Genomic DNA, 57,671 nt, shown 5'->3' with positions numbered 1-57,671 from the left:
AAGCCGCCGATCGGCAGGAACAAAAAGATCGCAGTCCATAGGCCGGGATTGTAGCGGTGCATCGCCAAGGTCATGGCGATGTGGGCCAGTGCGTTCAAAAGCATCGTGTAAACGGCGATCAAGCCCCAACCAACGTCAAACAGGCCGGCCATCAGAAGTGCGGCAAAATAGACGATCCAGACGCAACCAACGTTGATCCACATGGTGGCCCGCGGCGTGAGCGCTTCGCAGCCGCCGGCGACGTTTTCGTTGATAAAGCGGCGAAATCGATCGCCCAGATGCTCTTCCAACTGATGGGCTTGATAGACGATCAGTTGCAACAAAACCAAGACCAGCGCAAAACTCCAAACGCCTGCGACCAGCGGCAACAATCCAATCAAAAACAGCATCGAGACGGCGCCAGCAAAAGGCCAGTTGTCATCGAGCCATTTGAGCGGAGCCGGTGTTTTTTCTGGGATCGACATGGGCCGCAAGCCTCTGCGTAGGTAATTAGATTTGCCGAAAGAAATCTGGCAAATCTACGTCGCAGCAGAGGCTTGTCAAATGGCCATTTTTCGCTTCCCTCTGGGGGCTGTATTAAACTGGTTTGGGATTTCGCTCTTCAAACCCGCGTTGGTGCCAATAGGGATAGGCCAGCGTCGTTTCGCTGGCGGCATCCAGCTGCGCGACTTGTTCCGCCGTCAGATTCCAGTTGACGATGTCCAGGTTTTGTTTGAGCTGTTCTTCGGTTCGGGCGCCCACAATCACGGTGGCTACGGTGGGGCGCTGCAAGACCCAGTTTAGCGCGACCTGGGCGACGCTTTTACCGGTTTCGGCGGCGACCTTGTCGAGCGCATCGACCACGTCATAGACTTGCTCATCCGTAACCGGCGGACCAATGTCGCGGGCAACTTGGCTTTGCAGGCGGGTATTCTCGGGCAGCGGCTGTCCGCGGCGGATCTTGCCGGTTAAACGTCCCCAGCCAAGCGGGCTCCAGACGACGGCGCCAACCTTTTGATCCAAAGCTAACGGCATCAGTTCCCATTCGTAGTCGCGACCGACTAGCGAGTAATAAGCCTGATGGGCGACATACCGGGCCAGCCCGTATTTTTCGGAGATGGCCAGCGATTTCATTAGGTGCCAGCCTGAAAAGTTGGAGCAGCCGATGTAGCGGATCTTGCCGGCGCGGACCAGATCGTCAAGCGCCATCATCGTCTCTTCGATCGGCGTCGTCGCGTCAAAGCCATGCAGTTGGTAGAGATCAATGTGGTCGGTTTGCAGGCGACGAAGACTGTTCTCGACCGCTTCGATCAGGTGATAGCGAGACGAGCCGACATCGTTGGGCCCGTCGCCGGTACGAAAGGTTCCTTTGGTGGAGATCAACACTTGCTCGCGGCGACCGCGCAGCGCCTGTCCCAGGATCTCTTCGGCCGCGCCTTGCGAATACATGTCGGCCGAGTCGAACATGGTTAGGCCAGCGTCGAGACAGATGTCGATTAGCTTGGTCGCTTCGGCGACATCGGTGCTGCCCCAGGCTTTAAAAAATTCGCCTCCGCCGCCAAAAGTTCCGGTGCCAAAGCTCAAGACGGGTACTTTGAGCCCTGATCCGCCGAGTTGTCGGTATTGCATGATCTTTGTCTCCTGGGTGGCTAGTGAAGTAGCTTACCGAACTTTTTCAGTTCGTTTGTGTCTTGGGTTGATCTCTTGCTCTTATTAACGCGATCTGGCAGGCCAAGACAAGTTGGCGTTGGGCTTTGGGAAGAAAAGAATGATTTGCGTGATTCTCCCTTACGCACTTTGGGCGACTTGTGAAGGTGAAATCGAAGTCCCTCGCTATAATCAAGTCGAACGCTTTCCTCTATCGTGATGAGACATCTATGCTGGGCCCTGGCCAAACTCCCCACAATCAACTTGACGCTTCCAGCGGTCAAACGCTGGGGCTGACCGACTATCTGTTGAAGATTTTGAACGCGCGGGTCTACGATGTAGCGAATGAATCGCCGCTAGAGCCTGCGTCTCGGCTGTCGAAACGACTGGGCAATGCGGTCTGGTTCAAACGCGAAGACAGCCAGCCGTCGTTTAGTTTCAAACTGCGCGGCGCCTTCAATAAAATGGCCCATTTGACGCCGGAGCAGCTGTCTCGCGGCGTCATCTGCGCCTCGGCCGGAAATCACGCGCAAGGAGTCGCCATCAGCGCGCTTCGCCTGGGCTGTCGCGCCATGATCGTGATGCCGGTGACGACTCCCCAATTGAAGATCGAAGCAGTTCGCTCGTTTCACGGCGAGGTCACGCTGCATGGCGAAAGCTATACCGACGCTTACGCCTACGCGATGCAGCTAGCCGTTGAGCAAGGCTTGACCTTCGTGCATCCGTTTGACGATCCCGATGTAATCGCTGGTCAAGGAACGATTGCGATGGAGATCTTGCAGCAATTGCAGCAGCCGATTCATGCGATCTTTTGCGCGATCGGCGGCGGCGGCTTGATCTCTGGCGTCGCCGCCTATGTGAAAGCGGTGCGGCCTGAGATCAAAGTGATCGGCGTGCAGGTCACCGATTCGAACGCGATGATCCAATCGGTCGCTGCAGGGCGGCGCGTGCAGTTGAGCGAGGTCGGGCTCTTCTCGGACGGTACCGCGGTCAAGTTGGTTGGCGAGGAAACTTTTCGAATCACCAAGGCGCTGGTCGATGAGTTTGTAGTGGTCGACAACGACGCCGTTTGCGCAGCGATCAAAGATGTGTTTGAAGATACGCGCAGCATTCTCGAACCGGCGGGCGCATTGAGCGTCGCTGGTCTCAAAAAGTATGTCGCCGAAAATCAACGGACCAACGAGAATCTGATCGCCGTCACCTGCGGCGCCAACATGAACTTTGATCGGCTGCGGTTTGTCGCCGAACGGGCCGAAGTGGGCGAACAACGCGAGGCGCTGTTCGCGGTGTCAATTCCGGAGCAACCAGGCAGCTTTAAGCGATTGTGCGAGATCCTGGGGACACGTGGGATTACGGAATTCAACTATCGAATGTCCGATGACGCCCAGGCCCATGTCTTTGTCGGGCTGACTACGTCCAACCAGCAAGACCGAGCGGAGACGATCCAGCGGCTTCAGCAGAATGGCTTTGCTGCCGTCGATTTGACCAATGACGAACTGTCGAAAATGCATGTACGGTACATGGTTGGGGGACGAAGTCCGCATGCCCAAGACGAACGGCTTTATCGCTTTGACTTTCCGGAACGCCCCGGCGCGCTGATGAAGTTTTTGTCGCACATGCCGCCCAGTTGGAATATCAGCCTGTTTCACTATCGCAGTCAAGGAGGCGATGTCGGCCGGATCCTGGCCGGACTTCAGGTGCCCGCGTGTGATATCACCGGCTTCGAGAAATTTCTGCAAGGGTTGGCCTATCCATGCGTTGATGAGACCAATAACCCAGCGTATCGACTCTTCTTGTAGTGGTCTCGTGTGCTGGGGGGCTGAAGCAAGCGGCGCACGAGACGATGTTGTTTTAGAACATCCGCACCAACAAGCGGATGCCAACAAAGCAAAGCGCCAGCGCCAGCATCTTGACGATTAGCGACCCTTTCAGCTTGGTCGAAACCGCGGCGCCGATCGGTGCGCCCATCATGACGCCGACCGCCAGGTACATCGTGGTCGAGAGATCCCCTTCAAACTCACCCATGGTGACATGCGTGATCGTCGCGGTGAGCGCGATAAAGGTAAGCACAAAATGAGAAGTCGCCGTCGCGAAATGGGGCGGCATCCGTAGCGCGCGGATCAAAAACGGAACGTGAATGATTCCGCCGCCGATGCCAAGCAGGCTAGAAACAACGCCGATATAGGCGCTGCCCAGCGAGCCGATCAACATCCGTGTCCCGGCGATGGGTTGAACGTCGTCATCTTCATTGCCGGTGGCTCCCAGCGGATTCGTGAAGAGCCAGCCGCCGATCAGGACCAGCAACGAACCAAAGATCGGATCGAACAATTGCCGCGGCATCACATGCACCAGCAGCGTGCCCAAGATCGCGCCGGGGATGCCTGCAATGGTGAAGATCGTCCCGGCGCGATAGTCGATTCGACCCATGCGCATGTAGGCGACGGTACCGGAGTAAGCATTGAAAAAGACAACCGCTAGAGAAATCGCGGTAATCTTGGCAGGCGATTCCTCAGGCATCATGATCAGCAAAATCGGCACTAGCACCGATCCGCCACCGGCGCCCACCAAAGTTCCATAGCCGCCGACCAGGAAACCGATGGGCGCGTATCGGAGGAACTCTTGCATTTCAGGAGAGAGCATCGCGCGGACCTTAGATCTGATAGTCGAACGGAGGTCCCGGCGGCCGCTGCCGGTCAACTGAGTCAATCGGAGGAACAGGGCGAGCTGGCCAGAGCTTCTCGAAGGCCAGATGCGTCGCCCAACCCCAAACGAGCGGAACAATCACACTAGCGGCGATTAGTAATGGCGTACTCACTGGATTCTCCCGAAACGCAACAAAAGCGGCGGAGTCGATTGTACGCCTTTCAGCATGCTCGCCAACCGTGGAGAGTTTGCCGGTGCTGTCAGCAGTAATTGCACGCTAATGGGTGATAATGATGCTTTATCGGGCAATAAGTCGCCGTTTCGACTTTTCACGAACGGTCATTCATTTTCCCCCTATCCAAAACCACGTAGGCAGCTACAATTTGGCACTGAACTGGCCAGATGGACATCTCGTCAGTTTCAATGTTGAGCACGCACCAACACCCTTGAGGCGTTGGGTTGATCTACTTCAATCTTTTGGCCAGGCTTCCTCGGATTTGCTTGGCGTTCAAGATTTCAGACTGGCATTAATCGCTTCCTTTCATTCGGCCGCTTGCCTTTGGCTTGCGAATCTGAAATGACAGGCCGAATGAACGCGACTACCTCGCGGCCGATCTGCATGTAGCGGATCTTAGCGTCTCTCGACCCAAAAATGCGTCATGTCGCACGAATTGGTCTTGGTATCAATTCTGCAACATCAAATTTGCTAACCGCAAATTTGTTGGTCATTGACGCAGCCAGTAGCCGCCGGAGCACACCTATACTTCCTCGAGCGCTCGAGGACTGCGCCCGTTGCGGTCGCATTTACTTAACTACGTTAGGAATGATTTGAGTATCACTAGTTTCCGCGAATTGCAGCTTAGCGAATCGATCCAAGAAGCGTTGGCCGCCGAGAATTATCACACCCCGACCCCGATTCAGGGTCAGGCCATCCCGCATTTGATGGCCGGAAGCGACCTGATTGGTTGCGCTCAGACCGGCACCGGCAAGACTGCGGCCTTCGCATTGCCAATTTTGCATCAATTGGATTTGAGTCGCAGTCGTGCGGATGCGTGTGCTCCGCAGGTGTTGGTGCTGTCGCCGACCCGCGAATTGGCGACGCAAATCGCCGACAGTTTCAACTGCTACGGTCGCAACATCAAGTTTCGCCTGACGACCATCTTTGGGGGCGTTGGCCAAAATCCGCAAGTTCGCGCTTTGAAGCGTGGCGTGCATGTCGCGATCGCGACGCCGGGGCGTTTGCTCGACCTCATGGATCAAGGTTATGTCGATCTGAGTCAGGCCAAGACGTTTGTTTTGGATGAAGCGGACCGCATGCTCGACATGGGGTTCATGCCGGCGCTCAAGACGATTGTCTCGAAGTTGCCGAAGCAGCGTCAGACGATTTTCTTTACCGCGACAATGCCGCCGAAGGTCGCCCAGTTGGCCTCTGGCTTGCTGCAGAACCCGGTCCGGATCGAAGTCGCCCCCGAGTCGACCACGGCCGAACGCGTCGAACAACGCTTGCTGTATTGCAATCAAGGGGACAAGCGAGCTCTGCTCGAACATTCGCTGCAAGCCGAAGGAGTCGGTCGCACCCTGGTCTTCACCAAGACCAAGCATGGCGCTGATCGTTTGGCCAAAGAGCTAAATGCTTCGGGGATTCGTACCGACGCGATCCATGGCAACAAGACGCAGAACAAACGCAATCGCGCTCTGGAAAGCTTCCGTAGTGGTCGCTTGCAAGTGTTGGTCGCAACTGACGTCGCCGCACGCGGTATTGATGTCGACGGCGTCACGCATGTCGTCAACTTCGATCTGCCGATCGATCCAGAGAGCTACGTCCATCGCATTGGACGTACCGGCCGCGCCGGCAAAGATGGTATCGCCCTCTCGTTCTGCGATTTCAGCGAACATGGCACGTTGCGTGCAATTGAACGTTTGATTCGCACTACGATTACAGTTGACATCGATCACCCGTTCCATGTTGAGCCGCGCTCGCGTGGCCCGCGTTCAGGCGGTGGCGGACCGCGTCGGAGCTACGGCAGTTCGTCGGGGCGTCCAGCCGGCAGTAGTCGCAGTGCAGGCGGCGGTCACAGCAGTGGTCGCAGCGGCGGCGGTTATTCGCAAGGCGGAGATTCAAGCGAACGTCCGAAAACCTATGGCGCTGGTCGCAGCGGCGGAGCCAAGCGAACTGGCGGAAAACGCCCTTTCGGCGCCAAGTCGAAGCGTGCTGACTAGACGCATTTGCTGAGAAAATCGAAGCCGCCGGCAAGGGATCTTGTCGGCGGCTTTTTTATTTCTTGATGAAGAGTTCGGTTTGAGCTAGGTCCAGATATCGACGGCTGCGAGCCTTCCGGCTAGGTTGAAATCTGCCGTAGCGGCTGCCCGGGGAACGCGCTGACAGAAAATGAACGATGAAAATTCTAGCGAGAGACAATATGATTCGCTCGATAGCGGTGGTGGGGATAGTTTGGATCAGTCTGCTTGGCCCCGCACTGGCGCAAGACAAATCCGCTTGGAGCGTGCGGGAGCAGCAGCCGATCGATCAATTTGTGATTCAAGCCCATCGCGGCGCCGGAGAACTCTCAGAAGAAAATACGCTGGAAGCATTCGAGTTAGGCTGGAGTCTGAATTGCATTCCTGAGGCGGACGTTCGCACTACCAAGGATGGAGTTATTGTCGCTTTTCATGACGCCAACTTTGCCCGGGTGGTGAAGGATGTGACGCCCGAGATGGCCAAGCAAGGGGTCCAAGATTTGACCTTGGCCGAACTGCGGAATCTGGATGTTGGTTCGTGGAAAGGGACCAGCTTTGCAGGGCGGCAAACGCCGACACTAGCCGATGTTTTCGCTTTGATGCGGAAAGATCCGACGCGACGGGTTTACCTTGACTGGAAAGACGCCGATCTGCCGCAACTCGCAGCTTTGGTGAAAACCGCAGGCGTTGAATCCCAGGTGATCTTTGCATCGACCTTGTATCCCAAGCTCCGCGAGTGGAAGCAACTGTCACCGCAGTCACAAACATTGCTCTGGATGCGCGGCGATGACGCCAAGCTTGAGCAGCGATTCGAGGAACTCCGCAAGACAAACTTTGCAGATGTCACCCAGTTGCAGATCCATGTTCATCTGGTGCGTGCGGCCGATAAGATCAAGCGGGCTGACGAGAATCCGTTTGAAGAGTCGGACGCTTTTTTGATTGCTCGCGGCCATGAACTCCGGAAGCAGGGGATCTTGTATCAAACGTTGCCTTACGGCGGAGCGAGTGAGGCAATCTATCTGAAGCTGCTCGATCTCGGCTTCATGTCGTTCGCAACCGACCATCCGCACGTCACTTGGGACGCAGTGAAGTCCTACTATAATGAGAGCAAGTAGGTTAAGCCTTGCTCTGACCCACAAAAGCGTCAGCGGCTAGACGCTTGGCGTAGGTGCGAACATCCGCAGGCCAAGCTGCCGACATCTCGTCAAATCGCGATTCGTTGGCGGCGAACAACGAGCGGGTTGCTTCTTCAAAGCCTTGCATGTCGCCTGCCATGGTCGACATAAATCGATAGGCTACTTCCTGCGCGCGACGAATCCGATCGGCGGGCGCATTGACGCGTTTTGCTTCTTCAACCAGACGTCGCAAGGCTGCCGATGCGCCGCCGGGTTGCGTGTCTAACCAATCCCAATGCCGCGGCAGCAGCGTCACTTCGCGAGCGACGACACCCAGCTTGGGTCGCCCTCGACCACGCGTCGCAATTGGCGCCGCTGCCGCTTCGGCAGGCTCGTCTTCCGCCGCCCACTGCGCCGCCGTTTCTAGGCGATCCAGCACTTCGGCCAAGCTGCCGCGAAAGTCAACTTCGACTTGCTGCGCTGAAGAGTCAGCAAAGATCAGAACCGGGGCATGATCCGCCGTTTGCAATGTTTGATAGATCACCGGAGCAATGGCCGCCATCTCGCCAGAGCTGATCAATCGAAAGCCCTCAAACGCTGTACACGCAGTTTTTGCCGTCGCAAGCATGTTACATTCCTAATCAGTTAGATTGTCGCCGAATTTTACCCGGGTAAAAATAATCGGCAAGCTGAAACAGAGAAATTGAGGGAAATTGCGCCGAATCGTTTATGGTGGCCCCGTTCTAGAAAAGGAGTCTCGCGTCAGACCTGCTTCACCATTTGGCAGCAAGTCTGTCGCGATCGGTTGCGGTTCTTCCCAGCGGAAAATATCAACCGACTTGGACCCTGGGGCGAAACTTCTCCAACTCTACTGCGTTCGGTAGATAGCGATCCAATCCGTTTCGTAGCTAATCTGGGGAGAGTGGCTTCATGATCAACAAAACACACATCGTCGCTTCGCTAATGATGACGACAATCGTTGCGACGCTAGGGCTGGCTCAACCGCCGCGACGACTGCCATCGGGAATCGAGATGAAACAAGATTTGACCTACGCCAAGCTGGGAGATCGCGAGTTGAAGCTCGATCTCTATCTTCCTAAAAAGGCGAAAACGCCGTTCCCGCTGGTGATCTGGATTCACGGCGGCGGCTGGATGGGGGGGACTAAGGATGGCTGTCCCGCTCGGCGCTTGGCCTCCGATGGCTATGCCGTGGCTAGTATTGAATATCGACTGAGTGGCGAAGCGATCTTCCCGGCCCAGATCGAAGATTGCAAAGCGGCGGTTCGTTGGTTGCGAGCCAATGCCGACAAGTATGGGATCAATCCCGACAAAATCGGAGCCTGGGGAAGTTCGGCGGGTGGGCATTTAGTGGCGATGTTAGGCACGACCAGCGACAGCGGGCAGTTTGACGTGGGCGAGAACCTCGACGTGTCGAGCCGAGTCCAGGCCGTTTGCGATTACTACGGTCCAACCGACCTGTTGCAGATGGACTTCAAAGCGCTTCCTGGTTCACGCATGAAGCACATGGACCCAAAGTCGCCTGAGTCGAAATTGGTTGGCGGTCCGATTCTAGAGAACAAAGAAAAGGCGGCCCTTGCGAATCCGATCAATTACATCAGCGACAAGACTCCCCCGTTTTTGATCGTCCACGGCGACGCAGATCCGACGGTCGCTCACTACCAAAGCGAGTTGCTCTTTGACGCACTCAAAAATGCGGGGCTGCCGGTTCATTTGCATACCATCGAAGGAGCTGGGCATGGCAAAGGATTTAGCAGCGCAGAGGTAAAGGAGTTGGTCGATCAGTTCTTCGCCAGCACGCTAAAGAATGAGCCCCCGGTGAATCGCGAAGCGGTTCTGTCGACCAGCAAAGCGAGTGAGATGACTCCCCCCAATGCTGACGTAGGGCGAGGCCGTAAGCTGACTTACGAGCAAGTCATGGCTCGCGCCGATCGCAACCAAGATGGTCAGGTGACCCCGGCAGAATTCGACGGACCTGCCCGCTTGTTTTCGGTGCTGGATCGCAACCGGGATGGGCTATTGAAGCGAGAAGATTTTGAATAAGCGGCTGATTTGGCGAGATTTTCGACAATTTTCACCCGTAGCGAAACTATCTACGGTTTAATCGGTTAGATCAGGTGTCACCGCGCGGAGCTTGGCAGTGTGTTGATTGATTCAACAGACCGCTACCGCCCGGTTCGCATCGACTTGTCTAGGGAGACCAAGCTGCTATGAATCCATTGACTTCGATTTCTCGCCGGCGTTGGATGGCGGGTGCTTTTGGCGTCGCCTGTTTCGCGACTCGCGGGCTCTATGCCGACTATCTGATGCCTTCTCCTTCGTTGACCGAGGGGCCGTTCTATCCCGATAAGATGCCGTTGGATCAAGACAACGATTTGATTTTGATCAATGACAGTCTGACGCCGGCGGTGGGCGAGATCACGCACCTGACGGGTCGCGTGCTTTCGAGCAGCGGCGAGCCGATTCGCAATGCCACGGTCGAGATCTGGCAGTGCGACGCGAATGCGGTATATCTGCACACTGCCGACAGCTCGCGGAAGCAGAGCCAACAAGACAAGCACTTTCAGGGCTTTGGCCGCTTCGAGACTGCGTCGACCGGCGAATATCGCTTTCGTACGATTAAGCCTGTCCCGTATCCAGGTCGTCCCGCTGGACATATTCACGCCAAAGTGAAGATCGGCGATCGCGATGTATTAACGACTCAGATCTTTGTTCGCGGGGCCGAAGGAAATGCCCGCGATGGCGTTTATCGCAACGCTGGCGACTTGATTGATCGCGAATTGGTGACAACCGATTTTACGCCGATCCCTGAGTCCAAAGTCGGCGAACTTGCGGCAACTTTTGATTTTGTGATCGGACGTACTCCGGACGATCGAGACTTTCCTGCTAATCGCCGCGGCTCTCGCTAAGGCGCTCTTTCTTTTCTTCAGGAGTTTTGGAACATGAGATGGCAAACGGCGGCGCCGCTGGCAATTGCGGTGGTTTTGGGTTTGGCGACGACCTCGCTTTGGGCGCAAGGCCCCGGCGGACCTGGTGGGCCGCGAGGTCCCGGTGGAGAGCGTGGCGGAAATCAACAGCGCGGTGGATCGGTGGACGAAATGATCGCCCGGCTGATGAAGTTGGATGCGGATCAAGATGGCCAACTAGCCAAGGCCGAAGTGACCGATCGTCGCTTGCTTCGTCTGTTTGTAGCGGCGGACGCTAACAATGACGAGGTGCTGACTGCCGAAGAGATGCAAACCTATTTCGCCAGCCAAGCAAACAACACGCGCGGACAACAAGCAGCCCAAGGCGGACGCGGCATGGGACCCGGTGGGCCAGGACCCGGCGGCCCCGGGATGGGCCCCGGTGGGATGATGGGACCTCCGCGAATCGGTGAAGTGATGCCGGCTTTCGTTCAGGAAATGCTGAACCTGACGCCGGAGCAGCAAGCAGCAATGGCGGCGCTGCAGCAAAAAGTGAATGCCGAAATGGCGAACATTTTGACCGACGAACAGGAAGAGCAATGTGCTCAAATGATGCAGGGGGGGCCCAGCGGTCAACGTAGCGGGCAAGGCCCAGAGGGACAGCAGGGGGGACGCGGACCACGTGGGCCAGGCGGCGAACAAGGTGGTCAACGCGGCGGACCTCGCGGACAAGGAGGCGGCGGACAAGGTGGCGGTCGCTAGTCACCAGGCAATATTTCAGAGAGGGACGAGCCCTAGTGCTCGTCCTTTTTTATTGCGCTGACCGTACTATTTTTAAGTCGCTGGAGCTTGCCAGGGATTGTAGCTGCCGATAGTCCAGATGTGACCTTCCAGGTCACGACAAGTGAAGCCGCGACCGCCGTAGTCTTCCTGCTTGATCTCGATCACAATTTCGGCTCCGGCCGCTTGGGCTTTGGCGTAGATCGCATCGGCATCGGTCGTCACTAAGTAGACGCATTGCGTTTCACAACTGCCGATTTCGTCTGGCTGTTTGACCAGCTTACCCCACTCGGACTGATTATCGACCGACCCCAACATGATCATTCCGCCTCCGGGAAATGTCAGTTGGGCATGCGCGATTGTATCGCCTGAGCCTGGGTAAATCGCGTGACGCTCAAAGCCAAGGACGTCGCAAAGCCAGTCAATTGCGGCCGGTGCGTTTCGATATCTCAAACACGAAACGACCGTCGTTCCCTGGTTAACGGTAGTGGATGACATTGGTATGCTCCCGTTGATGTGCAAAATGTCTTCGATCCATGCGGCAATGTACTGAACACTGCTCGCAAGTCCAGCAGATTTTTAGAGAAGAGATAACTCATGGTCGATCGTCGATATGAAGGAGTTCGGTTCGCGGTGGATCGAGTCATACATGAGGGACGCCAGCGAGACATTGTCCGGCATCCCGGCGCTGCGGTGATTTTGCCGATCGTAGGTGAAGATCAGATTTGCTTGATTCGCAACTATCGGGTTGCGGTCGAAGAAACGTTGATCGAGCTTCCGGCTGGTACGCTTGAGCCGAACGAACCGCCAGAGGTGACCGCTGCTCGGGAACTGACTGAAGAAACCGGCTTCACAGCCGAATCGGTACAATTGCTGGTCCAGTTTTATCCGTCACCGGGGATTATGGATGAGCGGATGTTCGTCTATGTGGCTACGGGGCTGACGGCAGGAGACCCTGAGCGAGAAGCAGGCGAAGAGATCGAGAATCTGGTTGTCCCGTTCCGCGAGGCGCTTGCGATGATAGGCGATGGGCGGATCAAAGATGGCAAGACCATCGCGGGGCTACTCTACTACGATCGCTTTGGCCGCAAATCGTAGTTGGTTGCTCTGGTGGTGAAGTTGCGACGAGCACAAAAAAAGCTCTGCGATGGGAGATCGCAGAGCAAAGAGGTTGTCGAGCTGAGAACGGCGGACGATTAATAGTCGTACCAGATGCCGAAGCCGATCTGTTGCTCTGAATTGCCGGTAAACGAGTATTGGCTACTGGCCCCATTCAGATACTGGAAGCCGGTTCGCAAAATATGCCCTGAGTCGTCGCCGACCCACGCCCAGCCGGTTTGCACGGTGACGGTGCCGCCCCAGTTGACGTCTTCTCGCAGATGACCGTCAATGGCGAAAAAGGGTTCGCCCCAAGGTCCCGTCGAATGTGTCGGCGCCCATTCGAAGCCGAATTCTAGCTCCCATGGCTTCGCGAGACTGGTCGTGTAAAACGCCCAGCCAATTTGGCCATAGATACGGACCTTCTGGGATAAGTAAATCGAGTGTCCAAAAATCAACACATCGCGTGAGTAGTTCAAACGGTTGTAGCCGGGGTTCTTGATTAAGAACTCGTCGCCGAGATGCGAGCTGAGATGGTAATATCCAAATCGCGAACGGTGATTGGGGGCTCGATCGTAGCTCCACGTCAATTGATTGCCGGCGCGAAAATCAGCGCTGCGAACGTCCACTTCTTCCGGAATATCAAGTCGCACTTTTGCCGAGCCTTCGACATCCCACTGCACGCCTTGTGGTAGGAAAGGGTCGTGATTGCCATAGCGGAAGACGCCGAACCGACCACCGAGATTGCCATCTAAGATGGTCGTATCACCGGAAAGATCGACGATTTTTACCGCCAATCGCGACTCTTGTACGCTCGCTAAGTAGGCTTTGTAGATATGACCGGTGGGCAAAACTTGCCAATCGTCGTAGTCGCCTGCAGAGTCGTACCAGGGGCGACTGTAGTCTTCGAGCTCGTATTCTGAGACTTCGATTGGCCGATCGGGGAATGGCAATTCCTGTTGGGGGCGTCCCTCGAGTTGCGAAATGCCAAACGTCGGACGCTCTCCCGTGTAATCGTCACCTGGGATTATTGTATCGAGGTCGCGCTGGTAGGCTTCTTGGTATTGAGCCTGTGCAAACCCTACTCCGATGAGCAACCAGACAAGCGTCCCTAACACGATCGAGATCGCGCGGCGCTGGGTCTTGGTGTCACTTGTTCCGGATTTCATCGTCTTCTGTCCGCACTTGCCGTTTTAACTTTGCCGCGCTGGGAGGTTTGCCTCGCCGTTTCGTAGCGAAAGTTGAGGGGGCGTAGTTTAGTGATTGGGGTAAGTCGGCTCTAGAGCACTTTTCGTCTCAAAGGTGAACCGGTTCACGATTTGCAATAATATTTCCGCTAGCGAAACATTGATTGAGCCATGATACTCTTGGAATTTAGCATGTCTCCCCTCAACAAAGGGGACAGCGTCAGTGAGTACGTTGCCCGCAGTCTCGATATTATCGACAAAAGCGGCCTCGAATATCGACTTCATGCCATGGGAACGATCATTGAAGGTGATATTGATCAAGTGCTAGCGGTCCTAAAAGCTTGTTTAGAAGCGATGGCGACCGATTGTGACCGGGTCACCTGTACGGCAAAGCTCGACTATCGCGCTGGCTATTCAGGCCGGCTCAATACCAAAGTCGCTGCCGTCGAACAAAAGCTTGGACGCAAACTCAAGACATTGGATACAGCTAGCAACGAGCAAAATTTGTAATGCGGTACGATGCGCTTGTTCTAGGAGGAGGAATCGTCGGGCTAGCAACCGCCTACGAAATGCTGCTGCGCGATCCCTGCCGTCACGTTGTGGTCTGTGAAAAAGAGAGTGCGCTGGCGACGCATCAAACCGGACGCAATTCAGGCGTGCTGCACTCCGGCATCTACTACAAGCCTGGTTCGCTGAAAGCGACCAATTGCCGCGCCGGCAAGGTGCTGATGGAACAGTTCTGCCGTGAGCATGAAATTTCGTACGACCTTTGCGGCAAGGTCATTGTCGCGATCGAGACTGCTGAGCTTCCGCAACTGCAAAAGATCTACGAGCGCGGCCAGGCCAACGGCGTTCCGTGCGCGCGCATCGGACGTGAGCGTTTGCTGGAGTTAGAGCCCCACTGTGCGGGGATCGAAGCGATTCATGTTCCCTCAGCAGGAATTGTTGACTATCGCGAGGTGAGTGAAAAACTGGCCGATTTGATTCGTCAGCGCGGCGGAGAAATCCGTTTAAACGCCAAGGTCTTATCGATCGACGAACGTGCGACCGAAGTCGCCGTACTAACTTCCTCGGGATCATTGGTGGGAGAACGAGTGATCAACTGCTGCGGGCTCTACAGCGATCGGATTGCGCGACTATCAGGCGCTAATCCGGAGGCCAAAATTGTGCCGTTTCGAGGGGAATACTTCATGCTCCGTCCCGAGGCGGAGCGGCTCTGTCGCAACCTTATTTACCCCACGCCGGATCTCCGCTTTCCGTTTTTGGGGGTGCATTTTACCCGGATGATCCATGGCGGCGTCGAGTGCGGCCCGAACGCGGTTTTGGCCCTCGCCCGTGAAGGTTATGGCAAGTTAGACCTGAATTTGTTTGATTTGTGGGAGTCGATTTCATATCGGGGCTTTCGCAACATGGCTTGGCGGCACTGGCGAGCCGGGCTGCAAGAGTTTTACCGATCTTGCTCGCAAGCCGCGTTTTTACGATCGCTGCAGCGATTGGTGCCGGAGATTCAAGCGGCCGACATCACCACAGCGCCGGCCGGCATTCGCGCTCAGGCGATCGCTCCGACCGGCGATTTGGTGGATGACTTCTTGATTCAGCGGGCAGGGCGCCTGATTAACGTGCTGAACGCGCCAAGTCCCGCAGCGACTTCCTCGTTGCAAATCGCCAAAACGATTGTAGATACGCTTTAGATCTCGCGGTCCTCGCCATCCTCTTTGTAGACGACTTTATAGAGATCACGGCGGCGATCGTTCCAGTTTTGCACGTTGCCGCTCTCGCGGTGTCGACGCAATTGCTCGACATCCACGTCATGAATGATCATCGTTTCGATGTTCGGATTGCACTCGGCGGCGATTGCGTCACGAGCAAACTCGGCGTCTGCCGGCGTAAAGATCGCCGATTGCGCGTAGTGCAGGTCCGAGTTCTCGACAAATGGCAAGTTGCCGGTGCAGCCAGAGACCGCGACGTAGACGTGATTCTCGACGCAGCGAGCCATTGCGCAGTGGCGAATCCGCAGATAGCCTTGTCGGGTGTCGGTATTAAACGGCACAAAGACGATGCCGGCATCTTTTTGGGCGGCGATCCGGACTAGCTCGGGAAACTCGATGTCGTAACAGACCAGAATCGAGATCTTGCCGCAGTCGGTGTCAAAGACTTCGACCTTATCCCCAGGCGAAACGCCCCACCATTTACGTTCACTGGGGGTGATATGGATCTTGTATTGCTTGCCGAGCGTTCCGTCGCGACGGAAGAGATAAGAGATGTTGTAAAGCGTCTCATCCTCAATCACAAATTGTGATCCGCCGATGATGTTGACGTTGTGTTTAACCGCCATCTCGGTGAACAAATCGAGATATTGCGGTGTGAACTCGGCCAGACGTCGCGCCGCTTGACCAGGCCGTGAGCCGGGAACGCACGAGAGCAACTGCGTAGTGAAAAGCTCCGGGAAAACTACAAAGTCGCTCTTGTAGTCGGATGCGACATCAATGAAGAACTCGCACTGCGTCGCGAACTCGCTGAAGTCTTTGACCGGGCGCATTTCGTACTGCACCACCGCTAAGCGAATCGGTTCGACCACATGGTGGTAACGACGTTTGGCGCCCCGTTGATAGTCGAGATTTAGCCATTCAAGGAAGGTGGCGTACCCGCGAGACGCTTCGTCGCCGGGAAAATAATTGGGAATTAATCCTTGCAGCGCGAAGCCGTTGGCCAGTTGGGCGGTTAGCACCGGATCAAACAGCGCCCGCTCGATCACTTTCTCGATATACTCGCGAGCCGAAAGGGTGTCGGCATGATTGTGATAGCCGGGGATTCGCCCGCCGATGATAATTCGCGACAAGTTGTAATGTCGGCAAACCTCTTTTCGAGCGTCATAGAGCCGGCGCGAGAGTCGCATGCCGCGGAACTCTGGATCGACCATGATCTCGATTCCGTAGAGCGTGTCACCCTTCGGTTTGTGATTCCGAATATATCCGTTGTCAGAAATGGCGGACCAGTTGTGCCAGGCCATATTGGGGTCGTAGTCAACGATCAGACTGCTGCTGGATGCGGCGATCTTCCCATCGATTTCGATGCAGGTCTGCCCATCGGGGAAAGTCTTGATTTGACTTTCGATATGGTCGCGAGTCCAGGTTTTCATCCCTGGGAAACAGCGAGTCTGCATTGCAACCAGCTGGTCAAAGTCATCCATCGTCAAATTACGGATGACAGTTTTCCATTCAAAATCCTTCAGATCCAACGTTTCCATCAGGCGGCTTTCAAGTTGCGGTCGGTCAGGCGGCACGAGTTCTATTTTTAGAGCAGCAGCCAAGTATCGACAATTGCGCTAAAGGGGTTACTCGCGACTAGGAGCGACCACCTTGGCGCCGCGATTACGCATATAGACCAGCGCAAACCAGTCGTACAAAAAGTGCGTGGTGATCGGCGTGATCAGGTCCTCGGTCCAATAGAATAGGAGTCCAAAGTAGCAACCCATCGTGGTCGCGGCAGCGGCGTACTCAGGTGAAAGATAGTGGGCCAAGCCAAAGAGAACGCTGACGATCAAGATCGCCGTCGCGGCTCCTCCCAGCGAATCAGGCAAGATCGAGGTCAGGCCCGATTGCATAAAGCCGCGAAACAACGCCTCTTCGCACAGTCCGGCGGCGAATGCGACAATCCCCAATTCCATCACGGTTGCAGCAGAAAACTGCGGAACAATTTGGGTTTCCATCAGCTGCTGCAGATCAAGCGACGGCTGGCTTTGATCAAAGCGGAGAAAAAAGAAGAATGCAATCAGCGGCAACGTCGCCGCGATACCAACCCCAATTGCCCATAAGGCGGCTAATGGTTCGCCGGTAGTCCAGCTTGCGCTTTGCCAGGGAGAAACGCTAAACAGCCAGCCCAGAAAGATGGCGACACCCAGAAGTGCGGCTTCGAGCAAAACGACCGAGCGAACGAAATATTCGGCGTGCTCGCGCGGTGTCTGCAGCGGCGAATCGTCGATTTCAGGCTCATTACGGGGGTCATCTTCAATCAAACCATTCTCGGCGGCTAGCGAAACAACGGCGTTCCTTCCTGGGGGGACTTGCTGCCTATGGTAGCGGAATTAGGGGGTGAAGTCATTCGGAGGCTTCGTCTTGCAGGCTCGGCGGTTCATGAGTTGGGATCCCCCTGGCCGGTGGTTTACCCTCTTACTGGTTGACCGGGCGGTTCTAGTCGCCGTAACATGGAAAGTTTGTGTGTTGGTCTTCAGACTTGATATAGCGGAGTGAATCCGGTGCCAGGTACATGCGTCATCGGCTTGCAGTGGGGCGACGAAGCCAAAGGTAAACTCGTCGACTTGTTGACAAAGCGCCACGATGTGGTCGCTCGGTTTTTGGGAGGCGCTAACGCCGGCCATACCGTTGTCGACGGAGAAAACACCTACAAGCTGCACCACATCCCGAGCGGGATTCTCAGCCTCGACGTCGCCAACGTCGTCACGGCTGGCGTCGTGATCAATCCCCCGATATTGCTCCAGGAAATTGATGGGCTCAAAGCTCGTGGAGTTCCGGTCAAAAACCTGCTGCTCAGCGATCGTGCGCACATCATCTTCCCCTGGCACATGGCCGAAGATCGCGCAATGAACCAATCGACCGCCGATGGCGAGAACATTGGCACCACGATGCGCGGCATTGGCCCTTGCTATCGCGACAAAGTGGGCCGCGCGCATGCGATTCGACTCGGAGATCTGGTTCGCCCAGGTCTTCAAGAAAAGATCGCGCTGATCACAGCCGCCAAAAATAAGACGATCGCCAGCATGTACGATAGCGGCGAGTTTACGCCGTTGGACGCCGACGCGATCTATGCCGAATACGCGACCTATGCCGAGCGCCTTCGCGAATATGTCACCGATTCGACCGCCTATTTGCTGGATGCGGCGGACGAAGACAAGCGGATCCTGTTTGAGGGCGCCCAGGGGGCCCTGTTGGACGTCGATCACGGCACCTATCCGTTTGTTACTAGCAGCAACAGCTCTGGAGTCGGCGCTTCGGCCGGATCCGGCGTGCCTGCACGGTTCATCAATCAGGTGATCGGCGTTGTCAAAGCGTACAGCACGCGCGTCGGTGGCGGACCGTTCCCGACCGAGCAAGAGAACGCGCTGGGCGAAAAAATCCGCACTCGCGGCAACGAATTTGGGACGACCACTGGTCGCCCGCGTCGTTGCGGTTGGTTTGATGCGGTCGCCGTGCGTTACACCGCGCGAATCAGCGGCGTTGATACGCTCGCGTTGATGATGTTGGATGTGCTGTCGACCTTGGACGAAATCAAGATCTGCGTCGCCTATGACTTGCACGGAGAGCGTTTGACGCATTTCCCCAGTCATGTCGATGACATTCGGCAGGTCAAGCCGATCTACGAAACGCTCCCCGGCTGGGCGGAAGAGATCACCGAAGTCCGTCGCTTGGAAGATTTGCCGGCTAATGCGCTCGCCTATATCCAGCGAATTTCGGAGCTGGTCAATTGCGAGGTCGGGGTGGTTTCGGTCGGACCTGACCGGAAGCAGACTATTTTTGCTGAGCCGATGGCGATGCTGGCCGGCGCCGCGTCCTAGTTCACCGCTCGCATGGCGAGGGGACGAGTCGTTACAATAACGCAATAACCGAAGCGAGAGCCCGCTGGGGCTTTCGCGGTCGAAACCGTTCGACTGGTATCGCATTGATCGCTCCTGCTCTTCGCCATGACCTCTGAATCGTCTAGCCAATCTGTGCAGTCTGACCTTGGCGTAACGGCCGAGCGTTTGCCGCGTCACATTGCGGTCATCATGGACGGAAACGGTCGTTGGGCGCAGCGGCAAGGCTTGCCGCGGGTCGAAGGACACCGCCGTGGGGTGACCTCGGTTCGGCGCACCACCGAAGAGTGTGCTCGGCTGGGGATACAGCAGCTTACGCTCTATTGCTTATCAAGCGAGAACTGGAAACGGCCGCAGTACGAGCTCGATTTTCTCATGCATCTGCTGGAGCAGTACATGATCGAAGAACGGAGCACGATCATGGCCAATAACATCCAGGTCCGGATTATCGGGCGTCGCGATGGGATCCCCGAGCAAGTTCAGCACGAAATGGATCGCACCATTGAATTGAGCGCTGCCAATACCGGGACTACGCTCTGCTTGGCCATCAACTATGGCGGTCGCGGCGAGATGGTCGACGCCGTCCGTAAGATGGCGACGGCGGCGGTCGCCGGAACGCTCGAGCCGGCGAAGATAACCGAGGACGAGATTGCCGCCCATTTGTACACTGCTGGCATGCCTGATCCGGATCTTTTGATTCGGACTGCCGGCGAAATGCGGATCAGCAACTTCTTGCTGTGGCAAATCAGCTATGCCGAACTTTGGGTTACGCAACAATGCTGGCCCGAATTTGGTGAAGACACTTTGCATCAGGCGATTCGCGAATTTGCCGGCCGAGATCGGCGATTCGGCGGATTAAAAATCGATTCCACGGAAGGAGCGACATAGCCCGTGCTGAGATGGCGATTGATCGGCGCTGCGGCGATCATCATTCCGGTGGTCCTCCTATGCTGGTTGGACTATAGCTGGAACTTTGGCCGCCCTGGAATTTGGCTCATGCCGTTGGCGATATTGATTGCAATCGCCGCCGCAGAAGAAGTGCTCGCCCTGCTGCGCGCCAAGAAGCTTCAGCCGGCGGGTTGGGCATGTCACGTCGGCACGTTGCTGGTGCTGGGGAGCGCCGGACTCTCGATTTTGTGGCCCTTTGAGCCCTCGACCATGCCCGAGGATTCGTCCAAGTGGATTTTGTTCGCCCTGGCCGCAGGCATGGTGCTGTCGATGATTAGCGAGATGCGGCGTTACGAGAAACCTGGCTGGGCTATCGTGCATGTAGGGCTCACGATCTTTACGATCGCCTATGTCGGCGGCTTGATGAGCTTTCTGCTGCGGTTACGGTTGATGCATAGCGATTTGCCTGACGGCAATGCGTGGGGAATGATCGCACTGTTATCGATGCTGGTCGCAACCAAAACATCGGATGCCGGCGCTTATTTCACCGGGCGACTCTTGGGCCGCACGAAACTTGCCCCCAATTTAAGTCCCGGCAAAACAGTTGAAGGAGCGATCGGCGGACTGGTTGCCGCCATTTTTGGGGCTTGGGTCGTCTTCGCCGTGATCGCGCCGCAGCTGACAACTAGTGAACCCCCAGCGTTCTGGCGACTCTGTCTCTATGCAGTTTGTGTAGCGATCGCCGGGATGATCGGCGATTTGGCCGAGTCCCTGTTTAAGCGGGACATGGAAAGCAAGGATTCCAGCACTTGGTTAATCGGCCTCGGGGGGGTGCTGGATGTGCTTGATTCCATTTTGGTCGCGGCGCCGATGGCCCTTTTCTTCTGGGAAATCGGCTTGGTCGGCCCCAGATGACCAGGTTTCGACCGGATTAAGCCGGTCTGAAGGAATGTAAAGTGCTAATATGAAATAAGTTAGCTCATCGGCGGCGGAATTATGATTTCGTTCGACGAAAGATTGTCTATATTTTTAGTGGTGTTGAAATCCATTCATCTTGCGACGGCATTTGCGGTCGGCGCTATCCTGCATGTACGAATCGACTATCCGATTTCTCGACAACTCGTCCGTTCTCCAGTTATTTGGCGCACGCGATCAACATGTTCGCCGTATTCGCGAATCGCTGGGCGTTACGATCACGCATCGCGATGGTCAGGTGCGCATTTCTGGTCGCGAGCTTGCAGTCGCCCAGGCGACCAAAGTGATTGAAGCGTTACGTAAAAAAGTGGAGCGGCAGGGACTGATCACTTTGGACGAGGTTGAAGACTCGTTGGCCAACGTGACCGGCGAGACGACCAAACCCAAGACGTTGCCGATCGCCGTCTTTAAAAAGACGCAGCGCGTCTCGCCGATGACGCCGGGTCAGGCCGTTTATGTAGAGACGATGCGCGAACATGAAATGGTGTTCGCATTGGGACCTGCCGGGACAGGCAAGACATTTCTGGCGGTGGCGCTGGCAGTGGAATCTTTGTTGGAGCAACGCATCCGCAAGATCGTCTTGGTGCGACCGGCGGTTGAAGCCGGCGAGCAACTTGGGTTTCTCCCAGGCACACTGCACGAAAAGATTAATCCCTATTTGCAGCCGATGCTGGACTCGCTGGGAGAAATGATCGAGCGTGAGCAGGTTGCTCGGTATATGGAGCAAAACGTGATCGAAGTGATTCCGCTAGCCTTTATGCGGGGGCGAACGTTGAATGACGCCTTCATCATCTTGGATGAAGCGCAAAACACGACGGTCTCGCAAATGAAGATGTTTTTGACCCGGATGGGCAAGAACTCGCGGATGGTGATCTCTGGCGATGCGACGCAAAACGACTTGCCCCCCAACGTAAGCAGCGGTTTGACGGACGCGATCCTGCGGTTGAAAGATATCCAGGGAATTGGTCAGGTGCAGCTAACGCAAGCCGACATTGTTCGGCATGCGCTGGTGCAAGAGATCGTCAATGCTTACGAACGGGGACCGAATACGACCTAGTCCAACGCAAGTTATGCCTCCCCATATCAAATCCAAAACGCGGTCTGATCACGTCAGCAGCATTGTCCTCAAACCAGGCGCGATGCGCCGCTGGATGGTGCAACTGCAAAAGCCCGAGAATGCAGCGATGGTGGCGCTGACCGCCGCCGCCGCGATGATCTTGTGGGCCGTGACGATCGCCTGGCTGCCGCCGTTCTCGTTTCGCCAAGACTTTGTACCCCAGCGGGACGTTGTTTCGCGGATCGATTTTGCGGTGCCTGACCCGGCGGGAGATCAACGTGCGCGCGACGCCGCCGCCGCGTTAGCGCGGACCGTCTACGAAAACGATCCTGCTCCGCTCGAACAGATGCGTGGGAAGCTCCAGTCTGCGATCAATCGCATTGTGACGGCGACAGACTTCACGCCTGAGATTGCGACTGCTTGGGACATGTTTTTGAAAACTCCGGCCGCACCGGATCAAGCGATTCCAGAGACCGAAAAGCGTCGTCATTTTGACAAGTTTCAGACGTTCTATGCCAAAGAAGGAAAGCTGACGGCGCTGGAGCAGGGGATCGCCGCCGCGATCTCAAACTTCACCAAGAACGGCCTGATGGACAATAACGACCAGGCCGAAAACAAAGGGAACAAAGCCGAGGTCATCGTCTATCGCAAGGGCGAGCCCGACACGCGGCGAACCGTTTCGATCTCGGACTTGCTGATCGCCCAGGCGCGTAACAACCTAAAAAAGAATCTAGAAATCGAGTTAAGCCAACTGCAGGAAGAAGAATCGAACGCCGAGGTGATCGATCCGATCTATTACTGGATGAGCGCAAACCTCCCTGGGACGCTGACCAGAAACGAAATCGCGACCAACACCGAACGGCAAGCGGCCATCGACAAAGTAGAGCCGGTCATGCGGCATATTCCCTCCGGCGAAGCGCTCGCCAAGGGAGGAGTCCCGCTCGAAGCAGAGTCGTTGAAACTGCTCCGCAGTGAACACGTCGCGTTCTGCAATAGTCTGCCGTTGCTTAAGCAGCTATGGCGTTCGTTGGCGATCTTCGGCATGTTTGTCGCTTTGGCGACCTTGTCCGGCGTCTATCTAGCGTTTAAGTCCCCGCAGGTTTTGCAGACGGTCCATGACTTTCTCATGTTTTTGGTGCCTGTCGCCGGCGCAGTAGCGATCGCGTATTGGATTGATGACGCTTGGCGCGGCGAGCTAGTGCCGCTGATGGCGCTCGGCATGTTGTTGGCGATCGTTTATCGACAAGAGCTAGCGCTGTTGGTTTCGGCCTGTGCGATGTTAGCGGTGGTTTTTTTGGTTGGCGAAGGTTTAGCCTCGTACGTGACAATCGCCGCCGCGACAGCGACAGCAATCTTGATGACGGTCCGGATCCGTAGTCGAACCAAGTTGATCTTTGTCGGCGTGTGGTGTGGGATTGCAGCTTTCGCAACGCAGATGGGCGTCGGCGTCGTGGTGGGCCAACCGTTGGGATTGCGACTGCTCGAAATCGCCGCCTGGCAAGCTGGCTGGGCGATTGTGACCGGATGTCTGATGACCTGCCTGCTGCCGTTTATTGAAAAGAGCTACGGCGTATTGACTGACATCAGCTTGTTAGAGTTGGGAGACGCCGCTCATCCTCTGCTGCAAGAGTTGGTTCGTCGCGCTCCTGGGACTTACAATCACTCGATCAATGTCGCTTCGATCGCCGAGGCCGCTTCGGACGCTATCGGCGCCAACGGCCTGTTGGCTCGCGTGGGAGCTTACTTCCATGATATCGGCAAGATGATGAAGCCTGAATACTTCATCGAGAATCAGTCTGGCGAAGGCAACCGACACGCCACATTGCTGCCGGCGATGAGCACGTTGATCATCATTGCGCATGTCAAAGATGGCGCAGACTTGGCGCGCAAGCACAAGTTGCCGCGAGCGATGATCGACTTTATCGAACAACATCACGGGACGACGCTGGTCGAGTATTTCTATCGCGAAGCGAATCGCCGCAACGAGAACGACCCGTCCAGCTCAGAAGAAGTTGACGAGAGCAGCTATCGCTATCCCGGCCCCAAGCCGCAGTCGAAAGAAGCCGGCGTGATGATGATCGCCGATATGATCGAAAGCGCCAGTCGGACGCTGGTCGATCCGACGCCTGCCCGCATCGAAAACCTCGTGGAAGAGCTGACGATGAAGCGTCTGCTGGATGGTCAGTTCGACGAATCAGGCTTGACGCTCTCGGAGCTGCGGAAGATTCAAGACAGCGTTACCAAGAGCCTGACGGCCGTGTATCACGGTCGCGTAAAGTATCCCAGTCAACAGCGAGCCTAGAGCAACCCATGGATGATGAGCCCGACGAGGCGGTCGAAGTCACACGTCGCACTCAACATGCGGCGCCGACCGACGAAGCGGTTCGCCAAGCGATAGCGGCGGTTTTTGCCGGCGAGTCCATTGCTGCGTACGAGGTAAGCGTCGCGCTGGTCGATGACGGAGAGATTCACCAGCTGAATCGCCGCTTTCTGCAGCACGATTATCCGACCGACGTCGTCACTTTCAACCTTTCGGCGGACGACGACCTGCTTGAAGGTGAAATTGTGATCAGCTGTGAGTACGCCGCCGCCGAAGCGGAAAAGTACCAGTGGCCAGCCCCGCACGAAACGCTGTTGTATGTCATCCATGGCGCGTTACACCTAGTTGGGTATGACGACCATGCAGACGAAGATCGCCTGACGATGCGTCGGCTAGAGCGAGATTATCTAAAGCAAATTGGTTTGCAGCCGCCCCAGTCGCATCGACATCTGGATACTCCGCAGACCGAGCGAGGCGCCGTCTGATGAATGCGTCCCTACTGTTTTGGACATCCTGCGCTGGCGCGGCGTTTATGATTTTGGCCGCAGTCACCGGTCGCGTGCTGCATGATTTGAGTTGGCATGAACTAGAAGAGTTCTGCGAACGCCGGCGGCAAATTCGTTGGTTCCGCACCATTCACGAGAATCATGAAGACGCTAGTTTCGCCGCTCAATGCTTGCAAGTATTGGGGACGGCGTTCTTTTTGGTCGCCGGTCAGGCTTGGTTGCTTGACCTGGGAAAGAGCAATACGCTGACAGCCGCTGGCTTTGCGACCGATGTACTCGCCGTCGCATTTCTATTGCTTGCGTCGACGGTCTGGTTGCCCTGGGCGGTCGCCGAGCATTTTGCGCCGCAGTTTATCTATTTCACCTGGCGATTTTGGGCCATCGCCAGCATCCTTTTCTCGCCGCTCGCCTGGGGTGTCCGCTTTGTGGAAGGGTTCATCCGCCGCTTGGCCAACATCCCGCACGAAGACGTTGACGAAGAAGAAGAGTTTGAAGACGAGATCCGCACGATCGTCACCGAGGGCCTACGCGAAGGCTTGCTCGAAGAGGATGCCCGCGAAATGATCGAGAGCGTCATCGAGCTCGGCGATATCGACGTCGCCGATGTGATGACCTCACGCGGTGAGGTCGACGCGTTGCCGATCGAAACCTCGTGGGAAGATGCCGTAAAATTTGTCCATGAGACCGGCCGTACTCGGATCCCAGCGTATGATGATGGCCTCGATCAGATCGTCGGCGTCCTCTACGTCAAGGACATGTTGTCAGAGTTGGTCAAGTCGCCGCCAGACCGCAAAACGCTTCGCGATTTGGCTCGCCCGGCGGTGATGGTCCCCAAGTCGATGCCGATTGACGAGTTGCTCAAGCAGTTTTTGCGAGAGCGAAATCATATGGCGATCGTGATTGACGAATACCACGCCGTCGCCGGTTTGATCACGATAGAAGACATCTTGGAAGAAATCGTGGGCGAGATCGTGGACGAACACGATCTGGATGAAGAGGCCGAAATCATCCGCGTCAGCCGCGATCTGGCCGAGGTCCAAGGACGCGTTCACATTGATGACGTGAATGAAGAACTGGGACTCGACTTGCCGGTCGGAGACGATTATGACACGCTCGCCGGAATGGTGATCAGTCGCTTGCAGCGGATTCCCAAAACCGGGGATCGCATTCGGGTCGACAATGTCGAAATTATCGTGCTAGCGGCCGATCGCCGTCGGATTCATAAACTGCGCCTGACAAAACTCGATCCGGCCGAGTCCTCTTCGACTTGATCTCGGGTATCTTGGTTGGCGTCGATCATCCGCCTCGGTGGTCCGCGTAGGGGCTGCTGTGCGGATCGAGAACTACGTGACGTTTCTGCAGGTCTGCACAGCGTCGTCTGCGGACTTTCTGCCCACCAGCTAGCATTACTTCTATGTCGAGCGAAAAAACAACCGGGATCGTCATTCGCATTGTCGAATTTAGCGAAAGCAGCTGCATTACAACGCTGTTTACCGAGGATTTCGGCAAGATCTCTGGTATCGCCAAAGGATGCCGCCGCCCCAAAAGTGCGTTCGAGTCTGCTATTGACCTGTTGTCGCTCTGTCGCATAGTGTTCCTCCACAAAACGAGTGACTCTCTCGACATCCTGACCGAGGCGAAATTACTGCGTAAATTTCGCTCTGCGCAGCGTAGTCTTCCTCATTTATATGCAGGCTACTACATCGCAGAGTTGCTGGGAGAGTTTACGCAAGAGTCTGACCCGCATGCAGAGCTATTCCACATCGCGGATCAAACTTTGGCTGAACTAGATGGCGGCGGAAACGTAGCGAAGCTGGTGCTTCATTTCGAGCTTTCGCTGCTGAGATTGTTGGGGCAACTACCTGAATTGTCGCATTGCGTCGATACCGGAAGACCTGCTCCTAAGACGGGACGCGTGCCGTTAGGGCTGTTAGCCGGCGGTATTTTGTCTCCGGAAGCGCGAGCCGGACATCGGCAGGTAATTGACGTCACTGTAGAAACGATTGAGATCTTCCGGCGGATGGCCGAACCGGGAGAAAGCTGGCGACTGACGGAGATTCCGGCCAGTCGTAGCGGCGAATGCCGCGGCGTAATCAACCGATACATCACGCATCAAGCCGGACATCGGCTCAAGATGCACGACAAGCTGGGAATGCTGAGCGAATGACACGTATGCCGGGACATGGATGCCCCCGTCGATCGCCATGGGCGCCGCGTTTTGCGGTTCTTGCCTGCATGGCGGCCACGCTGGGCTGCGCTGCATGGAGACCAGGCGGCGCCGCGCCAGTCGCGCCTACTACTGTAATGTCGCCGGGCGTTCGTCAGGCTTCGTTTGAAGAAAACCAACCGCCAGGCGCCGAAATCGAGCCTGTCGAGGTCAAAAAGAAGTCATGGTGGGAATCGCTGGGCGGCAGCAGCGTCGAACGCTCGATTCGTGAAACGACCGGCAAAGTGGTCCAAGACAAAGCTCGCGCAAAGCGGCTCTACGCCGAAGCGGAAGCCCAATACGAGCAAGGATTAAAAGCGCCAGTCGGACAGCGCGATGACGCCCTGCACAAAGCGGCTGACAATTTCATCAAGGCCGGTAAGTACTACCCAGAATCTGACCTTGAAGAAAACTCGCTGATGTACGCAGCCGAGTGCTATTACTTTCTGGACGAATATCCCGACGCTGTCGAGTATTACGGCAATCTGGTCAAAAAGTACCCCAACACCAAGTATCTCGATCAGGTCGGCAATCGTCGGTTCAAACTGGCCCGCTACTGGGTAGATCGTTACACCGAAGAGCCCGACTGGACCTTGTCCCCCAACTTAACGGACGAAGAGCGTCCCCTGTTTGACCGCTTCGGCAATGCGATCAAATTGTATGACATGATCCGCTTGGACGATCCGACCGGCAAACTGGCCGACGACGCCACGTTGGCCGCGGCCAACGCCAACTTTAAACGCGGCAAGTACGAAGCGGCCGATCGATTCTATACCGATCTGCGGCAAAACTTCCCGTCCAGCGAACACCAATTCATCGGGCACTATCTCGGCATGTTCTGCAAGCTGAAGATGTACCAAGGCCCTTCGTATGACGGACAATCGCTGGAAGAAGCCGAGAAGTTGGCCGATCGCATGGAGCGCCAATTCCCCGATCGGGTTGTCGAGCATCGCGAAGCGCTCGACGCCGCCAAGAAGGAAATTCGCGCCAAGCAGGCCGAACGTCTCTGGCATCTCGCGACCTTCTTTGAAGGCCGGTATCAGTACGGCGGAGCTCGCTTTTACTACGACCAGGTGATCCAAGATTTCCCGAACTCGAACATGGCCGAAGCTGCTCGTAAGCGCATGGACGAAATCGCTGAACGTCCCGACCATCCGCCGCAAATCGGCAAATGGCTGGTCGATGTGATCGACTACGACGAGGACCGGGACATGCCGAAAATTGCCCCAGAAGGCTCCACGCCAAACACCGCAAACACCCAAGCCCCATGATCGATCGCCGCTGGATTTTGTTGCCGCTGCTAGTCTCGCTTTGGGGCGGGGGTTGCGCGTGCTATCAAATTGGGGCGCGAACCTTGTATCGCCCTGATATCCAGACTGTCTATGTGCCGATGTTTCCGTCGGAGTCGTTTCGTAAAGGTCTCGGAGAACGATTGACCGAAGCGGTGGTTCGTGAAATCGAAGCGACCACGCCCTACAAGGTGGTCGGTCCCGAGATGGCCGACAGTACGTTGAGCGGTGAATTGGTCGCTGCGCAAAAATCAGTCGTCGCCGAAAACGGCTTGGACGAACCGCGCGTTGTGCAGTTGAATCTGTCAGTCGTCTATCGCTGGACCGATTCGCGCGGCAACACGCTGCAACAGCCGATGTCGATGACGCTTGCACCAGCCCTGGCGATGGATTCGATCAACTTTTCCAGCAATTATGTACCCGAAGCAGGCCAAACCATGGCGATCGCCCAGGAAGAGGCAATTCGCGATTTAGCGGCGCGAATCGTGCAAAGCATGCAAGCGCCCTGGTGATTCACCATCTGTCCCCTTGGTAAACTAAGGGGATGTCGCACAACCAACTCTCGGCTCAATTCCCTGCCCGCGCTCTCACCTGGAAGCTGCGTAGTCGCACGCTTACGCTGGGCCGCACTCCCCTGCTGATGGCGATTGTCAATGTCACGCCAGACAGCTTCTCCGACGGCGGCTCGTACTTTGATCCCCTCCAGGCGGTCGATCACGCGCTGCACTGCGCCGACGAAGGCGCCGCAATCTTGGACGTCGGCGGCGAGAGTACGCGTCCCTATTCTGACCCGGTCGATGTTTCCGAAGAACTCCGTCGCGTGATCCCGGTAATTCAACACCTTCGCGAAGCGACCACGTTGCCGATCTCGATCGACACCTCCAAAGCGGTTGTCGCCAGAGAAGCGATCGAAGCTGGCGCCGAAATCATCAATGACATCACCGGACTGACCGGCGACCCGCGGATGATTGACGTCGCGTGCGAGACCGGCGCCGGGGTCTGTGCAATGCATATGCAAGGGACGCCGCAAACCATGCAGGATGATCCGCAATATGCAGACGTCGTCGAAGAGATCTTCGCCTATCTCGCCGCCCAGCGCGACGCGTTAATCGCGGCGGGGATCGTAGCCGAGCGAATCTGTCTCGACCCCGGCGTCGGGTTTGGCAAAACGCATCAGCATAATCTCGACCTGATGGCCGGCGCTGCTCGTTATCATGAACTGGGGCAACCAATTTTGGTCGGCCATTCACGCAAAGGGTTTATCGGCAAGTTGCTGGAAGACACCGAGATTGCGCGCACCTACGGCAGTGTCGGCGGAACCTTGGCCTTGGCCCGACAAGGAGTGCAAATCATCCGCGTCCATGATGTAAGAGCAAATTTTGAAGCGCTACGGCTGTTTGTCGCTTGCGGCGGAGTGGATGGAATCGCCGGGACGATTCCTGGGTGAGAAGTTTTCACTGGGCAGGTAAGATGGACGACTGAAGGAAGCTCGCGGCGACGACTCCGGAAGGAGAAGACGTTTTGACCGATATCGACAACAACCCGTACGCGAGTCCCAAAACAGAACTGTCTCACTTTGATGACCATACGTCGGCCCAAACACCAAAGCTGCTACGAATCTGGTTATGGTGGTCAACCCGCCGCGGGGCGTTCGCCGGCATGGTGGCCTCTTGTTTGCTTGTCTTGTGCATCTCGATCTTCCTCAATCTCGCTTCGTGGTGGGAGATGATTTTCCTTTGGGAGAATCTGAAAAACTTATTGGAAGTGCTCGCGTTTGCGCTTGGTTACGGCTGTTTGACCAACGGATTGAGCGGCTTCTTGTTGGGGCTGATCGGCTATTGTTTGCAGCGCTTTCGCTATCGTGAGCAAATATTATTGGGGCCTTGCTTGGTCATTCCCCCAAGCGTCATGCTGACGCCGGCTTGGTACTCGTTATGGGTCGGCGAACCTGTTTTTACAGAACAGGGGATAATTGCCGCGCTGGTTATCCTGCTAATTGGGATAGGAGTTGGGGTTTCGATCTTTTTGCGTATCTCCGGCTCGTTGTTTCCATCGCGATCCGGTTCAGACCACACCCTTTCACCAGAGTCTTCGTCCGCGTGACCAAGCAAGACAACAATCCATTCGCCAGCCCGCCGATCCAAGACGAAGATCAGGCCGACGCGCCGCTGATGGATGGCGATAAGATCGGGCGTTGGCTGGCGCTGCCGATGATCTCTGGTGCGTTGAATGGGGCGGCGATTACGGTGATCATGCTCGCTTGCTACCTCATTGCCTCGCTCTTTATGCAGGCGATCCCGCTTGAGGCGTTGGCCGATCCTGAAGTTCGAATGGAAATCGGCTGGACGTGGGCTGGTGGCGCCCTTTATGGCGGCGTTTTGGGGGCTATGTGCGGGCTCATTCACGGCGGAATCGCCTTTGTTTTGCGCTGGCGACCTCGGTTGCGTTGGGTAATTCAGGTATCGGGATGCCTGGTTCCGGTTGTGGTGATGTTGCTCCCGCCGACCGCGCTTATCATTTTTAGTAACGAAACCCCACCGCTTTCCGCGATTGCTTTGATGGGGCTGTTTGGCTTGGGGTATCTCGTGTTCGGCTGGCGGATGAACCGCAATATCCACAAATATCTCTTGTCTCGATTAACAAGCGAATCCCTCGAAGCGTAGTTGGTGTTCGCAACTGCTTACTAGGTAATGGGTTGTGTTGCTGGTGCGAACCTCTTGCTTGGCCGCGTTTCCATTGACTTAAACGTCAAATCTCTCGATACTACCGAGTTGGACGCCTGTGCGGCTGCGCCCACTCCCCGCTAACTCATTACCCATTCAAGATTTCATGTCGATTCTCGAGAACCAAGATCTGGCCCAGTACTGTCTAGAAACCGCACTGCGCGCGAAAGAGGCTTCGGCCGCTTTGGCATTGGTCTCCGGCGCGCAAAAGAACGGCTGGCTGCGGGCATCGGCTCAGCAGCTGCGCGCGGCCGAAAAGGGAATTATCGCGGCCAACTCGCTGGACCTGGCGGCGGCTCCAGAGTTTGGCTTGACCGCGGCCGAGATTGATCGGCTGAAGCTCGACAGCAAACGGATCGAGGGGATCGCCCAAGGGTTAGAACAGATCGCGATGCTCGAGGATCCGATCGGTCGCGTGCTTGATTCGACGGTTCGGCCCAACGGGCTCGACATTCAAAAAATTCGCGTCCCGCTGGGCGTGGTCTTTTTCATCTATGAGTCGCGTCCCAACGTGACGGCTGATGCTGCTGCAATCTGTGTGAAAAGCGGCAACGCCGTGATCCTACGCGGCGGCAAAGAAGCGGCCCATTCATCGCGGGCCATCGTCGAAGTGATGCAAGAGACGGCGCTCGACTTTGACATTCCGACTTCGGCGGTGCAACTGGTCAACACGGCTGATCGCGCGGCGGTCGGGCACTTTTTGAAATTGAATCAATACATTGACGTCGCGATTCCGCGCGGCGGAGAAGGGCTGATTCGCCGCGTGGCGGACGAAGCGACCATGCCGGTGATCAAGCACTTCAACGGCAACTGCCATGTCTACGTCGATCGCGACGCCGATCTCGACATGGCGATGTCGATCACGGTCAACAGCAAGTGCCATCGATACGGCGTTTGCAACGCGGCCGAATCGCTGGTCGTGCATCAAGATGTCGCTGATACCTTTTTACCGGCAATCGGCGCCGCGCTGATTGAGCGGGGAGTGGAGATTCGCGGCGATGCGACCACGCAGTCGTTAATCTTGAAAGCCAAGACGGCGACCGACGAGGATTTTGCCGCTGAGTATCTGGGCCCGGTCATCAGTGTGAAAGTAGTCGAATCGCTGGACGCCGCGATTCGCCATATCAATCTCTACAGCTCGAAACATACCGAATCGATCGTCACACGCAATTTGGCAGCGGCTCGCGAGTTCGCTTCGCGGATTGACAGTTCGGCCGTGATGATCAACGCCAGCACACGCTTCAACGATGGGGGAGAGTTTGGTTTGGGCGCCGAGATCGGGATCAGCACCGACAAGTTTCATGCGCGCGGACCGTGCGGTCTGGAAGCGCTCACTAGTTACAAGTACGTCGTGTACGGCGACGGCCAGATACGCTCGTAACGGCTCGTCCGCGAAGAGCCGGTTGAATTCAGGGAGGGATTCATGGGCAATGACAATGTACTGAGCCAGGCCGAAGTCGAAAGCCTGCTGAACGCGATGGAGGCGACCAGCCCCAAGAAGGCCGAGCCAGCAAAAGTTGCGCAGGCCAGCGTCCAAAGTATCGTTCCCTCGGTTTCGGCCGAAGACATCACCAAACCGGCTCGCCCGCGTGAGAAGGTCACTCCCTACGACTTTAAACGTCCTGAACGCGTCGGCAAAGAGCAGATGCGAGCCCTGCAATCGATGCACGAAGGCTTTGGACGCAACTTTGGCGCCGCCCTCTCGGGGCTGCTGCGCAACATCGTCGAAGTCAAACTGACCAGCGTCGATCAGCTGACCTATAGCGAATTCATCTTCAGTCTGGAGAACCCCAGCTGTTTCAATCTGCTCACCGCAAGTCCGCTGGAAGGGAACCTGATTCTCGACATTAACCCGTCGATCCTCTATCCGATCATCGATCGTTTGTTGGGGGGCGGCAAAGAGAGCAGCCCCGTTTCGCGCCGTCCGCTGACCGAGATCGAGCTGACGCTGGTCGCGCGAATTACCAATCTCTTTTTGCGAGAACTACGGATCGCATGGGAGAACGTACTAGAACTGCAATTGGGGGTCGTCCGTGTTGAAAGCAATCCCCAACTGGTGCAGATCGTCCCGCCGAACGAAGTGGTGGTGCTGATCAGTTTCGAGCTGACGATCGGCGACGTGCGGGGGATGATGAACCTCTGTATTCCGTTCAACTCGATTGAGCGAATCGGCGGCAAATTGACCGCCAACACTTGGTTCGCCTATGGCACTTCGGAAGTGAGTGAAGAGTCACGACAGGCGCTCAGTACCCAGATTGACGGTGCGTCGGTCGAAGTGGGCGTAACGCTGGCTGAGACTAAGATTACGACCGAAGATCTGCTGGAACTGCGCGTGGGGGATGTGATCACGACCCCCAAAGATTCTCGCGAACCGCTGAAGGTGAGCGTCAACGGTGTGACCAAGTTTCTGGCCTTTCCTGGCGCTTTCAAAGGGCACAAAGCGATTCAGGTTGAGTCTATATTGCCGCCCAAACAGCAAAAGCCGCCGCAACCCAAAATCCCCTCCAACCCACCACCCGCTCCCCCTCAGGCAAAACCAGCAGGTCGGAAGTAAGATTCGGGGCGCCTGGGGGTGAGGTATTCTGAAGTTGCACAATGGATGTTGAAAGAGCGGAACGCACCTCCAACCAAGCTTGCCTCTTGGCAACGTCTTAGTGTTTTGTTGTTATCTAGTTCTCCATTTTTGTGTGACGTGGGACCGGCAGGTTTGGGTTGGGCGCTTTGTCATTCTTCCCACCTTTGGCAGGTAGATTGCGAAAAGGGGGAGCGGCTCGCTGGATCACGCTGCGGAGGTAAAGATAAGCGATAGTACATCCAACAAGTTGGCCGCCGAGGCTGGATTGCGGCTGACGCGGCGGTCGTTTAGTTTTTTCCAGGCAATTACGGCATACGCCAGATAGCGTTCTTGGACGTCGCTTCGCAGCGCCGGAGGAAGTTCGCCTGCGATCTCTGGCCAGACGTTTTGCAGTTGAGCGAGTGATTCGATGCTGCCGGTTAAGGCTCCGGCGACCAGCTCGTCCAGTTGCGCCAAACGCTGCTGCTCGTGAATCGAGATGCCAGCAATTTGGGACGAGGGCAACGGGCCAGCGATTTGCACCAACCTGGCGGAACTCGCGGCGCGCGAGTGGGCAGGGTGCGGTGCGTGACTCCTGACGAACTTGCGCTCCCCCGCCTCAGGCGAGGAATCAATAGGAGAAGCGATCGCCGCGGCGACCACATCTTCGCGTTCCATATCGGCCGCGATTTGCGTTTCGTCCTCTTCCATTTCGAGCAATTTCAGTCGCAAGCGTTGCCCCAGCGCCGTGAGTTGCGAGATGTCGATTTGCGGATCGGCCTGGCCCAACAACTTGACCGCCGAGGCGGGCAAATTGGTGCGCAACGCGACCAAAACCCAGGTCGCCCAGGCGTTTCGCAAGCGATCGCCATTCATCGGTGGATTTTCGAGATCGAGCAACGTAAGTCCTTCACCGCGAACGGCGCGGCGTTGTTCTTCAAGATTGCCTTCTAGGCCGAGAAATCGGAACGGTCGACGCGGCGAATACCGCAGCCCTGTCGAAAAAGAGAATTGAGGCCGTAGGTTGACCGGCAAAAGATTGAAAAACTGGGCGAAGAGACTTTCGTCTCCGCCATATCCAGATAGCGCCAAGCGCGGCTTGTCGAGCGCTTCCTGAAACCAAGCAGTCAATGCATAGGGAATACGCAGTTTTTGCGATTGTTTGAACAAGCCAAGGTCAACCGGTTTGCTGGCCGGCACCAGTTTGATTTCAGAAAGCTCGGTAGGCAACGAGCTACGCCAACTGATGTTGGCGTCGACCGTGGCTGCTGTCAGCAAGTGAAACGGATTGTTGGCGAACTGCGCAAACTGCGGTGCGTCGATCAGCAAGCAATGCGTGTATACCTGGCGACCTCCGCGGCCGCTGTATTCGTTTTGTCCATTGATCGTGCGTGAGACGCAATAGCGTTCGGCACGAATCGGATGAAAGTTGACGCTGTAAGCGGCGAAATCATCCCGCAGCATCGCATCGTGAGCGGGACACCAGGTGGCCAGTTCGCGAGCGTCTTCGGAGGAAACTCCTTGGCTCGCGGCGACTAGTTGGTAGCCATCCAGACGCGATGTTTGCGCCGAGGTGAAAATTGCTTGTTGGATCGTAACGCCCATAACTAACAAGGACCTGCGAAGAGGAGAAATGAGAAAGAGCAAACCGAGAGCAATCAGGCTTAAACTTTGCGAATCAGCCACTCAAACGGCTCGACGATGCCGCGTGGTTCGATCCGTAATGGGACGTTGACCCGAGAGCCGTGATCGATTTTTTGCGTACACGCGCCAGTGACGCTGGATGCGAAAAAGCCGACCGTTTCAAAACGTTCGCCGATTTGTTGCCACAAATTGGGCGTACGATCCCGTGCGTATCGATCCGGATTCGCGAAACAAGGATCGCACTGATCCGCTTTGGAAAAGACAATTGCCATCGGGCGGACGCACTTTCCGCGACGCTTCTTTTGTGATTGCTCGCTGAGATAGGTGATCAGTTTCATCATGAAGTAGTTTTGCTCCTGCGATCCGTCTTCGATCCGTTCTGAATCAATCAGTAAGAGGACGCCGGCGCATTTTTTCAGAAAGGAGTGAATCGCCGGGTAAGAATGGGGATGATCGACTTCTTCCAGGATGGCTTCTCCCGCCATGTCGGGCATGATCAATTCGATGGGACGTTTTTGACTGGGGAGTTTCGCCTGGCAATGCACCCAGTTCCAACGATCAGGTTCGTTGGGCGTTTTGTCAGGAAATGCCGAAGCGGCCAGCGCGGCCATGGTGCGCTGCTGCAAGGTGATTGAGAACGCGCCGCGCGCCAAGACTTGCACGCGATTGTTGCGCCGCGTCAGCATGTCCAGCAGCATTCCCAAATAGACCGTCTTGCCGGCCGCGGCGGTCCCCAGTACGGCGATCATACCCGGCTCAATCCCTTGCGAATTGGCTTGGTGCGACAAGGCCATCGGGGCCGAGCAGTGGCGACACAGCTCGACATCGTAGTTGTTGTCACCGCCGCAGATATAACAAGAAATCGGAACCGCGTATTGCGCCAGGCGATACGATTCCATGGCTACAAGCGCTTTGCGTACCATAATTAATTCTCCACCCCAGCCGCAGCGGCGGCTTCCAATTCGTCTTCTGAACCTACCGAATCGAACGAGTCATCCTCCGGCAGGATATCGCAAAAGCTGACCGCACAGCGGAACCCGATGTTGTGCTTGCGAGCGATTGCCTTGTCGCCGCTTTGGTAGTCGCACGAAGCTTGATGATCAAAATAAGTGTCAAAGGCGCCGCCGCGTAAGCTGCGCATCGCAGGATCCATCACCAATTGATCTCCAGGCGCACGCCAGGCGCCGAAGCGACTGGAGGTCCATTCCCAGACATTGCCGATCAGTTGATGACACCCGCCCACACTTGCTCCGCTGCCGTACTGATCGACAGGGACTACATGTTCAGGACCGCAACCCCACAAGTTGGCTCGCCCTTGATCCATCGATTCACCCCAGGGAAAACGACGCTGGATCGGTTCGGCGCCAGGCAAGGGAACCGGCCATGCTCCGGCTTTCATCCATTCAGGGTCTGAAGGAAGTCGCTTGCCGACCCACCGCGCATAGGCGGCAGCTTCGTACCAACAAAGCCCGACCACCGGCAATCGTTCTTCTCCTTCGACATGCTTGCTGTTGCGCCAATATCGGGGCCCCGGCAGACCCGACTGGTCGACAAAGTCGAGAACCGCCGGCCAGATCTCAGGATCCCAAAGCGGCATCTGCTCGTAACCGCCAGCGTTAACGAACTCTTGGTATTCTTGATTGGTGACTTGAAAGCGATCGAGATAGACCGCTTCCACGCGAACCAGATTGCCGCTGTAGCTTGGCGACTGGTCGTCATCCCCTTTGCAGCGACCCACCAGCACGTCCCCTTCAGGAACGATCGTCATATGGTCGTCAAAGGACTCGCGTGCCTGGTCTAACAAAGTTAGCGGCAGGTTGGCGGCAATCTGCGGCCGTAACAGCAATGCGTACCGACCTTGCTCTAACATCAAGCGAGCCAGAGCTTCCGTATCGGAGGGCTCTGGCTCTGGGCGAGATTTCGGACGTTGAGGGCGTGCTACATTTACCGACGCCGCTGCCGATAGTTGGCGATGACGTACGATGCGCCGTACCACGGCGGCGATTGCAGTCAGCGCGACGACCCCTACGACGAATTGCCAATATCCAGCAAGCCATGCGATGCCGAGCGCGCCGACGGCGATGCCGATCGCGAGTGTTGACCAGTGTTGTTTGAAGAAGAGCATTAGAATTGTCCCTGCAACAGTTTTGACATTGCCCCTAGCAGCGCTGGCGTCTACCGATTCTGGCCATTGTTTCGGCGACGGTTGATATCGCGTTGAAGCTTAGCGAACTGCGCCATCACCGAATCGACGACGTTATCAGCGCCCAAAGGACGTGACTGGGCCGATTCGCGGACGACCGTATTGGTGCCGACCGAAGTCGAAGAGAGCGATTGATCGGCTGCGACCGGGCGAGTTGCGATCGCCCCTGACTGGCGTTCGAGCATCGTCCGCATCGATCTCAATTCAGTCGACCATTCAGCCCGCTCAGCAGCGATCTCACGTTGCTGGCGATCGACCGTTGCGGTCAGCTCGGCAGCCCGATTACGAACGCGAAGTAGTTCATCTTCTAGCTCGTCGAATTGTTCCTCGTCATTCGTAGCGGCAAAGCTGTCGGATCGCTCAAACTGCTGCTGCGCATCGAGCAGTTCGATTTTGACTGCCGCAAGTTGTTGTTTCAGATGGGCGATTTCGCCACGGCTTTCTTCCAGCTCACGCATCGCCTGCAACGATTCGCATAGTTGCAGTTCAAGTTCGGAGTTCTTTTGTTGCAGCTCCGCCAGGAGTTGGTCATTGGAGCGAGAGGAATTGCTTTGCGACTTCCAGTGATCGACTTCGGCCCGAGCGGCGGTGAGTTGCGCTGCGGCCTCGGCGAGTCGATGTTCACGATCGGCGATCGTTTGTTGCAGCATCAAAAGTTCGGCCGAGTTTTCGGCGGCCAAAGCTGCGTTGAGGGTCTGTTGCGCGGCGGCTTGAGACGCTTCGAGGGAGCGGCGTTCAAACTCGTCGGACAGACGCCCGAGTTCGGCCACTAGTTCTTCGACGAATTGCTCAAGGCCCTGGTTATGAGCTTTGAGCTGTTCGAGCGCCTCTTCCAGGGCGGGATAACCTACCTGGAGCAACTGTTCTGGATTGGCAGTCACAGCGATAATTCCCACCCAGGCGTGATCGTTTCGGCGGCCCACGGTCTTCGCGAGCCTACTTCGGATAAGCAGTGGAGGCGACGATGCGCCTCCGATTCGGACAAGGAAATGGCGGCGCTCGGCCGGTTACAACCTTCGCCAACTGAAAAGTAGGTCGAAATCGCTCGACAGGCAAAGAATCGAGATCGTGTTTGTTTACTTTTTCCTGGGGATGGAGCTTAACCCCTACATTTTGAGTCTTCGCGGCAATCGTTATAATCCGTATAACCCCGGTTTCATTCGCGGCAATGCATGTTAGGTTGGAGTAAGACAGCGGAACTCGTTTAGCCATTACGCAGGAGACATTCTCATGAATCGTAAGACTTTACTTCCGGCGTTTGCCTTCGCTATGATTGCTTCTTTGACTTGGGTGAGCGGCGCAAACGCTGCTTCGCAAACAGATCCATCCTGTTGTGCACCCGAGCCGATCGCGTGTTGCGCGCCTCCCTGTATCCGCTATCGCGATCATCACAAAGTCTTTTCGCGAAAGTGTTGCACCTGTGACCCGCCGGTCGAGATGGTGCTGTTGGTCGAGCAGCCTTGCACCGACTGTGCGTTTGAAGTGCCGGTTTGCGTACCCGCTTGTTGCACCGGTGCGCCAACCGTTTGCAGCCATCCCGGAATCTTTGGCCGAACCGTCGTCGAATACGAATGGTGCTGCGGATTCCACATTCGGATGGTCTTTACCCGCTGCGGCGACCTGATCGTCCACTCGTACTACTAGCTCAAGCCTGCCGGCTTCAAGCTGCAAGTAAACAGTGATAAACCTCGTCCTGCGTTGGCGAGGTTTTCCTTTGCTCGAAGCGGCTCTGGTTGGGTACGATAGGGGAGAGCAGCATCGCCAATACTCTCCCCGTTATCAAGGCGTAGTTGATGAGCAAAAAGTCGAAGACGGCTCGCAAGGCCTCTGGCCACCCGATTCGTACCGATCCAGAGTTACGCGCAGCGGACTCGATGACGATCTTTTGGATGCTGTGCGGCGTGACCACGTTGTTGACCGAAATCGCGATCATCGGCGTGCGGGGTTACATCTGGGCGAGTGGTGAGCCTTCGACGCAACTGGATGCGATCGCGATGTTGCTGCTGATGGTCGCCATGGTGACCGGCACGATCACTCTGTTGCTGATCCCGGTTGTTGTACAGCAACGACGCGCCGCGCCTCCCAAGGCAATCGTCCGCACGATGCTGATCATTGGGCTACTTCCGTGGATCGCGTTCTTTGTGCAGATCGGCAAATAGTTGGAGCAATATGACGAATGTCGAAAACAGAATGTCTATCGCATGCTACTTGGAGCATTCGTCATTACTTCCCCATGTCTTTTGCTTCCTGCTCTTGAACTTGCTGCAAGAAGCCTTGGGGACGCAGGTCGGCTGGTTTGAAGCCGGCGGCGACTAAATCACGATAGGTGACCTTCAAGGCTGTCGCCGGTTGGCCGTTTCGCTCTTGCAGATAGTTGGCGGCAAAGAAGGCGCGCTTGCCGACGTTGCTATAGCAGTAGACCTCTTTACCTGCCGGCAACGCGGCGATGATCTTGCGGCACTCAGGATCAAAAGCGATGCGGGAGAAAGGCGCTAGGGTCGCTCCCTCTAGGTGCCCTTTGTTCCACTCGACCTCTTCGCGCACGTCGAGCAACACCGCTTCCCCTTTCTTGAATTTCTCCAAGACTTTTTTCAGATCTTCCCCCAGGGCGAAATTGGCGGAGACGCTGATCAGCAAAATCGCGATCAGCGGTATATTCGTGCGAGTCGTCATCCAGCGAATCCTCCGAATCATCGGAACCTTAGCAGGCTGTTAGTGGACCACGCTGTTAAAAGTCAGCGCTGCCTGGGGTGCGTGGGAAGGGGATCACGTCCCGAATGTTCCCCATACCGGTAATGAACTGTAGGATGCGCTCGAGCCCCAGTCCAAAGCCAGAGTGGGGAATCGTGCCGTATTTCCGCAATTCGACATACCACCAATAATCGGCCGGATTCAGCCCCTGCTCCTGCATTCGTTGCTCCAGCACGTCGATTCGCTCTTCGCGCTGGCTGCCGCCGATGATTTCTCCCACTTTCGGGGCTAGTACATCCATCGCTCGCACCGTTTTGCCATCTTCGTTGCAACGCATGTAAAACGGTTTAATCGAGCGAGGATAGTCGTGCAAAATGACCGGGCGTTTGAAATGGACCTCGGTCAGAAAACGCTCATGCTCGGATTGCAGGTCGGTTCCCCACTCCACTTTGTAGTCAAACTTCTGCCCGCTCTTGAGCAGGACGTCGATCGCCTCGGTATAGCTGATGCGAAGGAACTCGCTGTCGGCCATCGCGGTCAAAGTCGCCAGCACGGTATCGTCGATACGATCATTAAAAAACTGCAGATCGTCGCCGCAATCGCGGAGCACGTCCGAGATGATCCGTTTGATAAAATCCTCGGCGACCTGCATGTTCCCTTCGAGGTCGACAAACGCCATTTCCGGCTCGACCATCCAGAACTCGGCCAGATGCCGTGACGTGTTGGAGTTCTCTGCCCGAAAGGTCGGACCAAATGTATAGACGTTCCCCAAGGCCGTTGCAAAGATCTCTCCTTCCAACTGACCGCTGACCGTCAGGTAAGAAGGTCGCGCGAAAAAATCTTGTGAGAAATCGATTTTGCCACCGGTCTTGGGAGGCGCTTCCAGGTCCAGTGTGGTGACCTTAAACATCTCGCCGGCGCCTTCGCAGTCAGATGCGGTGATAATCGGCGTATGCACGTACAGAAAGCCGCGCTCTTGGAAGAAGTTGTGGATCGAGCGCGAAACGCAGTTTCGGACGCGGAAGACGGCACCAAACGTATTGGTGCGGGGGCGCAAATGCGCCCACTCGCGCAGCTTCTCCATCGAGTGCCGCTTCTTTTGCAGCGGATAGCTCTCGGGATCAGCCCAGCCGTAGACGTGGATTTCGCTCGCTTGGATTTCGGTCGTTTGCCCTTTGCCCTGCGATGGGACGATCTCGCCGTGGATCCGCACGCTGCAGCCGGCCGAGAGCTTTTTCACTTCCGACTCGTAATTTGTCAGATTGCCATCGGCGACTACTTGGATGTTGCCCATGCAGCTACCGTCGTTGAGTTCGATAAAACTAAACCCCGCTTTGCTGTCGCGGCGTGTGCGAACCCAACCTTCAAGCTTGACCTGATTGCCGACCTGATCGGCCGAGAGAGCGGTGCGAACCGAAATTTTTTGCATGACGAACCTTCCGTGCCTGCGGTGCGAAGTTAGTTATTCTAGCCGCACAGGCTCGAAAGCAAAAAGGGCGGCCGCTTGCACAAAACAAGGGCCGCCCCGAAGTCCGATCTTTTCGACGATTATGCTATTCCGCGGCTGGCGGCTTCGTGGCTTCTCGTTTGCAGAAGAAAAAGCCGATGACGACCGCAATGATATAAGCAGCCGCCAAGCCCATCACCACGTTGGTGGCCAGTGCTTCGGCGGGATTCTTGTTGGTCCATTTTCCCCACAATGACTGTCCGGCGGCGGCGAATGCACCGACAACCGCAACGAACATCAGCACGTTCCAGATCACCATCGAGATCCCTGTCGGCTTCTGGTTCCCTAGAATCCGTTTGCTATTCATCATCAGGAAGAAGGTCGTGTAGGCGATCGGCAGCAGCAGAATCGCGAAGCTCGATGCGACGATCGCGAGCCAGATTTTCGCTTCGCCAGTCCAGAAGTAGAACCACGATGCGCCTGCCAGTCCGGCGATAACGCAACCGATCACATGCGGCGCACCACCTGCTTTGGCCTGCAGCATCTCGGTAAACGCATAGCCGTTGATCAACATCAGGATGATGATCGTCGAGAATCCCATCCCAAAGACGCCGAGTCCAAAGATCAGCCGCGCGTTGGTTTTACCCAATAACGGTGCAAGTGCTTCTGACAATTGGTCGGCGTTGCGCTGCACCAGCGATGCGGTGATCAGTCGTTCCGATTCATTTAGTTTCGTCAGGTACTCCGGCGCCAGTTTCTTCGCTAGTTCACTACTCGCTTTCGCGGCTTCGATACTGGTCAGCGTGGCATTCTCTGTCGCCAAAGCGGCGAACTGATCGGCGTATTCTTGCTTCAGAAGCGGCGTAATCACCGCAGTAGCGCCGCTGAAAATCGGTGATTTAGCGACTTCCGCCGGATCGCTGCTTAGCCAGTAGGGATCGACTTGCGGGTCGTTATAGTTGCTGCCGTTAAATCGTGCTCCCGATGCGATTACTACACAGCTAGTCACAATGATGTAAGGAATCGCCATGCCGGTCGAAAGGTCGAACCGCGCCAAACCGCGGAACGGGCGATCCCAGCCGCGAGCCAGCATCGAGTAGGGTAGCAAGAAGGTCATATTGATGCCGACCGCCGTAGCGGCTGCGCCAATCATCACCGCGCTTTGGTCGGTCACGATCCGATTACGGAAAAATTCTTGGTGCGCATCGCTGGCCTGTTTGACAAGTTCCGCCAAGTTGCCGGTTGGCGAACTTAGCTGACTGAGGTCAGGAATGAATCCGGCGAAGATTTCGCCCCAGTTGAGCGCTCCCTCCATTGCCATCAGCGAGACAACGCCGAAGAAGCAAATCACCACCATGCCGACCAGCAGTTTGAGCACGACATCAAAGATCTTCGCGCCGGTTCCGCCGCGCGTATTAAGCAGCACGACAAACCCGCCTGCGATCAGCAGAACGATCGAAACGATGATTTTAGAATTCTGGCTCCCATCCAGAGCGCCCGGCAGCAAGTTTTTCTCGAGCGCGTCATAGCAGAGCGAAAACTGCGGCATGATAAAGATCATGTTGGCCAGACAGGTAGCAATCACCCAACCCCAGCCGAGGGCCGGATTGATGTGTTCGTTAATCTGGCCAAACGGCTTTTCGCCGGTCGAGAGGGTGACATAGCTGATCGCTGACAGCATCACGACCCCTAAGATGATCGCGACCAACTGCAGCCACAGCATGTTGGTGCCGCCGAGCGATCCAAGGTAAAGCGCTCCGGCGAGTGATCCGCCACCCAGGGTAATCGCACTTTGCAGCCAACCAGGCCCCGAGAGTCGGACAAAGGCGAAGATCGTCGCCGCGGTCCCTTTCGCGTGGGCCTCCTGCAAAATTTCTCGATCCGTTTGAACGTGGTTACTGGGCGGGGATTCCGGAGCGGTAGCGTTCGGTTCAGGCATGGCTGGGGCAGAACTCGGTGAGAGGGAGAAGTTTTGGAGGTGGGTCTAGTGTAAAGCGCATTGATTCCCGCTTGTAGCGCCTTCTGTGCAAGGCGCTACAAAAAGTTTGCGAGACTTTGCGGTTTAGTGGTGACCTTGCGCGGCTAGATAGCGCTCGGCGTCAAGCGCAGCCATACATCCGCTACCGGCGGCAGTCACCGCTTGGCGGTAGTAGTCATCCGCGACATCGCCGGCGGCGAAAACCCCTTCGACGCTGGTATTGGTACGGAAGGGAACCGTCCATTTGAGGTACTTTTTGTCGGTCATCTCTAACTTACCGGTCAAAAAGTCGGTATTAGGGGTATGGCCAATTCCCAAAAAGAAGCCGCTGGCGTTGTAAACCTTGGAAGTATCATCGACGACATTCTTCAGGCGAACGCCGCTCACCCCGTTGTCATCATCCCCGATGACTTCGTCGACGACTGAATTCCAGACGAATTCAATTTTCGGATTCTTTTCGGCTCGTTCGGCCATGATCTTGGAGGCCCGCAGTTCATCACGTCGGTGAACTAGATAGACCTTGGACGCGAATTTGGACATATAGTCCGCCTCTTCCACCGCCGAATCGCCGCCGCCGACCACCACGCAAGGCTGGTCACGGAAGCGGGGCAGAGCGCCGTCGCATACCGCACAGGCGCTGACTCCACGATTTTTGTACATCGTTTCGGACGGCAGACCCAGATAGTTGGCCCGAGCCCCGGTCGCAACAATCACCGCGTGCGCTTCGATCCATTCCCCTTCGCGAGTCTTAAGGCGGAGAGGACGACTCTCGAAGTCAACCTCCACGATATCGTCCCCCACGATCCGCGTCCCAAAGTTCTTGGCCTGCTGACGCATCAGCTCCATCAATTCAGGGCCGCTTACCCCGTGCTTGGCATGGGGGGCCATGTATTGACGGAGCGAATTGTCGATCGAATCGTCCAAGTAGGCGGTCATGTCGCCGGATGGAAAGCCTGGGAAGTTCTCGACTTCAGTCGTCATCGCGAGTTGTCCGAGCGGACCGCGGCCGACATCGTAATGCTCCTGAAGCGGGGCGCCTTCATAAACCAAGGGTTGAAGCTCGGCTCTGGCGGCATAGATTGCCGCGGTCCACCCAGCAGGTCCGCTTCCAATGATGACGACTTTCTCGGCCACGAGATCTTCCTATGATTTTAAGTAATAGCTAGGCCTGGCGGCCATAACAGATCAAGCGCGTCATTATAGGCGGATCGCGGCCTCCGTCCACTGCATGCCAGCGGCGGCGGTTGACGAATTTCGCCCTCTCTGGTAGGATCAGCCGCTTGTTTTCGTCCCCTGCAAATCGTAGGGGGAGCATATTCACCGGGAAGCAGGCTCAACGGCCTACAGCCGGAACATGCGGAAAACGTCTTTCAAGCTGTCGATCCGCTGCTGGCGAAGTGAGGCGGATCGTTTTAGGGTGCTGTCCAGAGAGATGGGACAGATCCGCGGCCTGAGAGATTTGGGTATCGCTTTGCAGAGGCTGAACCTTTTGGGTTTAGTTTGTCTCCGGCTTATTAGTAGGCGCCGGCATCGCTCAGTTTATATGCATCGTTTCTGGGCGTTCCCACGAGAAAGAAAGCCTCTATGTCTACAGATGCTGCTGTAAAAGACGGAAGTGCAAACTCCGTCATCAAAGAACTGGTCGAATCGGGTATTCACTATGGTCACCGCACCAGCCGGTGGAACCCGAAGATGGCGCCGTATATCTACGCCAAAAAGAACCAGATTCATATCATCGACGTCCGCGAAACGATCCGCGGTCTGCTGCGTGCCAAGAAGTACCTGACCCAAGTCTCCGAAGGGGGCTCGTTGGTCTTGTTTGTCGGCACCAAGCGTCAGGCCGGCGCCTCGATCGAACGTGAAGCCGAACGTTGCGGCATGCCGTTCATCAATGAGCGTTGGCTCGGTGGTACGCTCACCAACTTCCGCACCATTCGTAGCCGCCTGACCCGTCTGGAAGAGCTGGAACGAATTCTGGAAGGCGAAGAGCTCGGCAAATACTCGAAGAAGATGCAGTCTTCGCTCGCTCGCGAGTATCGCAAGATGTACCGCAACCTCAACGGTTTGCGCACGATGAATCGCCTGCCCGAGACGCTGGTGATTGTCGACCCGAAAAAAGAAAAGAACGCGATTCGCGAAGCCCACTCGCTGGGAATCACGACGGTTGCGTTGACCGATACTGACTGCGATCCGGATGAGATCGATTTGCCGGTACCGGGCAATGACGACGGCATCCGCTCGATCGAACTGTTCACCAAGCATCTGGCGGACGCGGTTATCGACGGCAAGCACAACGTCGCGATGAAGGGCAAGGACGCGGCCCCCGCCTCGTAGCTCGAAGTGCGGCTCGCGTTGCAAAAATTTAAGGGGAAGCGGATTCAATCTCCTTCCCACAATGGTTACCTACAATTCTGACACCGACTAAATCTCGGAGACTGTAATATGGCTGGAATTTCGGCGGCTGCGGTGAAATCACTCCGCGAAAAAACCGGACTTCCCATGATGGAATGTAAAAAAGCGCTAACCGAAACCGGTGGTGACGAAGACGGCGCAATCCGTTGGCTCCGTGAAAACGGCGTTGCGATCGCCGGCAAGCGGTCTGACCGCGTGACCGAATTTGGTCGCTTCGGCGTTTTTGCTGACTTCGGCAAAGGGGTTGGCGCAATGGTTGAACTGAAGTGCGAAAGCGCCTCGGTTACCCAGCTTGAAGATTTCATCTTGTTGGCGGAAGACATGGCGAAAGTGCTGGCCGAAGGGCCAGGCGCCGAGACTCCCGAAGAGTTGTTGGCTCAGCCGTCGACGATCAAGCCGGGCCAGACGCTGGGCGAAGTTCGCGACGACCTGTTCAATCGCGTTCGCGAAGTCTTCAACATCGGACGCATGATCCGGATTGACGCTCCGTCGGGCGGCTATAGCCACAACAGCTCGACCGTTGCCGGCGTGCTGATCGAAGTGGAAGGTGGCGACAGCGAAACCGCCAAGGACATCTCGATGCATATCGCTGCGATGCGTCCTTCAGCGCTCAACGTCGATGAGCTCGATCCGAAAGTGGTCGAAAACGAACGCGCGATTTTGACTGAAGCGGCTCGCAATGAAGGTAAGCCTGAGCAGATCATCGAAAAGATGGTTGAAGGACGCTTGCGTAACTTCTATGCCGAGTCAGTACTGCTCGAACAGCCGTTCGTCAAAGATGACAAAAAATCGGTCGGCGAGCACGCCAAAGAGAAGGGAATGAAGGTTAAACGCTTCGTTCACTGGCAACTAGGCCAAGGCGATCAGCCGGAAGGCTAGTTCGTCTGGAGTGTTCCAGCAAAGAAAAATTTTAAAGCCCTGCTCGATGTAGCAGGGCTTTTCTTCATTCTTGCCGCTTTGCGTTCGGTCAATCCTGACGCATCTCCTGTCCTGCGGACTAGGTTTCCGGTAGAATCCCTTCGACGAATTCGGCTTTTCCCACTCAATTTGCCAAGGTTCGCCGCATGACCCAATCTGCTGCTCCCTCGCCTTATTATTCACGGATCATCCTGAAGCTCTCAGGCGAAAGCTTTTCCCACGCCGGCGAACGAGGGATTAGCATGGACGAGGTCGTCCATATCTCGAAGCAAATCCATCTGGCGTCCAAGCTTGGTTGCCAGATCGCTGTGGTGATCGGGGGAGGTAACATCCTTCGCGGCGCCCAGTTCAAAAATGAAAGCGCCATGATCCAGGAAGCGACCGCCCACTATATGGGAATGCTCGCGACGGTGATCAATGGACTGGCTTTGCAAGACGCCCTTGAATCACTCGGATGTGAGACGCGACTGACCACGGCGATTCGCATGGACGGAGTTGCAGAGCCTTACATTCGTCGCCGCGCTCGTCGCCATCTTGAGAAGGGGCGCATTGTGATTTTGGCCGCCGGGACCGGAAGTCCGTTTGTGACGACCGATACCGCAGCCGCCCAGCGAGCGCTGGAGTTGGAAGCCAACATCCTAATGAAGGCGACCCGTGTCGACGGCGTTTACAGCGACGATCCGGAAAAGAATCCGCACGCGATTTTCTACCGAAATCTCGACTTCGCCACCGTCCAGACGCAAAACCTGCGCGTGATGGATTCGACGGCAATTACGCATTGTCGCGAACATGGCATGCCGATCTTGGTGTTTAACTACCGAATCGATGGCAATATCCAACGCGCCGTTTGCGGGGAGCATGTCGGAACATTGATCTCTCCTGAATTAGAACCGGTCAATTAGGGCTCGCGTATTTTCATTGGGCTTGAAGTAAGGTAGCCTTAGAAAGATTAGTCGCAGTGCGTCGCGCTGCGCTGCTCTGCTGAAAACAACAAATTCAATCGTGGGACTGAGCCATGAGTGCTGACAACATTACGACGGAAGCGGAAGATCGCATGGAAAAAGCGATCGAGCATCTGAAGCACAATCTCTCTGGGATTCGTACAGGCCGCGCCAATCCAGGGCTGATCGATTCGCTGCGAGTCGAAGTCTATGGTTCGCTGCAACCGATCAAGCAAATCGCTTCGGTCAGCGTGCCTGAACCGACCCAGTTGTTGATCCGCCCTTACGACACCGGCGCGATCAAAGATATCGAAAAGGCGATTGTCGCGAGCGACTTGGGGATGGCTCCTCAAAGTGACGGTCGCGTGATTCGCTTAAACGTCCCGGCCTTGTCGACCGAGGTTCGCAAAAAGCTGGTTTCGCGCATCAAAGAGCTTTCGGAAGAAGCCAAGGTTTCGATTCGTAATGTCCGCCGCGACAGCAACAAGTCGGCCGAAACCGCGGAAAAGAACAAAGAGATCGGCGAAGATATTCGGGACGATATCAAGAACGAAGTCCAAGAGCTAACAAAAAAGTTTGAAGAAAAAGTGGCCGAATTGGCCAAGGCTCGCGAAACGGAAGTGATGGAAGGCTAGCTTCCCACTTAAAATAGCTAAGGTCGCCGCGTACCAGCGTGGGCGACCTTTTTTTGTGGACGCAGGCCCCGTAATTGGTGAGAGACACGTGACATTTCAAATTGGCCGTAAGTTTTCGTTGGTTGTTCTGATCGCTACGACAATTGCTGTCGGCATTGGTTTTCAGTCCCAAGTTGCGGCGGGAGACGCCAGAGTGAATCGCATCCTCGAAACCAAAGAGCCGTTAGTGATCGGCCATCGCGGCGCTTGTGCGTTTGCCCCGGAAAACACCCTTGCTTCGTTTCAGCTCGCGATTGAGCAGCAAGCCGACATGGTCGAGCTGGATTATTATCTGTCAGCCGACAACGTACCGTTCTGCATTCATGACAAGTACTACGACCGCACGACCAATGCGAGCAAGTTGTGGAAGAAAACCAAGACCGCGATCTCAACCAAGAAATGGGACGACATTGCAAAGTTAGATGCGGGCTCTTGGTTTGACGCCAAATACGCTGGCGCTCCACTACCAAAACTCGACCAAGCGATCGAAGCGATACAAAAGGGAAGCGTGACGCTGATCGAGCATAAAGAGGGGGACGCCGACTCGCTGATTGGGATGCTGAAAGATCGTGATTGGACCGACAAGCTGATGGTTCAGTCGTTTAACTGGGACTTTGTCGCGCGTTGTCATGAGCTTGAGCCATCGCTGGCGATCGCCGCACTGGGAAGCGATGAGCTGACCGCTCAGCGGATCGCCCCGATCGTTGACAAGGTGGACGTGATAGCGTGGAACGCCAAGTTTGTGGATCGCGAGTCTGCGGAGATGGTCCATAAGCATGGTAAGAAGCTGTTTGTCTACACCGTTAATGATCCGCAGCGCGCGAAGGAACTGATCGCGCTTGGTGTAGACGGCATCATCACCGACCGCCCCGGCGAGATTGGCGCAGCGATCCGCAAGTAAGCAGATCACAAGCTGCTAGCAGTTTGGTGCGACAAAAAACTAGGACGAAGCAAATTCTTGCCTCGTCCTTTTGTATGCGCGGTTCGATCGATCTTGACCCAAATCGGGATGCGGCTTATATTCCCGCGCCCTAACTTATTAGGGATCGACCTGCATGGACGCAAACTTTAGAAAAAATCGATCGATTTTCAAAGAAGCAAGGAGGCGAGTGTGACTGAGATTCGAAACGCCCACCGGACAACCTGGGCCATTATCGCGGGCGGCTTCCTTCTAGTCGCCACCGGCATCTTCGCCGTTCGTAGCATTGGAGGCGATAACGATGCGGCCGCACAACAGCCGCAAGCCGCGAAGCCAGGCGCTCCGGTGGCGCAGATTCAAACGGTGGCGGTGGTCAACCGCGAACCGATTACACGCGAAGAACTAGGACGCGAAGCGGCTCGCCGATATGGTAAAGTTGTGCTGGAAAGCGTCATCAACAAGCATTTGATTGCTGACGAATGCCGCAAACGCAACATTCAAATCACCGAAACCGAAATTGACGCTGAGATTGAAGAGTCGGCCAAAAAGTTTGGTCTGTCGGTGGATCGCTGGCTCGGTTTGCTGAAAGACGAACGCAACGTTTCACCGGCCCAGTACCGCAGTGATATTGTGTGGCCGACCATGGCTTTGCGACGCTTGGCCGCCGATCGCTTGGTGGTGACTCAAGAAGAGCTCAACAAAGCGATGGAAACTGAATTTGGCCCCAAGGTGAAGTGCCGCATGATCTCGGTCAGCGATCGCGCCTTGGCCGAAGAGCTGCGAGCCAAAGCAGCCGCCAATCCGGAAGCATTTGCCGATCTGGCGAAAGACTTCTCGGAAGATCCGAACAGCGCCGCGGCTCGCGGTCTGATTCCGCCGATCCGGATGAACATGGGGACGCCGGAAGTGGAGAGCCTGGTCTTCGCTTTGAAAGAGGGAGAAGTTTCTCAGGTTCTGTTCATTGCTGGGCAGTATCTGATTTTCAAGTGCGAATCTCATATGCCTCCGACGCAGGTCGAACCGGCCCAACAGCCGGCAATTCAACAGCGGATTGTCGAAGCAATTACAGAGCAAAAGCTTCGCTCCTCGGCTGGAGACGTTTACGAAGAGTTGCAGAAAAAGGCGCAAATTGAAAAGTTCTGGGATGATCCGGCCAAACGCCAGCAGAACCCAGGCGTAGTCGCCACGCTGAACGGCCAGCAAATCATGCTGGACGAACTGGAAGAGGAGTGCATTACGCGTCACGGGATTGAAATTCTTGAAGGAGAAATCAATCGTCGTTTGCTGCAGCAAGGGCTGAAGTCGCGGAATCTGGAAGTCACTGAACAAGACCTAAACAACGAAATCAGCCGCGCGGCCGATTCATTTGGATTTTTGAATGAAGATGGTTCGCCAGACTTCGAAGCTTGGCTGGATGAAGTTACCAAAGAGCAGGATGTCTCGGTTGAAGTCTATGTTCGGGACGCCGTGTGGCCGACCGTCGCACTGAAAAAGCTGGTCTCTGACAAAGTAAAAGTCACCGAAGAAGACATCCAGAAGGGCTTTGAGGCCAACTACGGCGAACGTGTTCAAGTTTTGGCGATTGTGCTCGACAATCAACGTCGCTCGCAGGAAGTGTGGGACATGGCCCGCAAAAACCCGAGCGAAAAGTTCTTTGGAGAATTGGCGCGTCAGTACTCGATTGAACCGGTCTCGAAGAACAATGATGGCCAAGTTCCGCCGATTCGCCGCAACGGTGGTCAGCCCAAGTTGGAAGAAGAAGCCTTCCGCTTGCAGCCGGGTGAGTTGTCCAGCATCGTGAACATTGGCAGCCAGTCGCTGATCCTAAAGGCGCTGGGACGAACCAAGCCAACGATTACCGACATCAACGTCGTCCGTGACGAAATTGTCAAAGATATTCACGAAAAGAAGATTCGCCTGGAAATGGCTAAGCAGTTTGACGCTTTGAAAGAAGAAGCTCAAATCGACAATTTTCTCGCCAATACCACCCAGATGGGTAAAAAGTTGGAAGCGGCTGCCCGAGAGCAGTCGACCCGGTAATCTCGGGACTTCTCACGAAGTTTGGCAAAACATGGAAGCCCCGACGCGTGTTGGGGCTTCTTTTTTGCTAGCTCTGTGCGAACCTAAGGCTTATACCGGCGATCCACCGGACAGTCGTCCTTTCCTGCGCGGGCGCCGATTCTTAGAATTACGTCTCTGCGTTCGATTTCCATTTACGCAATTTGCCGCGTTGCGGCGTTTTTCAGGTTGAAGCTCATGAGCTCCGAATCCGGCCACCCCATCGGCGGCGAGACCCCATTCAAGGTCGAATATGCGCAGCGCGTCTACCGCCTGCCCCCGTACATGTTTGGCCGGATCAACGCCTTGTTGTATGAAAAGCGGGTCGACGGCCATGACGTGATCGACCTGGGAATGGGTAACCCATCTGATCCGCCGCAAGAATTTGTCATGGAAAAGATGTGCGAAGCGGTGAAAGACGAGCGAAATCATGGCTACAGCAAGTCAAACGGCATTCGCAACCTGCGCCGTGAAGTCGCCGGCAAATACCTGAAAAAGTATGGGGTTCGACTCGATCCCGAAAGCGAAATCATCGCTTGTCTCGGCTCGAAAGAAGGATTCTCGCACATGTGCTTGGCGATGATGGGGCCTGGCGACACTGCGATTGTGCCGGCGCCCTATTTTCCGGTTCACACCTATGCCGTGGCGTTGGCTTCTGGCAACGTAATCGCGCTAGAAGTGGGGGATAGCCAGAAGTTTCTGGAAAATATCGCTTACACCTGCGAGCATCTCTATCCCAAGCCAAAGCTGCTGATCATTTGCTATCCGCACAATCCCTCGACGGTAACGGTCGAGCCAGAGTTCTTTGTCGAGATTGTGAAGCTGGCCAAGCGGTATGGCTTTATGGTGATTAGCGACTTCGCCTACGCCGACATCGCGTTTGATGGCTACAAGCCCCCCAGCTTTCTGTCGGCGCCGGGCGCATCGTCGGTTGGCGTCGAGTTTACGACCATGAGCAAGGGCTACAACATGGCAGGCTGGCGCGTTGGCTTTTGTGCCGGCAACGCCGAAATGATCAAAGGCCTAGCGACCATCAAAGGTTACTACGATTACGGCATGTTTCAGGCCATTCAGATCGCTGCGATCGTGGCGCTGCGTGAAGGGGACGCGGCGGTAGAAGAGCAAAGTCGCATTTACGAAAGCCGCCGTGATGTGCTGGTCGACGGTCTGACAAGACTCGGCTGGGGCGTAACGCCGCCCAAAGCCGGCATGTTTGTCTGGGCGAAGATTCCGGATGTCTGGATGCAGCGGATGAGCACGATGGATTTCGCCATGCTGCTGCTAGAGAAGGGGGACGTCGCCGTTAGTCCCGGTAGCGGGTTTGGTCCTTGCGGCGAAGGATATGTACGCATGGCGATGGTCGAAAACGAAGAACGCTTGCGCCAAGCGGTCCGCCAGATCGGCCGCTGCCTGAAGCACGAAGAAAAAGAGCTGCTTGCGGCCGCAAGTTCTGTCGAGAGCTAGAGCGGCGGTGAAGTGCATATTTCGCAAAAAACGCCTTGAATCGCAATCGATTCAGGGCGTTTTTTCTTTTTCCGCCCTGATTCTTCTACTTCGGGGGACAAGTCCAAGCTTGGTCCTAGCCGAAGCTAGCTGGGCTTTCTATAATGACCCAAATTTGCGCCCGCGCATAAAAAAAGGAGGACTCTCGCTCGCCGAAACAAGAGTCCTCCCAAATTGGCTGTCCGAACCGAAGCTCGGAGACCCACAGCCGTACAGAAGGATATCGGGCTTCGACATGGTAATACTTTAAGCGACACTCAGCACGGACGATCGTTCGGAACAGATCGACCTTACCGGCTGACGAAAACCTCGCTTCGATTCACCTGCACACAGATCTAACGACAAACGCAATGACGCAGCCAATCGCGAAACTAGCGCTGGAAGACGGAACCGTTTTTACCGGACTTTCGTTGGGTGCTGAGGGAGAAGTCGACGGCGAAGTTTGCTTCAATACGTCGATGACCGGTTATCAAGAGATTTTGACCGATCCCAGCTATCGCGGTCAGATTTTGACGATGACCTATCCGCAAATCGGCAATTATGGCGTGAACACCGAGGATATGGAGAGCGCCCAAACGCACATGTCAGGCTTTGTCGTTCGCGAATCGAGTCGACTGGTCAGCAACTTTCGCTCGACGCAATCGCTCGCTGAATTTCTCAAACAGAACGGCGTGGTCGGACTCGAGGGAATCGATACGCGTGCGTTAGTACGTCGACTGCGCAGCAATGGATCGATGAAAGGAGTTCTTTCGACCGTAGACCTGGACGACGCCTCGTTGGTCGATAAGGCGCGCGGCAGCGCTGGTCTGGTTGGACGTGATTTAGTACAAGAGGTGATGCCGACTCAGGGTCAAACGTGGAGTGAGAAACTAAGTCCTTGGATCAAGATGGGGGATAAAGCCCGGGCCGAAAAGTCGCGGACCGAACTTGACCTGCATGTTGTCGCGCTTGACTACGGCATGAAATGGAACATCCCACGGCATCTTCAGGACATGGGCTGCAAAGTGACCGTCCTACCGGGCTCGGCGACCGCCGAAGAAGTGCTAGCGCAAAACCCGGACGCGATCTTTCTATCAAACGGCCCAGGCGATCCTGAACCGCTGCTTGGCCCGATTGAAACCATCCGCGGGCTACTGGGCAAGAAGCCGGTCTTTGGCATTTGTCTGGGGCATCAATTGCTATCGCTGGCCTGCGGCGCAAAGACATTCAAGCTGAAGTTCGGTCACCGTGGCGCCAACCAGCCGGTATTGGACGTAACGACCGGAAAGGTCGAGATCACGTCACAGAACCATGGTTTCGCCGTCGACGAAGCTTCGCTGCCCGATTGCCTCGAAATTACCCATCGCAACCTGAACGACAACACCGTCGCCGGCGTCCGGCACAAGACGTTGCCAGCGTTCAGTGTTCAGTACCATCCCGAAGCATCGGCTGGCCCACATGATAGCGAATACCTGTTTGAGCGGTTCCGAGAGTTGGTGGACGGGCAGAAGGTTTAGGTAGAGCTCGGCAATGCCGAATGTCGCATCAAGTTGAAAGGGCTGGTCGGCCGAGTAGAGCTCGTTCTCATTCCTCTTGATATTCAGCAAGCATCGTCACCGCCTCGACGATGGAGACGGAATCGCTGGTCGCCAGGCATTGCTGCACGCCGCGCCATTCGTCAACAGGCATGACGCCCCGCTTGATCAGAAAGATTGTCGCTTCGCAATTGGCCGGAAGTCGGGCGTAGTAGAGGGCCAGCGTGCAAACCGGGCAGTCGATTTCGCCTGTGTCCGGTTGGCGTGGTATCGCCAGCGAAATACGACAGTTGGGACAATCGGGTTCCGCAGGCATGGTTGACATATGGCTGCTTTAGTTCTGACCACCTGCGGTTGCGTAATCGGCCTTTTGGGTTTCAGGCTTCGCAGAGCCGGCCAACGGCGGCAGCGCTTCTTCCAGAATCCCTTTCGCCTTGGACCACATCAGCGCCGCTTCCAACATCATCCAGGCCTGAAGGATCAGCGTGCCAACGCTAAAGCCAAATAACAGGTACTTTTGGTTCCAGTAGAATCCGGTGTCGCCGTGGAAAAAGTTTCCGAGCCAGGTGAGCTGCGGGTACTTCTCAATAAACCAGGCGGTGTCGCCGTTAAACATGTTCCAAAAAGTAGCGATCGCCGGCAGCACCAGCATCAAGATCATCGGTGGAATCGCAAACCAGACTGGGATATTGCGTCGCCAGAGATAGAAGATTGTAACCATCAGCGCAATGCCAGCCAGTAGTTGGTTAACCGCGCCAAACAATGGCCACAACAGCATGCCGCCGGCTCCGGGCGAATTGCCGGCGAAGATCGCAACCAGCCCGCCTAGTCCCACAGCAATCCCGGTAGAGACATATTTGTTGGCGAGCGGCTTGGTGACTGCGGCAGACTCAAACAGCTCTTGCAGTACATAACGCTGCAAACGAGTCGCCGTGTCAAGTGTCGTCGCCGCGAAACTGGCGACCAGCACGGCCATGATCCCTAGGCCCAAACGCAGGGGAATGCCGATCGCGGTCAAAAAGTTGGCGCCACCGTCGACAAACGCGCCGACCATGTTGCCGAGGTTGTTGAACTCTTTCCAGCCGGCGCTGGCGTCATAGCGTGCTTCCCACGACGCACGACCCACAACTGGAGAGCCGTCCGCCGCCACCACTGCTTGATACGCGCCATCCGCTGTCCGCGTGTAATCTCCCATTCCAACACCGGCACAACAGGCCAGGATCACCACCACTGCTAATGCGCCTTCCAGCAACATTGCCCCATAACCAACGTATTGCGCGTCTTTTTCATTTTCGACTTGCTTGCTGGAGGTTCCGCTGCTTACCAAGCAATGAAAGCCGCTGCAGGCGCCGCAGGCGATCGTGATGAACAGGAACGGAAAGATCGGCGGAGCGTCGAGCGGGATATTGGTAGCGATCGCCGGAGCGCTGGCAAACAAGTCCGCCGCACCTGTAAGCGATGCGACAATCAGGCCGAGGCCCAGCAGGATCAGAGCGAGCACCAGCTCGTGACTGTTGATGTAGTCGCGTGGTTGCAACAAGGTCCAGACCGGCAGCACCGACGCGATGAAGCAGTAAATCAGCAAGATCACGGTCCAGATGACGACCGCATTGCCATAGAACTGCCACCAGGTTGCATCGGCCGGCATTTCGGCGGGGGTCAACAGATTGACTCCCAGGATCTTGGTCAGGTCGATCGGCAGCACGTAGACGCCGATTGCGATTGCGCCATACATCACCAGCAAAGCGGCTAACGACGGCCAGAGAAGAGCGCCACCTTTGCGGCAAACGTAGAAGCCAATTGCAATCGCTACCGGAACTTCGATCCAGACCGAAAGCACCGACTGCGGGTATTGGGCAAAGATGAGTGCGATTACCAGTCCAAAAATCGCCAAAACCACGGTCAACGCCAGCGCCAACACTAGCAGAAACAAAATCTTGGCCCGCGGGTTAATCAGACGACCGGCGACTTCACCGATGGTTTGTCCGCGATTGCGAAGTGAAACAACCAAAGCCCCAAAGTCATGCACTGCGCCAATAAAGATCGATCCAAAGACAACCCAGAGCAGCGCAGGTAACCAGCCCCAAAAGACGGCGATTGCAGGTCCAACGATTGGGCCGGTGCCGGCGATGCTAGTGAAGTGGTGTCCAAACACTACTTCGCGATTGGTCGGCACAAAGTCGACGTCGTCCCGCATCTCGTGACTAGGGGTAATCGCCTTTTGGTCTAGGCGAAAGATCTTCTGTCCTAACCAACGCCCGTAGGTGTGATAGGCGAGGATGAATCCAAAGAAGGATAGCGCAGCGACAATCAGCGTCGACATCGACTATTTGGGGGCAAAAGTAGGGGGGGGGATGCAAGGTGGTATTTTTTAAATTTTAGCGGCAGATCGTGCTCGAATACAGAGCGGAGGAGCAAGAATGCTCAAACCCAATACCGTTCTTTGCCCCCAGCGGAGCTCTTGAGATCATCGGATCCGCCGATCTAAGCGTGCAAATGGGAGTGACCATAGAGGTGATGGTTCACTCTTGCGAAGAGACCAATCCAAACTTCTGCCGTCGTCCGAAGTGGAACTTGCAGGGCGAGAGAAACGCCTTATGCAGCCAAATTGCCAACTAGAGGGGCAGACTATTGTCAGCGGCCGAATCAGAGCTGGCTGTGCCTTCGCAGGGAGATGACTTACCATGCCGCGAGGCTTGGCAAGTTCGCGCTTGGCAACTCCGGGTCATGCAGTTGGAAACTTGGCAATTCTCCGCTGCTTCGCAGGCCTCTTGAATGCAGTCGGCGGGCTTGTCGCAGTTACTTTGCTCGCTCGTTTGCGCATCGTATCGATCCTGGCAGCCGCCGCAGCGTTGAAAGTGGGCGTCCATCAACTGTACCTGGCTTGCGCTGAGCGTATGCGCGCGATAGGCGTGCATTTGGTTTCGACATTCGCTGCAGGTGATGCTCGCATAGACCGGCAGTTGATTGGCCGGGCCTAACCATAAGACGGTTCCGATCACCAAAAAAACGCCGCACAAACTGCCAAACGTTTGCAGCGCCAGACGCCT

At 56.0% G+C, this 57,671-nt stretch carries 54 protein-coding genes (2 of these 54 running past the window's edge); 34 read left to right on the top strand and 20 right to left on the bottom strand.

Annotated elements, in window-relative coordinates:
* Together SH421x_RS21855 and SH421x_RS21850 are read right to left on the bottom strand one after the other, a co-directional pair.
* A protein-coding gene (locus tag SH421x_RS21855) for an HXXEE domain-containing protein (protein ID WP_488852142.1) crosses the window boundary here: on the bottom strand, positions 1-464 show its 5' portion. The gene continues 142 nt to the left of window position 1, outside the view; the window shows 464 of its 606 coding nt (coding positions 1-464); the start codon lies at positions 462-464; the stop codon falls past the left edge of the window.
* A 112-nt stretch (positions 465-576) separates the two neighbouring features.
* Positions 577-1,608, bottom strand: coding sequence for an aldo/keto reductase (locus SH421x_RS21850; protein WP_488852141.1), 1,032 nt, complete (start codon positions 1,606-1,608; stop codon positions 577-579).
* Positions 1,609-1,856: 248 nt separating this feature from the next.
* Here SH421x_RS21850 and ilvA point away from each other — a divergent pair, with 248 nt between their 5' ends.
* Positions 1,857-3,425, top strand: coding sequence for a threonine ammonia-lyase, biosynthetic (gene ilvA, locus SH421x_RS21845; protein WP_488852140.1), 1,569 nt, complete (start codon positions 1,857-1,859; stop codon positions 3,423-3,425).
* Between the two features lie 52 nt (positions 3,426-3,477).
* Here ilvA and SH421x_RS21840 read toward each other — a convergent pair whose 3' ends face one another.
* Both SH421x_RS21840 and SH421x_RS21835 read right to left on the bottom strand, forming a co-directional pair.
* Positions 3,478-4,266 (bottom strand): sulfite exporter TauE/SafE family protein, encoded by a 789-nt coding sequence (locus tag SH421x_RS21840; protein WP_488852139.1) that lies wholly within the window; start codon positions 4,264-4,266, stop codon positions 3,478-3,480.
* 10 nt (positions 4,267-4,276) lie between these two features.
* Entirely contained in the window at positions 4,277-4,441 is a 165-nt protein-coding gene (locus tag SH421x_RS21835) for a hypothetical protein (RefSeq protein ID WP_488852138.1), read from the bottom strand.
* A 656-nt stretch (positions 4,442-5,097) separates the two neighbouring features.
* Between SH421x_RS21835 and SH421x_RS21830 the strand changes: the two genes are divergently transcribed.
* Both SH421x_RS21830 and SH421x_RS21825 read left to right on the top strand, forming a co-directional pair.
* A complete protein-coding gene (locus SH421x_RS21830; protein WP_488852137.1) occupies positions 5,098-6,489 on the top strand; it encodes a DEAD/DEAH box helicase in 1,392 nt (463 codons plus the stop codon).
* A 200-nt stretch (positions 6,490-6,689) separates the two neighbouring features.
* On the top strand, positions 6,690-7,622 hold the full coding sequence (locus SH421x_RS21825; RefSeq protein ID WP_488852136.1) for a glycerophosphodiester phosphodiesterase: 933 nt from the start codon (positions 6,690-6,692) through the stop codon (positions 7,620-7,622).
* 1 nt (position 7,623) lies between these two features.
* On the opposite strand, the gene SH421x_RS21820 is transcribed toward SH421x_RS21825, so the two are convergent.
* Entirely contained in the window at positions 7,624-8,250 is a 627-nt protein-coding gene (locus SH421x_RS21820; protein ID WP_488852135.1) for a DUF2239 family protein, read from the bottom strand.
* Between the two features lie 302 nt (positions 8,251-8,552).
* Between SH421x_RS21820 and SH421x_RS21815 the strand changes: the two genes are divergently transcribed.
* The 3 genes from SH421x_RS21815 to SH421x_RS21805 all read left to right on the top strand — a co-directional run bounded on the left by SH421x_RS21815 (position 8,553) and on the right by SH421x_RS21805 (position 11,308).
* The gene (locus SH421x_RS21815; RefSeq protein ID WP_488852134.1) at positions 8,553-9,683 is read left to right on the top strand and encodes an alpha/beta hydrolase fold domain-containing protein; all 1,131 of its coding nucleotides are present in this window, start codon (positions 8,553-8,555) and stop codon (positions 9,681-9,683) included.
* Between the two features lie 167 nt (positions 9,684-9,850).
* Positions 9,851-10,549 carry a dioxygenase family protein gene (locus SH421x_RS21810; RefSeq protein WP_488852133.1) on the top strand — a complete coding sequence of 233 codons (699 nt, stop codon included), beginning with the start codon at positions 9,851-9,853 and terminating at the stop codon, positions 10,547-10,549.
* 33 nt (positions 10,550-10,582) lie between these two features.
* Positions 10,583-11,308 (top strand): EF-hand domain-containing protein, encoded by a 726-nt coding sequence (locus SH421x_RS21805; RefSeq protein ID WP_488852132.1) that lies wholly within the window; start codon positions 10,583-10,585, stop codon positions 11,306-11,308.
* 72 nt (positions 11,309-11,380) lie between these two features.
* Here SH421x_RS21805 and SH421x_RS21800 read toward each other — a convergent pair whose 3' ends face one another.
* The gene (locus SH421x_RS21800) at positions 11,381-11,824 is read right to left on the bottom strand and encodes a VOC family protein (protein ID WP_488852131.1); all 444 of its coding nucleotides are present in this window, start codon (positions 11,822-11,824) and stop codon (positions 11,381-11,383) included.
* 99 nt (positions 11,825-11,923) lie between these two features.
* On the opposite strand from SH421x_RS21800, the gene SH421x_RS21795 reads away from it, so the two are divergent.
* Positions 11,924-12,424, top strand: coding sequence for an NUDIX hydrolase (locus SH421x_RS21795; RefSeq protein ID WP_488852130.1), 501 nt, complete (start codon positions 11,924-11,926; stop codon positions 12,422-12,424).
* A gap of 98 nt (positions 12,425-12,522) precedes the next feature.
* Here SH421x_RS21795 and SH421x_RS21790 read toward each other — a convergent pair whose 3' ends face one another.
* Positions 12,523-13,593, bottom strand: coding sequence for a DUF1207 domain-containing protein (locus SH421x_RS21790; protein ID WP_488852129.1), 1,071 nt, complete (start codon positions 13,591-13,593; stop codon positions 12,523-12,525).
* Positions 13,594-13,782: 189 nt separating this feature from the next.
* Here SH421x_RS21790 and SH421x_RS21785 point away from each other — a divergent pair, with 189 nt between their 5' ends.
* Entirely contained in the window at positions 13,783-14,121 is a 339-nt protein-coding gene (locus SH421x_RS21785) for an MTH1187 family thiamine-binding protein (protein WP_488852128.1), read from the top strand.
* Positions 14,121-15,302, top strand: a complete 1,182-nt coding sequence (gene lhgO / locus SH421x_RS21780) for an L-2-hydroxyglutarate oxidase (protein ID WP_488852127.1) — start codon at positions 14,121-14,123, stop codon at positions 15,300-15,302. The genes SH421x_RS21785 and lhgO overlap by 1 nt, the downstream gene beginning before the upstream one ends.
* Here the strand turns inward: lhgO and SH421x_RS21775 are convergent.
* Both SH421x_RS21775 and SH421x_RS21770 read right to left on the bottom strand, forming a co-directional pair.
* Entirely contained in the window at positions 15,299-16,858 is a 1,560-nt protein-coding gene (locus SH421x_RS21775; RefSeq protein ID WP_488856474.1) for a carbon-nitrogen hydrolase family protein, read from the bottom strand. The two genes, lhgO and SH421x_RS21775, sit on opposite strands and share 4 nt — an antisense overlap.
* Before the next feature lie 87 nt (positions 16,859-16,945).
* Positions 16,946-17,626 carry a CPBP family intramembrane glutamic endopeptidase gene (locus tag SH421x_RS21770; RefSeq protein WP_488852126.1) on the bottom strand — a complete coding sequence of 227 codons (681 nt, stop codon included), beginning with the start codon at positions 17,624-17,626 and terminating at the stop codon, positions 16,946-16,948.
* A gap of 240 nt (positions 17,627-17,866) precedes the next feature.
* Here SH421x_RS21770 and SH421x_RS21765 point away from each other — a divergent pair, with 240 nt between their 5' ends.
* The 15 genes from SH421x_RS21765 (at position 17,867) to fliM (ending at position 33,719) form a co-directional block, all read left to right on the top strand.
* Positions 17,867-19,183 carry an adenylosuccinate synthase gene (locus SH421x_RS21765; protein WP_488852125.1) on the top strand — a complete coding sequence of 439 codons (1,317 nt, stop codon included), beginning with the start codon at positions 17,867-17,869 and terminating at the stop codon, positions 19,181-19,183.
* A gap of 126 nt (positions 19,184-19,309) precedes the next feature.
* On the top strand, positions 19,310-20,089 hold the full coding sequence (uppS, locus tag SH421x_RS21760) for an undecaprenyl pyrophosphate synthase (RefSeq protein ID WP_488852124.1): 780 nt from the start codon (positions 19,310-19,312) through the stop codon (positions 20,087-20,089).
* Between the two features lie 3 nt (positions 20,090-20,092).
* On the top strand, positions 20,093-21,004 hold the full coding sequence (locus tag SH421x_RS21755) for a phosphatidate cytidylyltransferase (protein ID WP_488852123.1): 912 nt from the start codon (positions 20,093-20,095) through the stop codon (positions 21,002-21,004).
* 172 nt (positions 21,005-21,176) lie between these two features.
* Positions 21,177-22,121, top strand: a complete 945-nt coding sequence (locus SH421x_RS21750; RefSeq protein ID WP_488852122.1) for a PhoH family protein — start codon at positions 21,177-21,179, stop codon at positions 22,119-22,121.
* A 13-nt stretch (positions 22,122-22,134) separates the two neighbouring features.
* The gene (locus tag SH421x_RS21745; protein WP_488852121.1) at positions 22,135-24,423 is read left to right on the top strand and encodes an HD family phosphohydrolase; all 2,289 of its coding nucleotides are present in this window, start codon (positions 22,135-22,137) and stop codon (positions 24,421-24,423) included.
* An 8-nt stretch (positions 24,424-24,431) separates the two neighbouring features.
* Positions 24,432-24,926 carry an rRNA maturation RNase YbeY gene (gene ybeY / locus SH421x_RS21740; RefSeq protein WP_488852120.1) on the top strand — a complete coding sequence of 165 codons (495 nt, stop codon included), beginning with the start codon at positions 24,432-24,434 and terminating at the stop codon, positions 24,924-24,926.
* Positions 24,926-26,218, top strand: a complete 1,293-nt coding sequence (locus tag SH421x_RS21735; protein ID WP_488852119.1) for a hemolysin family protein — start codon at positions 24,926-24,928, stop codon at positions 26,216-26,218. Before ybeY ends, SH421x_RS21735 begins: the two co-directional genes overlap by 1 nt.
* Before the next feature lie 143 nt (positions 26,219-26,361).
* On the top strand, positions 26,362-27,114 hold the full coding sequence (gene recO, locus SH421x_RS21730) for a DNA repair protein RecO (RefSeq protein WP_488852118.1): 753 nt from the start codon (positions 26,362-26,364) through the stop codon (positions 27,112-27,114).
* A gap of 68 nt (positions 27,115-27,182) precedes the next feature.
* Positions 27,183-28,424, top strand: coding sequence for a tetratricopeptide repeat protein (locus tag SH421x_RS21725; RefSeq protein WP_488852117.1), 1,242 nt, complete (start codon positions 27,183-27,185; stop codon positions 28,422-28,424).
* Positions 28,421-28,954, top strand: coding sequence for an LPS assembly lipoprotein LptE (gene lptE / locus SH421x_RS21720; protein WP_488852116.1), 534 nt, complete (start codon positions 28,421-28,423; stop codon positions 28,952-28,954). Before SH421x_RS21725 ends, lptE begins: the two co-directional genes overlap by 4 nt.
* A gap of 32 nt (positions 28,955-28,986) precedes the next feature.
* Positions 28,987-29,889: a dihydropteroate synthase gene (gene folP, locus SH421x_RS21715; protein ID WP_488852115.1), complete on the top strand. Its 903-nt coding sequence runs from the start codon at positions 28,987-28,989 to the stop codon at positions 29,887-29,889.
* Positions 29,890-29,963: 74 nt separating this feature from the next.
* Positions 29,964-30,545: a hypothetical protein gene (locus tag SH421x_RS21710; RefSeq protein WP_488852114.1), complete on the top strand. Its 582-nt coding sequence runs from the start codon at positions 29,964-29,966 to the stop codon at positions 30,543-30,545.
* Positions 30,542-31,105, top strand: coding sequence for a hypothetical protein (locus SH421x_RS21705; protein ID WP_488852113.1), 564 nt, complete (start codon positions 30,542-30,544; stop codon positions 31,103-31,105). Before SH421x_RS21710 ends, SH421x_RS21705 begins: the two co-directional genes overlap by 4 nt.
* Positions 31,106-31,271: 166 nt before the next feature.
* Positions 31,272-32,546 carry a glutamate-5-semialdehyde dehydrogenase gene (locus SH421x_RS21700; RefSeq protein WP_488852112.1) on the top strand — a complete coding sequence of 425 codons (1,275 nt, stop codon included), beginning with the start codon at positions 31,272-31,274 and terminating at the stop codon, positions 32,544-32,546.
* A 42-nt stretch (positions 32,547-32,588) separates the two neighbouring features.
* Positions 32,589-33,719: a flagellar motor switch protein FliM gene (gene fliM, locus SH421x_RS21695; protein ID WP_488852111.1), complete on the top strand. Its 1,131-nt coding sequence runs from the start codon at positions 32,589-32,591 to the stop codon at positions 33,717-33,719.
* A 225-nt stretch (positions 33,720-33,944) separates the two neighbouring features.
* Here the strand turns inward: fliM and SH421x_RS21690 are convergent, their stop codons facing one another.
* The 4 genes from SH421x_RS21690 to SH421x_RS21675 are packed head-to-tail and all read right to left on the bottom strand — an operon-like array spanning position 33,945 to position 38,447.
* Positions 33,945-35,324, bottom strand: coding sequence for a GAP1-N2 domain-containing protein (locus SH421x_RS21690; RefSeq protein ID WP_488852110.1), 1,380 nt, complete (start codon positions 35,322-35,324; stop codon positions 33,945-33,947).
* Between the two features lie 59 nt (positions 35,325-35,383).
* Positions 35,384-36,286, bottom strand: coding sequence for a TRAFAC clade GTPase domain-containing protein (locus tag SH421x_RS21685; protein ID WP_488852109.1), 903 nt, complete (start codon positions 36,284-36,286; stop codon positions 35,384-35,386).
* Positions 36,287-36,288: 2 nt separating this feature from the next.
* On the bottom strand, positions 36,289-37,488 hold the full coding sequence (locus tag SH421x_RS21680; RefSeq protein WP_488852108.1) for a formylglycine-generating enzyme family protein: 1,200 nt from the start codon (positions 37,486-37,488) through the stop codon (positions 36,289-36,291).
* 50 nt (positions 37,489-37,538) lie between these two features.
* Positions 37,539-38,447 (bottom strand): hypothetical protein, encoded by a 909-nt coding sequence (locus SH421x_RS21675; protein WP_488852107.1) that lies wholly within the window; start codon positions 38,445-38,447, stop codon positions 37,539-37,541.
* Between the two features lie 349 nt (positions 38,448-38,796).
* Between SH421x_RS21675 and SH421x_RS21670 the strand changes: the two genes are divergently transcribed.
* Both SH421x_RS21670 and SH421x_RS21665 read left to right on the top strand, forming a co-directional pair.
* On the top strand, positions 38,797-39,210 hold the full coding sequence (locus SH421x_RS21670; protein ID WP_488852106.1) for a hypothetical protein: 414 nt from the start codon (positions 38,797-38,799) through the stop codon (positions 39,208-39,210).
* A gap of 149 nt (positions 39,211-39,359) precedes the next feature.
* Entirely contained in the window at positions 39,360-39,725 is a 366-nt protein-coding gene (locus tag SH421x_RS21665; protein ID WP_488852105.1) for a hypothetical protein, read from the top strand.
* 64 nt (positions 39,726-39,789) lie between these two features.
* On the opposite strand, the gene SH421x_RS21660 is transcribed toward SH421x_RS21665, so the two are convergent.
* The 4 genes from SH421x_RS21660 to SH421x_RS21645 all read right to left on the bottom strand — a co-directional run bounded on the left by SH421x_RS21660 (position 39,790) and on the right by SH421x_RS21645 (position 44,816).
* The gene (locus SH421x_RS21660) at positions 39,790-40,239 is read right to left on the bottom strand and encodes a rhodanese-like domain-containing protein (RefSeq protein ID WP_488852104.1); all 450 of its coding nucleotides are present in this window, start codon (positions 40,237-40,239) and stop codon (positions 39,790-39,792) included.
* Between the two features lie 55 nt (positions 40,240-40,294).
* Positions 40,295-41,686, bottom strand: a complete 1,392-nt coding sequence (asnS, locus tag SH421x_RS21655; protein ID WP_488852103.1) for an asparagine--tRNA ligase — start codon at positions 41,684-41,686, stop codon at positions 40,295-40,297.
* Between the two features lie 124 nt (positions 41,687-41,810).
* Positions 41,811-43,643, bottom strand: a complete 1,833-nt coding sequence (locus SH421x_RS21650; protein ID WP_488852102.1) for a divalent metal cation transporter — start codon at positions 43,641-43,643, stop codon at positions 41,811-41,813.
* Positions 43,644-43,766: 123 nt separating this feature from the next.
* Entirely contained in the window at positions 43,767-44,816 is a 1,050-nt protein-coding gene (locus SH421x_RS21645) for an NAD(P)/FAD-dependent oxidoreductase (protein WP_488852101.1), read from the bottom strand.
* 450 nt (positions 44,817-45,266) lie between these two features.
* On the opposite strand from SH421x_RS21645, the gene rpsB reads away from it, so the two are divergent.
* The 8 genes from rpsB (at position 45,267) to carA (ending at position 54,603) form a co-directional block, all read left to right on the top strand.
* Positions 45,267-46,016 (top strand): 30S ribosomal protein S2, encoded by a 750-nt coding sequence (gene rpsB, locus SH421x_RS21640; protein WP_488852100.1) that lies wholly within the window; start codon positions 45,267-45,269, stop codon positions 46,014-46,016.
* 108 nt (positions 46,017-46,124) lie between these two features.
* Positions 46,125-46,973, top strand: a complete 849-nt coding sequence (tsf, locus tag SH421x_RS21635; RefSeq protein ID WP_488852099.1) for a translation elongation factor Ts — start codon at positions 46,125-46,127, stop codon at positions 46,971-46,973.
* A gap of 185 nt (positions 46,974-47,158) precedes the next feature.
* Positions 47,159-47,914 carry a UMP kinase gene (pyrH, locus tag SH421x_RS21630; protein ID WP_488852098.1) on the top strand — a complete coding sequence of 252 codons (756 nt, stop codon included), beginning with the start codon at positions 47,159-47,161 and terminating at the stop codon, positions 47,912-47,914.
* A 113-nt stretch (positions 47,915-48,027) separates the two neighbouring features.
* Positions 48,028-48,588 carry a ribosome recycling factor gene (gene frr, locus SH421x_RS21625; RefSeq protein ID WP_488852097.1) on the top strand — a complete coding sequence of 187 codons (561 nt, stop codon included), beginning with the start codon at positions 48,028-48,030 and terminating at the stop codon, positions 48,586-48,588.
* A 193-nt stretch (positions 48,589-48,781) separates the two neighbouring features.
* Positions 48,782-49,528: a glycerophosphodiester phosphodiesterase gene (locus SH421x_RS21620; RefSeq protein WP_488852096.1), complete on the top strand. Its 747-nt coding sequence runs from the start codon at positions 48,782-48,784 to the stop codon at positions 49,526-49,528.
* Positions 49,529-49,738: 210 nt separating this feature from the next.
* Positions 49,739-51,586: a peptidylprolyl isomerase gene (locus tag SH421x_RS21615; protein ID WP_488852095.1), complete on the top strand. Its 1,848-nt coding sequence runs from the start codon at positions 49,739-49,741 to the stop codon at positions 51,584-51,586.
* Positions 51,587-51,802: 216 nt separating this feature from the next.
* A complete protein-coding gene (locus SH421x_RS21610; RefSeq protein WP_488852094.1) occupies positions 51,803-53,068 on the top strand; it encodes an aminotransferase class I/II-fold pyridoxal phosphate-dependent enzyme in 1,266 nt (421 codons plus the stop codon).
* Between the two features lie 389 nt (positions 53,069-53,457).
* Positions 53,458-54,603: a glutamine-hydrolyzing carbamoyl-phosphate synthase small subunit gene (carA, locus tag SH421x_RS21605; protein ID WP_488852093.1), complete on the top strand. Its 1,146-nt coding sequence runs from the start codon at positions 53,458-53,460 to the stop codon at positions 54,601-54,603.
* Positions 54,604-54,670: 67 nt separating this feature from the next.
* On the opposite strand, the gene SH421x_RS21600 is transcribed toward carA, so the two are convergent.
* The 3 genes from SH421x_RS21600 to SH421x_RS21590 form a co-directional block, all read right to left on the bottom strand.
* On the bottom strand, positions 54,671-54,937 hold the full coding sequence (locus SH421x_RS21600; RefSeq protein WP_488852092.1) for a hypothetical protein: 267 nt from the start codon (positions 54,935-54,937) through the stop codon (positions 54,671-54,673).
* 18 nt (positions 54,938-54,955) lie between these two features.
* Positions 54,956-56,944 (bottom strand): carbon starvation CstA family protein, encoded by a 1,989-nt coding sequence (locus SH421x_RS21595; protein WP_488852091.1) that lies wholly within the window; start codon positions 56,942-56,944, stop codon positions 54,956-54,958.
* Positions 56,945-57,236: 292 nt separating this feature from the next.
* A protein-coding gene (locus SH421x_RS21590) for a zf-HC2 domain-containing protein (RefSeq protein WP_488852090.1) crosses the window boundary here: on the bottom strand, positions 57,237-57,671 show its 3' portion. It continues 87 nt past the right edge of the window; the window shows 435 of its 522 coding nt (coding positions 88-522); the start codon falls outside the window, past its right edge; the stop codon is at positions 57,237-57,239.

It is taken from the genome of Blastopirellula sp. SH421, assembly GCF_057808535.1.
The sequence above is the reverse complement of the archived record's forward strand: the minus strand, read 5'-3'. Positions and strand labels throughout refer to the sequence as shown.

Bases quoted from the DNA above. Each gene is read 5' to 3' on its own strand.
- SH421x_RS21850 (WP_488852141.1), bottom strand. From the start codon at position 1,608: ATGCAATACCGACAACTCGGCGGATCAGGGCTCAAAGTACCCGTCTTG.
- ilvA (WP_488852140.1), top strand. From the start codon at position 1,857: ATGCTGGGCCCTGGCCAAACTCCCCACAATCAACTTGACGCTTCCAGC.
- SH421x_RS21840 (WP_488852139.1), bottom strand. From the start codon at position 4,266: ATGCTCTCTCCTGAAATGCAAGAGTTCCTCCGATACGCGCCCATCGGT.
- SH421x_RS21825 (WP_488852136.1), top strand. From the start codon at position 6,690: ATGATTCGCTCGATAGCGGTGGTGGGGATAGTTTGGATCAGTCTGCTT.
- SH421x_RS21820 (WP_488852135.1), bottom strand. From the start codon at position 8,250: ATGCTTGCGACGGCAAAAACTGCGTGTACAGCGTTTGAGGGCTTTCGA.
- SH421x_RS21815 (WP_488852134.1), top strand. From the start codon at position 8,553: ATGATCAACAAAACACACATCGTCGCTTCGCTAATGATGACGACAATC.
- SH421x_RS21810 (WP_488852133.1), top strand. From the start codon at position 9,851: ATGAATCCATTGACTTCGATTTCTCGCCGGCGTTGGATGGCGGGTGCT.
- SH421x_RS21805 (WP_488852132.1), top strand. From the start codon at position 10,583: ATGAGATGGCAAACGGCGGCGCCGCTGGCAATTGCGGTGGTTTTGGGT.
- SH421x_RS21800 (WP_488852131.1), bottom strand. From the start codon at position 11,824: ATGTCATCCACTACCGTTAACCAGGGAACGACGGTCGTTTCGTGTTTG.
- SH421x_RS21795 (WP_488852130.1), top strand. From the start codon at position 11,924: ATGGTCGATCGTCGATATGAAGGAGTTCGGTTCGCGGTGGATCGAGTC.
- SH421x_RS21790 (WP_488852129.1), bottom strand. From the start codon at position 13,593: ATGAAATCCGGAACAAGTGACACCAAGACCCAGCGCCGCGCGATCTCG.
- SH421x_RS21785 (WP_488852128.1), top strand. From the start codon at position 13,783: ATGATACTCTTGGAATTTAGCATGTCTCCCCTCAACAAAGGGGACAGC.
- lhgO (WP_488852127.1), top strand. From the start codon at position 14,121: ATGCGGTACGATGCGCTTGTTCTAGGAGGAGGAATCGTCGGGCTAGCA.
- SH421x_RS21775 (WP_488856474.1), bottom strand. From the start codon at position 16,858: ATGGAAACGTTGGATCTGAAGGATTTTGAATGGAAAACTGTCATCCGT.
- uppS (WP_488852124.1), top strand. From the start codon at position 19,310: ATGACCTCTGAATCGTCTAGCCAATCTGTGCAGTCTGACCTTGGCGTA.
- SH421x_RS21750 (WP_488852122.1), top strand. From the start codon at position 21,177: ATGTACGAATCGACTATCCGATTTCTCGACAACTCGTCCGTTCTCCAG.
- SH421x_RS21745 (WP_488852121.1), top strand. From the start codon at position 22,135: ATGCCTCCCCATATCAAATCCAAAACGCGGTCTGATCACGTCAGCAGC.
- ybeY (WP_488852120.1), top strand. From the start codon at position 24,432: ATGGATGATGAGCCCGACGAGGCGGTCGAAGTCACACGTCGCACTCAA.
- SH421x_RS21735 (WP_488852119.1), top strand. From the start codon at position 24,926: ATGAATGCGTCCCTACTGTTTTGGACATCCTGCGCTGGCGCGGCGTTT.
- recO (WP_488852118.1), top strand. From the start codon at position 26,362: ATGTCGAGCGAAAAAACAACCGGGATCGTCATTCGCATTGTCGAATTT.
- SH421x_RS21725 (WP_488852117.1), top strand. From the start codon at position 27,183: ATGGCGGCCACGCTGGGCTGCGCTGCATGGAGACCAGGCGGCGCCGCG.
- lptE (WP_488852116.1), top strand. From the start codon at position 28,421: ATGATCGATCGCCGCTGGATTTTGTTGCCGCTGCTAGTCTCGCTTTGG.
- folP (WP_488852115.1), top strand. From the start codon at position 28,987: ATGTCGCACAACCAACTCTCGGCTCAATTCCCTGCCCGCGCTCTCACC.
- SH421x_RS21700 (WP_488852112.1), top strand. From the start codon at position 31,272: ATGTCGATTCTCGAGAACCAAGATCTGGCCCAGTACTGTCTAGAAACC.
- fliM (WP_488852111.1), top strand. From the start codon at position 32,589: ATGGGCAATGACAATGTACTGAGCCAGGCCGAAGTCGAAAGCCTGCTG.
- SH421x_RS21690 (WP_488852110.1), bottom strand. From the start codon at position 35,324: ATGGGCGTTACGATCCAACAAGCAATTTTCACCTCGGCGCAAACATCG.
- SH421x_RS21685 (WP_488852109.1), bottom strand. From the start codon at position 36,286: ATGGTACGCAAAGCGCTTGTAGCCATGGAATCGTATCGCCTGGCGCAA.
- SH421x_RS21680 (WP_488852108.1), bottom strand. From the start codon at position 37,488: ATGCTCTTCTTCAAACAACACTGGTCAACACTCGCGATCGGCATCGCC.
- SH421x_RS21670 (WP_488852106.1), top strand. From the start codon at position 38,797: ATGAATCGTAAGACTTTACTTCCGGCGTTTGCCTTCGCTATGATTGCT.
- SH421x_RS21665 (WP_488852105.1), top strand. From the start codon at position 39,360: ATGAGCAAAAAGTCGAAGACGGCTCGCAAGGCCTCTGGCCACCCGATT.
- SH421x_RS21660 (WP_488852104.1), bottom strand. From the start codon at position 40,239: ATGACGACTCGCACGAATATACCGCTGATCGCGATTTTGCTGATCAGC.
- asnS (WP_488852103.1), bottom strand. From the start codon at position 41,686: ATGCAAAAAATTTCGGTTCGCACCGCTCTCTCGGCCGATCAGGTCGGC.
- SH421x_RS21650 (WP_488852102.1), bottom strand. From the start codon at position 43,643: ATGCCTGAACCGAACGCTACCGCTCCGGAATCCCCGCCCAGTAACCAC.
- rpsB (WP_488852100.1), top strand. From the start codon at position 45,267: ATGTCTACAGATGCTGCTGTAAAAGACGGAAGTGCAAACTCCGTCATC.
- tsf (WP_488852099.1), top strand. From the start codon at position 46,125: ATGGCTGGAATTTCGGCGGCTGCGGTGAAATCACTCCGCGAAAAAACC.
- pyrH (WP_488852098.1), top strand. From the start codon at position 47,159: ATGACCCAATCTGCTGCTCCCTCGCCTTATTATTCACGGATCATCCTG.
- frr (WP_488852097.1), top strand. From the start codon at position 48,028: ATGAGTGCTGACAACATTACGACGGAAGCGGAAGATCGCATGGAAAAA.
- SH421x_RS21610 (WP_488852094.1), top strand. From the start codon at position 51,803: ATGAGCTCCGAATCCGGCCACCCCATCGGCGGCGAGACCCCATTCAAG.
- carA (WP_488852093.1), top strand. From the start codon at position 53,458: ATGACGCAGCCAATCGCGAAACTAGCGCTGGAAGACGGAACCGTTTTT.
- SH421x_RS21600 (WP_488852092.1), bottom strand. From the start codon at position 54,937: ATGCCTGCGGAACCCGATTGTCCCAACTGTCGTATTTCGCTGGCGATA.
- SH421x_RS21595 (WP_488852091.1), bottom strand. From the start codon at position 56,944: ATGTCGACGCTGATTGTCGCTGCGCTATCCTTCTTTGGATTCATCCTC.